Annotated in this window: 54 protein-coding genes (1 of these 54 only partly in view); 32 read left to right on the plus strand and 22 right to left on the minus strand. The window is 64.7% G+C overall.

All coding sequences use genetic code 11. The annotated features are described in order from the left end of the window. Positions 1 to 643 precede the first annotated feature (643 nt). The 3 genes from ACOZJV_RS08240 to ACOZJV_RS08250 are packed head-to-tail and all read right to left on the minus strand — an operon-like array spanning position 644 to position 2666. Positions 644 to 1282: a response regulator gene (locus ACOZJV_RS08240; RefSeq protein ID WP_020300002.1), complete on the minus strand. Its 639-nt coding sequence runs from the start codon at positions 1280 to 1282 to the stop codon at positions 644 to 646. Beyond that, positions 1282 to 2541 (minus strand): HAMP domain-containing sensor histidine kinase, encoded by a 1260-nt coding sequence (locus tag ACOZJV_RS08245; RefSeq protein WP_078473782.1) that lies wholly within the window; start codon positions 2539 to 2541, stop codon positions 1282 to 1284. The genes ACOZJV_RS08240 and ACOZJV_RS08245 overlap by 1 nt, the downstream gene beginning before the upstream one ends. A gap of 2 nt (positions 2542 to 2543) precedes the next feature. Continuing rightward, the gene (locus ACOZJV_RS08250; RefSeq protein WP_020300004.1) at positions 2544 to 2666 is read right to left on the minus strand and encodes a hypothetical protein; all 123 of its coding nucleotides are present in this window, start codon (positions 2664 to 2666) and stop codon (positions 2544 to 2546) included. A 182-nt stretch (positions 2667 to 2848) separates the two neighbouring features. Between ACOZJV_RS08250 and ACOZJV_RS08255 the strand changes: the two genes are divergently transcribed. From ACOZJV_RS08255 to ACOZJV_RS08280, 6 genes are all read left to right on the plus strand, one after another. Beyond that, complete coding sequence (locus ACOZJV_RS08255) at positions 2849 to 4033, plus strand: ABC transporter substrate-binding protein (protein WP_078473783.1); 1185 nt, start codon at positions 2849 to 2851, stop codon at positions 4031 to 4033. A gap of 30 nt (positions 4034 to 4063) precedes the next feature. Further along, positions 4064 to 5023 (plus strand): YVTN family beta-propeller repeat protein, encoded by a 960-nt coding sequence (locus ACOZJV_RS08260; RefSeq protein WP_421547311.1) that lies wholly within the window; start codon positions 4064 to 4066, stop codon positions 5021 to 5023. Continuing rightward, a complete protein-coding gene (locus ACOZJV_RS08265) occupies positions 5020 to 5763 on the plus strand; it encodes an ABC transporter ATP-binding protein (RefSeq protein WP_201130353.1) in 744 nt (247 codons plus the stop codon). The genes ACOZJV_RS08260 and ACOZJV_RS08265 overlap by 4 nt, the downstream gene beginning before the upstream one ends. Then, positions 5760 to 6551 (plus strand): ABC transporter permease, encoded by a 792-nt coding sequence (locus tag ACOZJV_RS08270; protein WP_421547312.1) that lies wholly within the window; start codon positions 5760 to 5762, stop codon positions 6549 to 6551. The genes ACOZJV_RS08265 and ACOZJV_RS08270 overlap by 4 nt, the downstream gene beginning before the upstream one ends. Positions 6552 to 6678: 127 nt before the next feature. Further along, on the plus strand, positions 6679 to 7236 hold the full coding sequence (locus tag ACOZJV_RS08275) for a PQQ-dependent catabolism-associated CXXCW motif protein (protein ID WP_421547313.1): 558 nt from the start codon (positions 6679 to 6681) through the stop codon (positions 7234 to 7236). 57 nt (positions 7237 to 7293) lie between these two features. After that, positions 7294 to 7959: a response regulator transcription factor gene (locus ACOZJV_RS08280; RefSeq protein ID WP_078473787.1), complete on the plus strand. Its 666-nt coding sequence runs from the start codon at positions 7294 to 7296 to the stop codon at positions 7957 to 7959. A 156-nt stretch (positions 7960 to 8115) separates the two neighbouring features. Here the strand turns inward: ACOZJV_RS08280 and nahK are convergent, their stop codons facing one another. The 4 genes from nahK to ACOZJV_RS08300 all read right to left on the minus strand — a co-directional run bounded on the left by nahK (position 8116) and on the right by ACOZJV_RS08300 (position 14441). Then, positions 8116 to 10752, minus strand: a complete 2637-nt coding sequence (gene nahK / locus ACOZJV_RS08285) for a hybrid sensor histidine kinase/response regulator NahK/ErcS' (protein ID WP_421547314.1) — start codon at positions 10750 to 10752, stop codon at positions 8116 to 8118. Beyond that, positions 10682 to 11845, minus strand: a complete 1164-nt coding sequence (gene nosP / locus ACOZJV_RS08290; protein WP_421547315.1) for a nitric oxide-sensing protein NosP — start codon at positions 11843 to 11845, stop codon at positions 10682 to 10684. Before nosP ends, nahK begins: the two co-directional genes overlap by 71 nt. A gap of 175 nt (positions 11846 to 12020) precedes the next feature. Beyond that, a complete protein-coding gene (locus ACOZJV_RS08295) occupies positions 12021 to 13205 on the minus strand; it encodes a porin (protein WP_201130351.1) in 1185 nt (394 codons plus the stop codon). Positions 13206 to 13409: 204 nt separating this feature from the next. Further along, positions 13410 to 14441: an Ldh family oxidoreductase gene (locus ACOZJV_RS08300; RefSeq protein WP_421547316.1), complete on the minus strand. Its 1032-nt coding sequence runs from the start codon at positions 14439 to 14441 to the stop codon at positions 13410 to 13412. 133 nt (positions 14442 to 14574) lie between these two features. Here ACOZJV_RS08300 and ACOZJV_RS08305 point away from each other — a divergent pair, with 133 nt between their 5' ends. The 6 genes from ACOZJV_RS08305 to ACOZJV_RS08330 all read left to right on the plus strand — a co-directional run bounded on the left by ACOZJV_RS08305 (position 14575) and on the right by ACOZJV_RS08330 (position 19851). Further along, the gene (locus ACOZJV_RS08305) at positions 14575 to 15450 is read left to right on the plus strand and encodes a MurR/RpiR family transcriptional regulator (RefSeq protein WP_421547317.1); all 876 of its coding nucleotides are present in this window, start codon (positions 14575 to 14577) and stop codon (positions 15448 to 15450) included. Positions 15451 to 15462: 12 nt separating this feature from the next. Next, positions 15463 to 16218, plus strand: coding sequence for a transporter substrate-binding domain-containing protein (locus ACOZJV_RS08310; RefSeq protein WP_020300016.1), 756 nt, complete (start codon positions 15463 to 15465; stop codon positions 16216 to 16218). A gap of 108 nt (positions 16219 to 16326) precedes the next feature. Further along, the gene (locus tag ACOZJV_RS08315; RefSeq protein ID WP_020300017.1) at positions 16327 to 17046 is read left to right on the plus strand and encodes an ABC transporter permease; all 720 of its coding nucleotides are present in this window, start codon (positions 16327 to 16329) and stop codon (positions 17044 to 17046) included. Beyond that, positions 17043 to 17753: an ABC transporter permease gene (locus ACOZJV_RS08320; protein ID WP_020300018.1), complete on the plus strand. Its 711-nt coding sequence runs from the start codon at positions 17043 to 17045 to the stop codon at positions 17751 to 17753. Before ACOZJV_RS08315 ends, ACOZJV_RS08320 begins: the two co-directional genes overlap by 4 nt. A 50-nt stretch (positions 17754 to 17803) precedes the next feature. Beyond that, on the plus strand, positions 17804 to 19045 hold the full coding sequence (locus ACOZJV_RS08325) for an NAD(P)/FAD-dependent oxidoreductase (protein ID WP_421547318.1): 1242 nt from the start codon (positions 17804 to 17806) through the stop codon (positions 19043 to 19045). A gap of 17 nt (positions 19046 to 19062) precedes the next feature. Next, entirely contained in the window at positions 19063 to 19851 is a 789-nt protein-coding gene (locus tag ACOZJV_RS08330; protein WP_078473792.1) for an amino acid ABC transporter ATP-binding protein, read from the plus strand. Positions 19852 to 20410: 559 nt separating this feature from the next. Here ACOZJV_RS08330 and ACOZJV_RS08335 read toward each other — a convergent pair. Further along, the gene (locus tag ACOZJV_RS08335; RefSeq protein WP_421547319.1) at positions 20411 to 20965 is read right to left on the minus strand and encodes a hypothetical protein; all 555 of its coding nucleotides are present in this window, start codon (positions 20963 to 20965) and stop codon (positions 20411 to 20413) included. 437 nt (positions 20966 to 21402) lie between these two features. Here ACOZJV_RS08335 and ACOZJV_RS08340 point away from each other — a divergent pair, with 437 nt between their 5' ends. The 3 genes from ACOZJV_RS08340 (at position 21403) to ACOZJV_RS08350 (ending at position 23404) form a co-directional block, all read left to right on the plus strand. Continuing rightward, complete coding sequence (locus tag ACOZJV_RS08340; RefSeq protein WP_421547320.1) at positions 21403 to 21819, plus strand: Imm50 family immunity protein; 417 nt, start codon at positions 21403 to 21405, stop codon at positions 21817 to 21819. A gap of 373 nt (positions 21820 to 22192) precedes the next feature. Continuing rightward, positions 22193 to 22615, plus strand: coding sequence for a hypothetical protein (locus ACOZJV_RS08345; protein WP_421547321.1), 423 nt, complete (start codon positions 22193 to 22195; stop codon positions 22613 to 22615). 507 nt (positions 22616 to 23122) lie between these two features. Further along, positions 23123 to 23404 carry a hypothetical protein gene (locus ACOZJV_RS08350; RefSeq protein ID WP_421547322.1) on the plus strand — a complete coding sequence of 94 codons (282 nt, stop codon included), beginning with the start codon at positions 23123 to 23125 and terminating at the stop codon, positions 23402 to 23404. A 127-nt stretch (positions 23405 to 23531) separates the two neighbouring features. Here ACOZJV_RS08350 and ACOZJV_RS08355 read toward each other — a convergent pair whose 3' ends face one another. Further along, the gene (locus tag ACOZJV_RS08355) at positions 23532 to 24011 is read right to left on the minus strand and encodes a VOC family protein (protein ID WP_201130336.1); all 480 of its coding nucleotides are present in this window, start codon (positions 24009 to 24011) and stop codon (positions 23532 to 23534) included. A gap of 277 nt (positions 24012 to 24288) precedes the next feature. On the opposite strand from ACOZJV_RS08355, the gene ACOZJV_RS08360 reads away from it, so the two are divergent. Both ACOZJV_RS08360 and ACOZJV_RS08365 read left to right on the plus strand, forming a co-directional pair. Further along, positions 24289 to 24471 carry a type II toxin-antitoxin system HicA family toxin gene (locus ACOZJV_RS08360; protein WP_421547323.1) on the plus strand — a complete coding sequence of 61 codons (183 nt, stop codon included), beginning with the start codon at positions 24289 to 24291 and terminating at the stop codon, positions 24469 to 24471. Between the two features lie 32 nt (positions 24472 to 24503). Beyond that, positions 24504 to 24905 carry a type II toxin-antitoxin system HicB family antitoxin gene (locus tag ACOZJV_RS08365; protein WP_201130334.1) on the plus strand — a complete coding sequence of 134 codons (402 nt, stop codon included), beginning with the start codon at positions 24504 to 24506 and terminating at the stop codon, positions 24903 to 24905. 522 nt (positions 24906 to 25427) lie between these two features. Here ACOZJV_RS08365 and ACOZJV_RS08370 read toward each other — a convergent pair. The 6 genes from ACOZJV_RS08370 to ACOZJV_RS08395 all read right to left on the minus strand — a co-directional run bounded on the left by ACOZJV_RS08370 (position 25428) and on the right by ACOZJV_RS08395 (position 31680). Then, positions 25428 to 26177, minus strand: coding sequence for a hypothetical protein (locus ACOZJV_RS08370; RefSeq protein ID WP_242487591.1), 750 nt, complete (start codon positions 26175 to 26177; stop codon positions 25428 to 25430). Positions 26178 to 26303: 126 nt separating this feature from the next. Next, on the minus strand, positions 26304 to 27368 hold the full coding sequence (locus ACOZJV_RS08375) for a 2,3-butanediol dehydrogenase (RefSeq protein ID WP_238596245.1): 1065 nt from the start codon (positions 27366 to 27368) through the stop codon (positions 26304 to 26306). Positions 27369 to 27461: 93 nt separating this feature from the next. Further along, a complete protein-coding gene (locus ACOZJV_RS08380; RefSeq protein ID WP_201130332.1) occupies positions 27462 to 28574 on the minus strand; it encodes an acetoin dehydrogenase dihydrolipoyllysine-residue acetyltransferase subunit in 1113 nt (370 codons plus the stop codon). Next, on the minus strand, positions 28574 to 29590 hold the full coding sequence (locus ACOZJV_RS08385) for an alpha-ketoacid dehydrogenase subunit beta (RefSeq protein WP_078473800.1): 1017 nt from the start codon (positions 29588 to 29590) through the stop codon (positions 28574 to 28576). Before ACOZJV_RS08385 ends, ACOZJV_RS08380 begins: the two co-directional genes overlap by 1 nt. A 33-nt stretch (positions 29591 to 29623) precedes the next feature. Further along, positions 29624 to 30601 (minus strand): thiamine pyrophosphate-dependent dehydrogenase E1 component subunit alpha, encoded by a 978-nt coding sequence (locus ACOZJV_RS08390; RefSeq protein WP_020300038.1) that lies wholly within the window; start codon positions 30599 to 30601, stop codon positions 29624 to 29626. A gap of 2 nt (positions 30602 to 30603) precedes the next feature. Continuing rightward, the gene (locus ACOZJV_RS08395; RefSeq protein ID WP_421547324.1) at positions 30604 to 31680 is read right to left on the minus strand and encodes an ATP-NAD kinase family protein; all 1077 of its coding nucleotides are present in this window, start codon (positions 31678 to 31680) and stop codon (positions 30604 to 30606) included. A 342-nt stretch (positions 31681 to 32022) separates the two neighbouring features. Between ACOZJV_RS08395 and ACOZJV_RS08400 the strand changes: the two genes are divergently transcribed. Beyond that, positions 32023 to 33912 carry a sigma-54-dependent Fis family transcriptional regulator gene (locus ACOZJV_RS08400; RefSeq protein ID WP_078473802.1) on the plus strand — a complete coding sequence of 630 codons (1890 nt, stop codon included), beginning with the start codon at positions 32023 to 32025 and terminating at the stop codon, positions 33910 to 33912. Between the two features lie 79 nt (positions 33913 to 33991). Here ACOZJV_RS08400 and ACOZJV_RS08405 read toward each other — a convergent pair whose 3' ends face one another. Beyond that, complete coding sequence (locus ACOZJV_RS08405) at positions 33992 to 35008, minus strand: AraC family transcriptional regulator (protein ID WP_421547325.1); 1017 nt, start codon at positions 35006 to 35008, stop codon at positions 33992 to 33994. 208 nt (positions 35009 to 35216) lie between these two features. On the opposite strand from ACOZJV_RS08405, the gene ACOZJV_RS08410 reads away from it, so the two are divergent. Both ACOZJV_RS08410 and ACOZJV_RS08415 read left to right on the plus strand, forming a co-directional pair. Beyond that, positions 35217 to 36068, plus strand: a complete 852-nt coding sequence (locus ACOZJV_RS08410) for a 3-hydroxybutyryl-CoA dehydrogenase (protein WP_078473804.1) — start codon at positions 35217 to 35219, stop codon at positions 36066 to 36068. After that, positions 36055 to 36663: a TetR/AcrR family transcriptional regulator gene (locus ACOZJV_RS08415; RefSeq protein ID WP_201130325.1), complete on the plus strand. Its 609-nt coding sequence runs from the start codon at positions 36055 to 36057 to the stop codon at positions 36661 to 36663. Before ACOZJV_RS08410 ends, ACOZJV_RS08415 begins: the two co-directional genes overlap by 14 nt. 9 nt (positions 36664 to 36672) lie before the next feature. On the opposite strand, the gene ACOZJV_RS08420 is transcribed toward ACOZJV_RS08415, so the two are convergent. Both ACOZJV_RS08420 and ACOZJV_RS08425 read right to left on the minus strand, forming a co-directional pair. Further along, positions 36673 to 37305, minus strand: coding sequence for a response regulator transcription factor (locus ACOZJV_RS08420; RefSeq protein ID WP_201130324.1), 633 nt, complete (start codon positions 37303 to 37305; stop codon positions 36673 to 36675). Positions 37306 to 37309: 4 nt separating this feature from the next. Then, positions 37310 to 39181: a PAS domain S-box protein gene (locus ACOZJV_RS08425; protein ID WP_078473807.1), complete on the minus strand. Its 1872-nt coding sequence runs from the start codon at positions 39179 to 39181 to the stop codon at positions 37310 to 37312. Between the two features lie 181 nt (positions 39182 to 39362). On the opposite strand from ACOZJV_RS08425, the gene ACOZJV_RS08430 reads away from it, so the two are divergent. From ACOZJV_RS08430 to ACOZJV_RS08445, 4 genes are all read left to right on the plus strand, one after another. After that, positions 39363 to 40985, plus strand: a complete 1623-nt coding sequence (locus tag ACOZJV_RS08430) for an acyl-CoA synthetase (RefSeq protein ID WP_078473808.1) — start codon at positions 39363 to 39365, stop codon at positions 40983 to 40985. Positions 40986 to 41081: 96 nt separating this feature from the next. Continuing rightward, the gene (locus tag ACOZJV_RS08435) at positions 41082 to 42854 is read left to right on the plus strand and encodes an acyl-CoA dehydrogenase C-terminal domain-containing protein (RefSeq protein ID WP_421547326.1); all 1773 of its coding nucleotides are present in this window, start codon (positions 41082 to 41084) and stop codon (positions 42852 to 42854) included. Between the two features lie 100 nt (positions 42855 to 42954). Next, a complete protein-coding gene (locus tag ACOZJV_RS08440; RefSeq protein ID WP_421547327.1) occupies positions 42955 to 43368 on the plus strand; it encodes an LIC_13387 family protein in 414 nt (137 codons plus the stop codon). A gap of 39 nt (positions 43369 to 43407) precedes the next feature. Next, on the plus strand, positions 43408 to 44028 hold the full coding sequence (locus ACOZJV_RS08445) for a hypothetical protein (RefSeq protein WP_421547328.1): 621 nt from the start codon (positions 43408 to 43410) through the stop codon (positions 44026 to 44028). A 134-nt stretch (positions 44029 to 44162) separates the two neighbouring features. Here the strand turns inward: ACOZJV_RS08445 and ACOZJV_RS08450 are convergent, their stop codons facing one another. The 3 genes from ACOZJV_RS08450 to ACOZJV_RS08460 all read right to left on the minus strand — a co-directional run bounded on the left by ACOZJV_RS08450 (position 44163) and on the right by ACOZJV_RS08460 (position 45286). Continuing rightward, on the minus strand, positions 44163 to 44354 hold the full coding sequence (locus tag ACOZJV_RS08450) for a DUF2188 domain-containing protein (RefSeq protein ID WP_421547329.1): 192 nt from the start codon (positions 44352 to 44354) through the stop codon (positions 44163 to 44165). A 119-nt stretch (positions 44355 to 44473) separates the two neighbouring features. Next, positions 44474 to 44680, minus strand: coding sequence for a DUF6021 family protein (locus tag ACOZJV_RS08455; RefSeq protein ID WP_201130318.1), 207 nt, complete (start codon positions 44678 to 44680; stop codon positions 44474 to 44476). 99 nt (positions 44681 to 44779) lie between these two features. Further along, positions 44780 to 45286, minus strand: coding sequence for a winged helix-turn-helix transcriptional regulator (locus tag ACOZJV_RS08460; RefSeq protein WP_421547330.1), 507 nt, complete (start codon positions 45284 to 45286; stop codon positions 44780 to 44782). Positions 45287 to 45410: 124 nt separating this feature from the next. Here ACOZJV_RS08460 and fabF point away from each other — a divergent pair, with 124 nt between their 5' ends. The 7 genes from fabF (at position 45411) to ACOZJV_RS08495 (ending at position 53619) form a co-directional block, all read left to right on the plus strand. Beyond that, complete coding sequence (gene fabF, locus ACOZJV_RS08465) at positions 45411 to 46679, plus strand: beta-ketoacyl-ACP synthase II (RefSeq protein ID WP_421547331.1); 1269 nt, start codon at positions 45411 to 45413, stop codon at positions 46677 to 46679. Between the two features lie 221 nt (positions 46680 to 46900). Then, the gene (locus ACOZJV_RS08470) at positions 46901 to 47818 is read left to right on the plus strand and encodes an ABC transporter substrate-binding protein (RefSeq protein ID WP_421547332.1); all 918 of its coding nucleotides are present in this window, start codon (positions 46901 to 46903) and stop codon (positions 47816 to 47818) included. Beyond that, complete coding sequence (locus tag ACOZJV_RS08475) at positions 47818 to 48981, plus strand: phosphotransferase enzyme family protein (RefSeq protein WP_421547333.1); 1164 nt, start codon at positions 47818 to 47820, stop codon at positions 48979 to 48981. The genes ACOZJV_RS08470 and ACOZJV_RS08475 overlap by 1 nt, the downstream gene beginning before the upstream one ends. Beyond that, positions 48978 to 49850, plus strand: a complete 873-nt coding sequence (locus tag ACOZJV_RS08480; protein WP_421547334.1) for a sulfurtransferase — start codon at positions 48978 to 48980, stop codon at positions 49848 to 49850. The genes ACOZJV_RS08475 and ACOZJV_RS08480 overlap by 4 nt, the downstream gene beginning before the upstream one ends. A 121-nt stretch (positions 49851 to 49971) precedes the next feature. Continuing rightward, positions 49972 to 52164 carry a TonB-dependent siderophore receptor gene (locus ACOZJV_RS08485; RefSeq protein ID WP_421547335.1) on the plus strand — a complete coding sequence of 731 codons (2193 nt, stop codon included), beginning with the start codon at positions 49972 to 49974 and terminating at the stop codon, positions 52162 to 52164. Between the two features lie 34 nt (positions 52165 to 52198). After that, positions 52199 to 52780, plus strand: a complete 582-nt coding sequence (gene pnuC, locus ACOZJV_RS08490) for a nicotinamide riboside transporter PnuC (protein ID WP_078473820.1) — start codon at positions 52199 to 52201, stop codon at positions 52778 to 52780. A gap of 104 nt (positions 52781 to 52884) precedes the next feature. Then, a complete protein-coding gene (locus ACOZJV_RS08495; RefSeq protein WP_078473821.1) occupies positions 52885 to 53619 on the plus strand; it encodes a UTRA domain-containing protein in 735 nt (244 codons plus the stop codon). Between the two features lie 37 nt (positions 53620 to 53656). Here the strand turns inward: ACOZJV_RS08495 and ACOZJV_RS08500 are convergent, their stop codons facing one another. Beyond that, positions 53657 to 54067: a hypothetical protein gene (locus ACOZJV_RS08500; RefSeq protein WP_078473822.1), complete on the minus strand. Its 411-nt coding sequence runs from the start codon at positions 54065 to 54067 to the stop codon at positions 53657 to 53659. Positions 54068 to 54299: 232 nt separating this feature from the next. Between ACOZJV_RS08500 and ACOZJV_RS08505 the strand changes: the two genes are divergently transcribed. Continuing rightward, on the plus strand, positions 54300 to 54763 hold the 5' portion of the coding sequence (locus tag ACOZJV_RS08505; protein WP_421547336.1) for a type 1 glutamine amidotransferase family protein. Its footprint extends 109 nt past the window's final position; only the first 464 of its 573 coding nucleotides appear in the window; the start codon lies at positions 54300 to 54302; its stop codon lies beyond the right edge, outside the window.

Here is a 54763-nt window from a genome sequence, read left to right on the forward strand (position 1 = left end):
ATCCGTGGGCCGCCGCGATGGGCCATCCCTGGCCCAGCGCGGCTAACCCGGCGTCCTGCCGGGTTGCCCACGGCTCACTGCCTGCGTTCGGCCATCGTGGTTTAACGGGGCGCTGCAGATCAAAATCAAGAGCGAGGCGGCCCTCCGGCCGGCCTGGGCCGGTACCTGCGCGTCCCGTCCTCCCTAAAATCAAGGCGCCTTAACCGGCCATCTGTAGCCGCTGCCGCCAGGCTCGGGCCGCGCTCGGACGCTGGCCCTCACTGACACCCTATACACCCGATAAAAACACAGCGCCAATGCCGCCCAGCGCAGCCTGGCGGCAGCGGCTTCAGATTTTGATCTACCCGCCCCTTCGGCAGGCCGAGTGGAGGTGTTCATCAGGGGATTGGCGCGCAGCGCCCTTCGACGCAGTCGAAGACGTCGCTGGAAGCGATGCCCCCTGAGGGACACCGGAACGAGGGAACCCGAGCGCAGCGAGGGCCGTACGCTCGGGGCGAGACTTTTTGGTTCCTTTTGTGGCGTTTGACAAAAGGGACTCGCCGTAAGGGCGAAACCCTAAGTAGCCGTTACCGCAGCAACGGATATGCCGTAAGGGCGAAACCCTAAGCCGCCGTTACCGCAGCAATGGATATGTACTCCAAAATCACCCCGCCACCCTCACCACCCCCATATCAATCCCCAAATGCACCAACTCCGCATGAGAACTAACCTGCAACTTGCTCTTGAGCATGGTCAGATAGTTGGACACCGTTTTCGCACTGATGCACAGCTGCTGCGCAATCAACCGCGCCGGAGTGCCCTTGGCCAACATCACAAAAATCTCCAGTTCGCGCTGGGTCATGCTTTGCAGGCGCGGGTCGCTGGCATTCTGCTGGGGCGTGCAGGCCAGTTGCGTGGCCAGGGGTTGTTCGATGTACGCGTGCCCCGCGAGGATCCTGCGCACCGCCTCGATCAACACCTCAGGTGCCGAGTTCTTCGTCAGGTAGCCTGAAGCCCCCGCATCCAGCGCCTGACGCACCAGCGGCAGCTCGTCATGCATGCTGAAGAACAGCACCCGCAACTGCGGTAAACGCTGGCGCAAGCGCCGGGTGGTTTCCAGGCCGCTGATGCCGGGCAGGCCAAAATCCATGATCACCAGGTTCGGCACCTCTTCCTGGACCCGAACCAGGGCCTCCTCGCCCGTGGCCGCTTCGCGCACCTGGATCGCCGGCAACAAGGCCCGCAGCAGGCTGGCATAGCCCTGGCGGACCACCGCGTGGTCATCGACCAGCAAAATATTCATCACGCCTCCAAGGGAATGCTCAAGGCCAGCGCCCAACCGGCGCCGGGCTGACTGTTGATGCGCAGTTCGCCACCCAGGCTGCGGGCGCGTTCGAACATCGAATGCAGGCCCACCCCTGGCTGCTGCGGCTGCTGGGCGCCACGGCCGTTGTCGCGGATCGACAGGCGCAGGCGCCCGGCGCGGTGTTGCAGGCGCACCCGTACCCGGCTCGCCCCGGCGTGGCGGGCGACGTTGGTCAGGGCTTCCTGGAGCAGCCGATACAGGTGAGTCTTGCTCGGCATCGACAGCGGCGGCAGGTATTGGTCCACCCGCAGCTGGCAATCGATGCCCTGGCTACCCCGCCAATGCTCCACCAGCAGGCCCAGGGCCTGGTCCAGCGGCAGGTGTTGCAGCACCACCGGATACAGGTCGTGCACCAGGGCGCGAAAGCCCTGTTGCAGGTGTTCGCAGTTCGATTCCAGGGCTTGCACCGTCTGCGCCAGCAGCGCCGGCTGGTCGGTCACCACCCGCAGCAGGCAGGCCTGGGCGCGAATCCCCGCCAGGTATTGCCCAAGGTCATCGTGCAGGGTCTGGGCCAGGTGGGTGCGCTCCTGTTCCTGCACCGCCAGCAGGGCCTGGGTCAGGTGCGTGTTATCGGCCCGGGCCTGTTCCAGGGCCTCGACCATGTGGTTGAAGTGGCCGGCCAGCTGCCGCGCCTCGGGCAGGCCCTCGGCCCGCAGGCGCACCGCCAGTTGCCCGCCCGACACTTGCCGCAAGGCGCGCAGCAGGTCGTCCAGCAGGCCCATGCCGCGGCGCACCGCCCAGCGGATGGTCAGCAGGCTTAGCAACAGTGCCAGGCCACACAGGCTCAGCAGTTGCTGCAATGAATCCCAGACTTCATCGATCTCATCACTGGGGTCGACGCCGATCAGCACTCGGCGCCCGTCGCTCAAGTCCAGCACCTTGTGGCTGCGACGGCTGCCGTCGAACAATTGGCGACCGAGCCAGGCATCCAGCCCCTGCTCGGGGGCCAGTTCAAGTGACTCGCCCGGCGCCAGCCAGTGCACCCGCACATGGCGCAGGCTGCGGGTCAGGCGCGGTTGCAGGCTGGCCGGATCGCGCTCGGCCGTTTCACCCAGGTACTGCACCACCGCCTCGGCCGATTGCAGCTCGCGCTCCACATCCGCCACCGCCTGGTGCAGCAGCAGCGCCATGCAGGCCAGCGTGACCAAGGCGAAAAACGCCGTCACCCAGAGGTTGATCCGCCACAGTGCCGACATCCCTAACGCCCCGGCACTGCAGGCGCGACCAGGGTCTGCAAGGGTCGCGCCGGGTGCAGTTTGTCGACGCCGATCAGGCTCAGGATCAGTAACAGCGGCAACAGCAACGCTTTGAGAATCCGCATGTTCGGTGCTCTCCAAGGTGGCGATGCAAGGAAGGTGGCGCGCCAGGTGACCGTTGCCCTCATGCTAAAACCGCGCCGGAGCCAGCGGGGTACTACCTTGGTACTGGCCGAGCGGTACTTTCTGCATATTTCCCCGCCCGCCAGGGCTTCCTATGCTGACGCCTCCCCTAGCGGAGTGCCCCATGCGCCAGCTCGTCAGTTACGCCTTGATCTACTTGCTGGCGATTGCCAGCGCCGCGTTGCTGGCGACCCAAAGCCAGGCCGACGAGGGCACGCTGAGCGTGCGCATCGGCTACCTGGGGTATCGCCCCGACCCCGGCCCGCTGCTGTCCAACGTCATTCCCGAGCCCAATGACGCCGGTGAGCGCGGCGCGCAATTGGCGATCGAGGACAGCAACAGCACCGGGCGTTTTCTCAAGCACGACTACCAACTGCGCAGCGCCAGCGTCGACAGCCCCGAGGCCCTGCTGCAAGCCGCCCAGGCCCAGCACGCCGAGGGCCTGCGGCTGTTCGTGGTCAATGCCCCGGCGGCCAGCCTGCGCCAGCTCAGCGCCGCCCTGCCCGACAGCCTGCTGTTCAACGTCGGCAGCGCCGATGACAGCCTGCGCAGCACCGCCTGCCTGGGCAACGTACTGCACAGCCTGCCGAGCCGGGCCATGCTCGCCGACGCGCTGGTGCAGTTCATGGCCGTGCGCAAATGGCAGCGCGCGCTGCTGATCGTCGGCCAGACCCCGGACGACGAGGCCTATGCGGCCGCCCTGCGCCGCGCCAGCAAGCGTTTCGGGGTAAAGATCGTCGCCGAAAAACCCTGGAGCTTCGACAACGACCAGCGCCGCAGCGCCCAGGCCGACATGCCGCTGTTCACCCAGACCGCCGAATACGACGTGGTGCTGGTGGCCGACGAACGCGGTGATTTCGGCGAGTACGTGCCGTACCAGACCTGGTACCCGCGGCCGGTGGCCGGGACCCAGGGCCTGACGCCCACCGGCTGGCACAAGACGGTGGAAACCTACGGCGCCGCGCAATTGCAGAAACGCTTCGAGGCCCTGGCCGGACGCTGGATGAACGACCGGGATTTCGCCGCCTGGATCGCCGTGCGCAGCATCGCCAGCGCCGTCAGCAAATTGCGCCAGGCCGACCCCGTGGCCATCCAGCAGCTGGAACTGTCCGAGCAGTTGCCCCTGGACGGGTTCAAGGGCCGCAAGCTCAGCTATCGCCCGTGGAACGGCCAGTTGCGCCAGCCGATCCCCATCGTCCAACCCCGGGCACTGGTCAGCACCTCGCCCCAGGACGGCTTCCTGCACCCCTTCAATGAAATGGACAGCCTGGGCTACGACAAGCCCGAGGTGACCTGCCGCTACCCCTGATCCCAACACCACAACAACAAGGAATCCGCCATGCGTCGCACCCTGCTCTCATGCGCCCTGCTGCTCGCTGCCGGAAACGCCGCGGCCGCCACCGCCTGGGTCTCCAACGAGAAAGACAACAGCCTGAGCCTGATCGACATGCAGACCCTGCAAGTCACCGAGACCCTGCCCGTGGGCCAGCGTCCGCGCGGGTTGCTGCTGTCCCACGACAACAAGCTGCTGTACATCTGCGCCAGCGACTCGGACCGGGTCCAGGTGATGGACGTGGCCACGCGCAAGATCATCAAGGAACTACCGTCCGGCAAGGACCCCGAGCAGTTCGCCCTGCACCCCAACAACCGCTGGCTGTATGTGTCCAACGAGGACGATGCGCTGGTGACGGTGATCGATACCGAGACCTCCAAGGTCATCGGCCAGATCAATGTCGGGGTCGAGCCCGAAGGCATGGCAGTCAGCCCCGACGGCAAGTGGGCGGTCAACACCAGTGAAACCACCAACATGCTGCACTGGATCGACACCAGCACCCAGACCCTGGCCGACAGCACCCTGGTGGATCAGCGCCCGCGCTTTGTCGAGTTCAACCAGAACGGTTCGCAGCTCTGGGCCTCGGCGGAAATCGGCGGCACGGTGACCATTCTCGACGTCGCCACACGCAAGATCCTCAAGACCCTGAACTTCCAGATCAAGGGCGTGCACCCCGACAAAGTGCAGCCGGTGGGGATCAAGCTCAGTGCCGACGGCCAGTACGCTTTCGTCGCCCTGGGCCCGGCCAACCATGTGGCGGTGATCGACGCCAAGACCTTCGAGATCCTCGACTACCTGCTGGTGGGCCGGCGCGTCTGGCAGTTGGCATTTACCCCGGACCAGCGCCAACTGCTGGCCACCAACGGCGTCAGCGGCGACGTCTCGGTGATCGATGTGCAAAGCCGCAAGGTGCTGAAGTCGATCAAGGTCGGGCGTTATCCGTGGGGCGTGGTGGTTACCCCATGAATGCCCTGGAGGTCAGCCAACTGAGCTTTGCCTACGGCCCGCGCGAGGCCCTGAAACAGGTCAGCTTCAGCCTGGCACCCGGGCGTTTTGCCGCGTTGCTGGGGCCCAATGGCGCCGGCAAGTCGACCCTGATCGCCTTGCTCACCCGGCTGTATGACGTGCAGCAGGGCGAGGTCCGGGTCGGCGGTCATTCCCTGCGCGAGGCCCCGCGCCCGGCCCTGCGCCAATTGGGTGTGGTGTTCCAGCAAAGCACCCTGGACCTGGACCTGAGCATCGAGCAGAACCTGCGTTACCACGCGGCGTTGCACGGTTTGTCACGGCGCCAGAGCCATGCCCGCATCGACGCTGAACTGGAGCGCCAGGGCCTCGCCGAGCGCCGCCGGGAACGGGTCCGCGAGCTCAATGGCGGGCACCGGCGGCGGGTCGAAATCGCCCGCGCGCTGTTGCATGAACCGCGCCTGTTATTGCTCGACGAGGCCAGCGCCGGCCTCGACCCGGCCAGCCGCCTGGCCCTCAACCAGCACATCCGCAACCTGTGCCGCGAGCAGCAGTTAAGCGTGCTCTGGACCACCCACCTGCTGGACGAAGTGCAGGCCAGCGACGACCTGCTGATCCTGCATCAGGGCCGGCTGGTGGCCAGCGGACAGGCCGCAGCCTTGAGCCAAGAACACGGCGGCGATCTCGATTCGGCCTTCGCCCGCCTCACCGCCCCATCCCCTTCTGGAGTCGCAGGCCGATGAACGCCTACTGGCAGTGTTTCAGCGGTATCGTGCTGCGCGAATGGCTGCGTTTCGTGTTGCAGCGCACGCGTTTTCTCAGTGCCCTGGTGCGTCCGCTCCTGTGGTTGCTGGTGTTCGCCGCCGGCTTTCGCGCGGCACTGGGCATCGCCATCATCGAGCCCTACGACACCTACATCCCCTATGAGGTCTACATCATCCCCGGGCTGGCCTGCATGATTTTGCTGTTCAACGGCATGCAGGGCTCGCTGTCGATGGTCTACGACCGGGAAATGGGCAGCATGCGGGTGCTGCTCACCAGCCCCCTGCCCCGGGCCTTCCTGCTGGCCAGCAAGCTGTTGGCCACCTCGCTGATCTCGTTGCTGCAGGTCTATGCGTTCCTGGCCATCGCCTGGCTGTACGGCGTGCAGCCGCCGGCCATGGGCTTGCTGATGGCCTTGCCGGCGTTGCTGCTGGTGGCCCTGATGCTGAGCGCCCTGGGGCTGCTGCTGTCGAATGCCATTCGCCAGCTGGAGAATTTTGCCGGGGTGATGAATTTCGTGATCTTCCCGTTGTTCTTCCTGTCGTCAGCGCTGTACCCGCTGTGGAAGATGCTCGAAGCCAGCCAGTGGCTGTACTGGCTGTGCGCCCTCAACCCCTTCACCCATGGCGTGGAACTGGTGCGCTTTGCCCTGTACCAGCGCTTCAACCCGTTGGCCCTGGCGGTGTGCCTGGGCCTGACCCTGCTGTTCTCGCTGCTGGCGGTGCTGACCTTCAACCCGCAGCATGCGGCGCTGCGCAAACAGGGCTGAGGGCGCCGCCGGGCCCTACTGCGGGCAGAAAACAGTACTTTCGTAGCGGTTTTACTGTCTATCGTCGCATTCACAAAGCTCCATCCGTGGCATGTAATGGGCCTATAACAAGAAGGATAAAAGCCCTATGCCACGTGCCCTGCGTTGTCTGTTACGCCCCTGCCTGGCACTTGCCTGGCTGAGCCTGCTGGCCGGCCCGGCACACGCCGAAACCCCGCTGTTTTCCGCCGAGGGTTATCGCACCAGCCTGTACCGCAGCCCGACGCCGAACCAGTTGGACGGTGCGCAGATCATCGACACCCCCGCCCTGCAACAGCTGCTGCAACAGACCCCGCGCCCGGTGCTGATCGATGTCTATCGCCGGCAATGGCTGCAAGGCCGCTTCATCGAGGACGAACCCCATGCCAACCTGCCCGGCAGCCTGTGGCTGGCCAATACCGGCGACGGCGAACTCGGCGCGCCCTGGCAGGCCTACTTCGCCCGCCATCTGCAACAGGCCAGCGCCGGCCGCCTGGAACAACCGTTGGTCTTTTATTGCCGATCCGATTGCTGGTTGAGCTGGAACGCGGTAAAACGCGCCGCAGCATTGGGCTATAAAACCCTGTATTGGTACCGCGACGGCCTCGACGCCTGGCAAGCCGCCAACCTGCCCGTGTCGCCAGCCCAGCCCGAACCCTTTCCCTGAGCCAATACCCGCGTGCTCCAGCCCCACCACAATCAAAAAATAACGAGGTGAAAGGCCATGTACAAAATTCTGATTGCCGACGATCACCCCCTGTTTCGTGAAGCGATCCACAACGTTATCAGCGATGGTTTCCCCGGCAGCGAAGTCATGGAAACCGCCGACCTGGAAAGCGCCCTGGCCCTGACCCAGCAGCACGACGACCTGGACCTGATCCTGCTCGACCTGAACATGCCGGGCATGCACGGCCTCAACGGCCTGATCAACCTGCGCAACGAAGCGCCGACCATCCCGGTGGTGATCGTCTCGGCCGAGCAGGACAAGCAGATCGTGCTCCAGGCCATCACCTATGGCGCGGTGGGGTTTATCACCAAGTCTTCGCCGCGCTCGCAGATGACCGAGGCCATCGAGCAGATCCTCAACGGCAACGTGTACCTGCCGCCGGACATCATCCGCACCCAGAAGAGCAGCTCCGGGCGGCGCATGAACGAAAACCCCAGCTTCCCGCCGGAACTGCTCCAGGCCCTGACCCGCAAGCAACTGCTGGTACTCGAACGCATGACCAAGGGCGAATCGAACAAACAGATCGCCTACACCCTGGACATCGCCGAAACCACGGTCAAAGCCCACGTCTCGGCCATCCTGCGCAAACTCAACGTCCACAACCGCGTCCAGGCCATCCTCAGCGCCGGGGACATCGACTTCGGCGCCTATTTGCGTCGTTGAGCCGGTAGCCCATCGGCGTCTGAACGCGCCCCGAAACGGGAAGCCGCAGCACCTTGTAGCCGCTGTCAAAGGCTCGGGCCGCGGTCGGACGCTGGCCCTCAATAACGTCCTCAATTGACCTGAGTGCCTCGGCGCAGCGCAGCCTGGCGGCAGCGGCTATGGGTTGGGGCCCAGGAGGTGGCTCATGGCGGTTTTGAGTTTCATCGGGCGCACGGGTTTGTGCATAAGGGTGTGGCCCAGCTCGCGGATTTGCTGCTTGAGTTCGTTGCTGTAGTTGGCGGTGATCATCAGTGCCGGGACCGGCGACGCACGGCGGGCGTTGATCCGGGCCACGGCGTCAACGCCGTTCTGGTCATTGTCCAGGTGATAGTCGGCAATCAGCAGATCGGCTTCGGCGTGGTAGTTGTCGACCTGTCGCGCCAGGTCCTGCTCGGACAAGGCGGTCACCACCCGGCAACCCCAGCCTTCGAGCAGGGTGCGCATGCCGGCGCAGATCGCCGCGTCGTTATCCAGCACCCACACCCGCGCGCCCCGCAGCCGTTCGAGCATCGGTTCGCTCATGTTCAGACTGGGCAGGGCCTTGGGCGCGGTGGCGCTGAGGGGCACTTCGACGGCGAACATCGAACCCCTGCCCGGCCACGAGCACACCCGTATCCGGTGGCCGAGGATGCCGGCGATTTTCTCCACGATCGCCAGCCCCAGGCCCAGCCCGCGATCCTGGTCCGGGCGCTGTACATCGCCGCGCTTGAATTCCTGGAAGATTTCCTCGAGACGGTTTTCCGCGATACCCATGCCGCTGTCCCACACCTCGATCGACAGCCGCTGGCGCTGGCGCCGGCAGCCGAGCACCACGCGCCCGCTGCGGGTGTAGCGAATGGCATTGCTCAGCAGGTTGCGCAGGATCCGCGCCAGCAACTGGATGTCGCTGCGCACCAGTGCCGAGCAGCCGACAAAATGCAGCTCCAGGCCTTCGCTGCGCGCCACCTGGGCGTATTCCACCGCCAGGTTGTCCAGCAGCTCGCTGAGGGCGAACGGCGCGATATCGGCCTTGATCACCCCGGCATCGAGCTTGGAAATATCCACCAGGGTCCCCAACAGGTTTTCCACGTCCTCCAGGGAATTGCTGACATTGCGCACCAGCACCTGGCAGGCCTGGGGCTCGCGCCGCTCCAGCAGCGCGCTGGTGAACAGCCGCGCCGCGTTCAGGGGTTGCAGCAGGTCATGGCTGACCGCCGCGAGGAATTTGGTTTTCGACAGGTTGGCCTGCTCCGCTTCCAGCTTGGCTTCCCGCAGGCGCGATTCGACCCGGCTGCGCTCGTCGATTTCCCGCAGCAGCTGCTGGTTGAGGGTGGTCAATTCCGCGGTGCGCTCACGGACCCGCAGCTCCAGGTTCTGATAGGCCTGGTGCAGCGCCTCGGCGGTGCGCCGGCGTTCGGTGATGTCGCGGATCAGCACGAAAATCCCCACCACCTCACCCGTGGCCAGGCGGTTGGGCACGTAGGAGCGCAGCATGTAGCGCTCCTGGTTATTGATGTTGGTTTCCGGGAATTCGAAGGTCACGCTCTCCCCGGCCAGGGCCCGCGCCACGTAGGACTCCAGGCGCTGGTAGTGCTGTTCGCTGTGGACCTCGCGCAGGCTCTGGCCGAGCATCACCCCACGCGGCCAGCAGTACCATTCCTCGTAGACCTTATTGGTGAATTCGTAGACCAGGTCCGCGTTGAGGTAGGCGATCAGCGCCGGCACATGGTCGGTGATCAGGCGGATCCAGCGCTCGCTTTCGCTCAGGGCCTCGGCGTGCTGGTAGCGCTCGGTGATGTCGGTGAAGGTGTTGACGAAACCGCCGGTGGGCAGCGGATGGGTGCGGATTTCCAGCATGCGCCCGTCGTACAGGCGCTGCTCGCATTCATGGATCACCCGCCCGTTGCTGTCGCGGCTGGCGGGGGTCAGCAGGCTCAGTTCGCTGTCGGCGATGACCTCGGCGAATGGCCGGTGGGCCGCCACCGGGGCCAAGCCGCTGAGCTCCAGGAAGCGCCGGTTCCACAGCTCAAGGATGCCCTCGGCGTTGACCATGGCCACGCCCTGGGACAGGTTGTCCACCGCCCGCTGCAGCAGGTGGGATTTTTGCGCCACCGCCTGCTCCCGACGCAGGGTTTCGCTGAGCTTGACCTCGGTGATGTCGGTGAACAGGATCACCCGTCCGCCCTCCAGCGTCGGCCGTTCGCTGATCTGCAACCAGCGCCCGTCCTGCAAGCGATACAGCAGGTGTTCGTCGCCATGGCCCCGGGGTTCTTCGCTGAACATCCCGGTGCTGGTCATCAGCCGCTTGACTTCGGCCAGGCGCATGCCGGCCATGATCCGCACTCGGCTGTTGCTCCAGAACGCCTTGAACCGGCTGTTGAACAGCACGATGCGCTGCTCTTCGTCGAACAGCACAAAGGCGTCGGAAATACTCTCAATGGCATCGATCAGGTACTGATGGGCGGTCTCGGCCCGCAGCCGCGCCTCGCTCAACAGGCGGTTGCCGGCCTTGAGCTCGGCCATGGCCTGGTTCAGCGCATCGGTGCGCTCGCGCACCTGTTCGGCCAACACCACCGAATGCTGGAACGCCGCGTAGGGGTCGTTGCCCCGGGTGACCCCGGATTCGACCCGCTCGATCAGCGCGGCGTTGATCCGCCGCAGTTTGCGGTTCTCTTCTGCAAGCCGCGTGACCTGGGCTTGCAGCTCAGCGGCTGGCGGGGGTTCGGCTGCGGGCAATGGCAACCCCGGTAAAGGTCTGGTTGATATGCATGCCATTGAACTGTTCTCCGTAGGTGTTGAACCCCATCACCCGCTGCTCGCGCAAAAAGGCCCCGATCTCGTCCAGGCTGCCGCGGTCTTCGAGTTCCAGTCGACGCAAAAAGCAGTCACAGCCGATGGTCAGCAGCAGCCCGCCCAGGCGCTGTTGCAGACCGTCGAACAGCGCTTGCAGGTTGGGCAGCAACGGCCCCGGGGTCATGGCCGTGAGGACGATGCCGTTTTCCACCGCGCAGTAAAAACTCAGGCTCAGGTCCGGGTGCACCTGTTGCACCGCGCGCACGTAGTAGTGCTGGTTGATGCGCACCGCCAGCGGGTGGGCGGCGAATACCCGGTGGTCGAGTTCGTCCACCGGCACCCCGATCAGCCGCGCGTATTCCTCGGCGGCCGGCTCCGCGTTGAGCTCGTAGACCCGGCGCAAGCTGCTGTCGACGCCGGTGACCACCAGTTTTTCTTCCCGCGGCAGGATGTGGTGAGTGGTGAACACCTCGAAATCCAGCCAGGTATTGACCAGCACCACCACCGCCGCGCCGCTGTGGAACTCGCCGCCGAAGTAGACATGGGTGTGGGTCAGGTAATTGTCGTCGCCGGCCGAGCCGCCGAAATGCGGAATATCCCCCAGGGCCGCACTCAGCGCCGCCAGGACCATTTCTTCGCGGCTGGACAAGCCATCGAGCAGGGTCAGGGCAAAGCTGTTGCCCTTGATTGGCGCCAGGGTGTTGCTGCGACAGTCGCTGACCAGGCGCTCGACCATCTGCTGGGCGTCGATCAGGCTGAAGTGCTCCATCTGGTCGATCAGCTCGGTGGCGATGGAAAAGTGCCGGTGGTCAAAGCCGATCGCAGTCACGCAATTGCGCCCGTAGCCTTGGGGGGTGATCTCCCCGGCGCTGGTGCAGCCCACCAGGCGGATCCCGCCAAAACCCTGATGCAGGGCCTGGCCCAGGGCCTGCAGGTCATATTCGGCCGAACAGAAAAACAGCACGAACCCCAGGTGCGGGTGCAACAGCTGCCGCGCCAGCTCCTGGGCGACCTGCTGCACATCGGTGGCCTGGGACATCGCGCTGACGACACCCTCGCTCTGGGCTTGTTGCATCTTCGCCTCCCGCGGGTGCGCTGTATGAGGCATGAGTGTACGAAGTCGCCCGCGCCCGACGAATGCTACTTGTGTAGTGGGTGGGCGCTTCAATGGGATGAGACGCCGACCGCCGGCACCAGGCAGACGGCCCGGGCCACGCCGCGATGCGCACGGCGGGATCCGGGCCAGGGGGTTACCAGGTGAGGACTGCGCCGACGGCGAAGGTGTCGGTGTTTTCGTTCTGGGCGCTGGTGTCGTGGCCATCGATCTCGAACTGGTTGTACTCGGCCACCAGCTTGAGGTTGTCGTTAATGTCGTGGAACAGCGCGATGCCGCGGGTTTCATAGTCGGCGCCGCTGCCGACCACGCCGTTGCCGTCGTCACGGGTCTTGCCATAGGACAGGGCCAGGCGGTTCTTGCCGAGTTTGTACGAGCCCTGCAGCAGGTAGCCGTTACTGTCGACATTGCGCAGCGTGGCTTCGCCGGCGTTGTTGGTGAAGAACGGGTTGATGCCCTTGGCCTGGAACCCCGAGCCGGTCAGGGACAAGCCGCCCATCTTGGCCTGCACCCCATAGCCCAGGCCCTTGGAGGTGACTGACTTGACCGTGGAGTCGGTGTTGTCCGAGCTCTGGTAACTGCCGTTGAGCCAGCTGTAGACCTTGGCCCCGCCCAGGTCGAACTGGTAGGTGATCTCGCTCTCGGTGCGCGGGTTCTCCTGGTAGGCCTTGCCGGTCGGGCTGCTGTCGTTGGTGTCCACCGGGTCCATGATCCCCACCGCGACCCGCAGGCCGTCCATTACCGGGGTGCGATAGGTGATCTGCGAGGTCGGGAACGGGTACGGGTAGCCGCTGCCGATATTGCCGAACGACACCCCGCCGCCATCCACCAGGCCCAGGCTGTCGCTGACCTGGCCGTAACCGGCGAGCAGTTCATCGAGCAGGATGTTGGACCGGGCGAACAGCCCGAAGTCCTTGCCGATCAGCACCTCGCCCCACTCCGGGTTGGCCACGGTGCCGTAGAACTGGCGCACGTCGATGGCGGTGTCGGTGCCGTTGGTTTCACTGTCGTTGATGGTCACCCAGAACGAGGCGCGGGCCCCGAGTTTCAAGTCGTCCACCTGCTTGCCCATGTTGAAGCCCAGGTAGTTGGGCAAAAAGCCCATCTTGACCCGTGCCTGGCGCCGGTCGTACTGATCGCCGGCACGGTCGACATCGCTGTTGACGTAGAAGGCGTTGATGTAGCCGTCGGTGGAAAAGGTGGTCTGGTCCTTGTCGTACAGCATGATCTCGGCCTCGGCGATGGTGCTCAGGCCGAGGGTCGAAAAGCCGGCGATCAGGGCCGGCAGGAAAGACTGCCGCAAATTCTTATTGTTATGCATGGCGCGCTCCGCAAACGGGGGACGAGATGTCGGAGGCGATTATCAAAAGGACCTGCGGCCAGGCCCATGCTGCCTTGGCGCTGAATGGCGGCTGCTTTGGAGTGGCTGGCAGGGCCCGGCAAACTCGACGTAAGACCGGACCGCTACCGGGAGCAAAACTTAAGGCCTACAAGCCCCGGCCCGAGAGGATGAACGACTTGCGGCTCAACCCGCCAACTGGCGCAGTTTGGCCAGCTCGGCAGCGGCCAGGGGGATCCCGTGCTCGCGGGCCTGGGCGCGGCTGCGATAACGGCGGTCGCCCGGCAGGCGCTCCAGGCCTACCGCCTGCATCTGCCGCACCAGCTCGTCACTGCGGCTGGCAAAGCGCCCGCCCCCGGATTTGCTCGGGTCGATGACGATCAGCAACTGGCCGGTCCAGGGGGTTTGCGCGCCGGGGTGCTGGGACCAGTCGAACTCAAAGGAGAAGTTGCCGCCGGTCAGCGCCGCCGCCAGCAGCTCGACCATCATCGACAGCGCCGAGCCCTTGTGCCCGCCAAACGGCAACAGGGCGCCACCGTCGAGAATCGCCTTGGGGTCGCAGGTCGGCTGGCCCTGGCTGTCCACACCCATGCCCGGCGGCAGCTGCTCGCCTTGGCGCGCGGCGATTTGCACATCGCCATGGGCGATGGCGCTGGTGGCCAGGTCGAACACAATCGGGTCGGCCCCGGCGCGTGGCGCAGCAAAGGCAATCGGGTTGGTGCCGAACAGCGGCCGCTGAGCGCCGTGGGGCACCACGCAGGTCATGCTGTTGACCACGCTCAGGGCCACCAGGCCGGCTTCGGCAAAGGGCTCGACATCGGGCCAGAGCGCGGCGAAGTGGTGGGAATTGCGAATCGCCAGTACCGCGATCCCGGCACTGCGCGCCTTCTCGATCAGGGCCTCGCGGGCCACGGCCAGGGCCGGCTGGGCAAAGCCGTTGGCCGCATCCACGGCTATAAAACCGCTGGCCACATCCTCCACCACCGGCCGCGCCTGGCCATCGACCCAGCCGCTGGCCAGGGACGCCAGGTAACCCGGGATGCGAAACACCCCATGGCTGTGGGAGCCGTCGCGTTGCGCCCGGGCGCAGTTGTCGGCCAGTACCTGCGCGACCTCGGGGCTGGTGCCGTGGCGCAGGAAAATGCGCTGCAGCAACTGGGTCAATTCGGACAGCTCAAGGTGCTCGATTTCGGCGTGCACGGGGGTGGCTTCGGACATCGCAGGCTCCGGTGGAGTTGTTATTGGAAGTGGCCTGACTATCGCGTCACGCCAGTTATCTGTCAAACATTGACTTAATGACAGAAAACATTCATTTTCCACTCCACGCGCTGTCCAACCACAGGAATTCGCCGTGAGCCAGCCCATCAAACAACGCCTTGAAAGCAGTCTGTCGAGCGCCACCGCTTCGGGCCGGGCCATTGCCAGCTACATGCTGGCCAACCTCTACGAGCTGCCCTTCCAGACCGCCGCCGACATTGCCGACAAGCTCGGCGTCAGCGAATCCAGCGTTGGGCGTTTCTGCCGCGCCATCGGTTACAGCCACTTCAAAGACCTGAAAAACGACCTGAAAAATGACCTCGGCGAAGGCCCGTGGCTGGTCGGCGATCGGTTGCAGGAATTTCGCCAGCAGCCGAACCAGGCGCCCCAGGGTTTGCCGCGCAGCTTCGAGCTGGAAGTCGGCGCCCTGATGAAAGTCTATGAATACAGCCTGACCCCGGCCTGGATCACCGTGGCCCAGCGCCTGGCCACCCGGCGCAAGGTGTTTGTCGCCGGGTTCCAGACCGAGCGTGGTATCGCCGCGTCCATGGTCCACCTGCTGCAGTACCTGCGCGATGACGTGCACCTGGTGGACGGTGCCGCCGGGCATTACGCCGAGGTGCTGCTGAGCCAGCCGGGGGATTGCGCCCTGGTGGTGTTCGAGGCCCGGCGCTATTCGCGCCACGCCCTCAACCTGTGCCGCAAGGCCCGTGAGGCCGGGATCGCGGTGACCCTGGTCACCGACACGTTCTGCGATTGGGCCGAGCAGAACGCCGATGAAGTGTTCCGCGTGCCCACCGAGTTCAACCTGTTCTGGGAGTCCACCGCAGCCATGCTGTCGCTGGTGCACCTGCTGGTGAACGAGGTGTGCAAGCAACTGGGCCCGGACGTCGAGCGCCGCCTGGAAGCCACCGCCGCCCTGCATAACGAGTTCGTGGGTTACACATCCTCTGCCAGACCAAAACAATAATCGAGGTGCTAAATGAAGAATGTCGTTCGCTTTGCCAGTGCATGTGCCATGGTCCTCGCCGGTGCTACCGGTGCCCAGGCTGAAGTCCTGAAAATCGCCACCGAAGGCGCCTACCCGCCCTTCAACTACGTCGACTCCGACAACAAGCTGCACGGCTTTGACGTCGACATCACCAACGCCCTGTGCGAACGCATGAAGGTCGAATGCACCATCGTCGCCCAGGACTGGGAAGGCATCATCCCGGCGCTGCTGGCGAAGAAATACGACGCCGTGGTGGCCTCGATGATCGCCACCGACGAGCGCAAGAAGAAAATCGCCTTCACCAACCACTACTACCGCACCCCGCTGTCGGTCGCCGTGGCCAAGGACTCGGACATCACCGACGCCCAGACCAGCTTCAAAGGCCGCACCGTCGGCGCCCAGTCGTCCTCGACCCAGGCCATCTACGCCGAAGACCATTACGGCCCGGCCGGTGCCGACGTGAAGTTCTACCCGACCCTGGACGAAGCCAACAGCGACCTGGCCGCCGGCCGTGTCGACGGGGTGATCGCCGACAAGTTTCCGCTGCTGGCCTGGGCCGAAACCGCCGGCAAGGACTGCTGCAAGATCATCGGTGACGTACAAGGCACCACCGCCGACGCCTCGATCGCCGTGCGCAAGGAAGACAACGCCCTGCGCGAGCGCCTGAACAAGGCCCTGGACGAGATCGTGGCCGACGGCACCTACAAGAAGATCTCCAGCCGCTACTTCGCCTTCGATATCTACTGACCGCCCCGGGCCGCGTGGCGGCCCGCCTCTTTCGAGTACCCCAGCCCTGCACTCACCCCCTGAGTGCGGCGCCGGCGTGCAGGCTCAATTTGTCCTGAGGGTTCGAGCATGTTCGAACATCTGTCACTGTTATCGTTCGCCAGCGGCGGCTGGGGTTCGGCCTTGCTGGCCGGGGCCCTGGTCACCATCGCCCTGGCCCTGAGCTGCGTGCCCATCGGCCTGCCCCTGGGGCTCGCCGTCGCCCTGGCCGCCCGCTCGAAAAACCGCTGGGTGCGGGCCTGGGCCACCACCTTCTCCACCGTATTTCGCGGCTTGCCGGAGCTGTTGACCCTGCTGATCATCTACTACGGCTGCCAGATTGCTGCACAGAAGATCCTCGGCGCCATGGGCTACCCCGGCGAAGTGGCGATCAACACCTTCGTCGCCGCGATGATCGCCTTCAGCCTGGTGTTCGCCGCGTTCTCCAGCGAGATCTGGCTGGGCGCCTTCAAGACCATCTCCAAGGGCCAGTACGAAGCCGCCTCGGCCCTGAGCCTGTCGCGCCGTACCACCTTCACCAAGGTGGTGCTGCCGCAGTTGACCCGCATCGCCCTGCCGGGCCTGTCGAACAACTGGCTGTCACTGCTCAAGGACACCTCCCTGGTCTCGACCATCTCCCTGGTGGACCTGATGCGCCAGACCAACCTGGCCGTCAGCGTGACCAAGGAACCGATGCTGTTCTACGCCGTGGCCTGCTTCGGCTATCTGTTTTTCTCGGCGTTGTCCGGGCAACTGTTCCGCTTCCTTGAGCAGTACTTCAACCGTCATCAACGGAGCGCGCGCCCATGAGCCTGGATGAATTGCTCAACCTGTTCCTCAGCCCCGAGCTGCTGGACCGCTACGGCGCGCGCTTTATCGACGGCCTGCTGGTCACCGGCAAGCTGGTGGCGATCTCCTTCAGCCTCGGCGCCGTGCTCGGCCTGCTGATCGCCCTCGCCCGCCTGTCCAACAGCCGCCTGCTGCGCAACGTCAGCGGCGCCTATGTGTACTTCTTCCGCGGCTCGCCGCTGCTGGCCCAGCTGTTCATGCTGTATTACGGCCTGGGCTCGTTCAAAGGCTTCTGGCAGGACGTGGGCTTGTGGTGGTTCTTCCGCGATGCGTGGTTCTGCACCCTGCTGGCGTTCACCCTGAACACCGCCGCCTACCAGGCGGAAATCCTGCGTGGCAGCCTGCTGGCGGTCGCCGAAGGCCAGCGCGAAGCGTGCAAGGCCTTGAGCCTGTCGCGCTGGACCAGCTTTCGCAAAGTGATCCTGCCGCAGTCGTTGCTGGTGGCCATCGGGCCCCTGGGCAATGAGCTGATCCTGATGATCAAGGCCAGCGCCATCGCCTCCCTGGTGACCATCTACGACCTGATGGGCGTGACCAAACTGGCCTTCTCCCGCAGCTTCGACTTCCAGATCTACCTCTGGGCCGCGGTGCTGTACCTGGTGATCGTTGAAGTGGTGCGGCGCAGCCTGAAACTCCTCGAAGGCCGCCTCAGCCGCCACCTCAACTGACCGAACTCCAGCGGGACGCCCTGGCGGCCCGCGTACCAAGGATTGACTCCATGCATTGCCAAACCATCGTTCTGGGCGCCGGGATCGTCGGCGTCAGCACCGCCCTGCACCTGCAAGCGCGCGGCCAGCAGGTGATCCTGCTCGACCGCCAGCCACCGGGCAACGGCACCAGCCACGGCAACGCCGGACTGATCGAGCGCGCCAGCGTGATCCCCTACGCCTTCCCCCGGGAAGTGTCGAAGCTGCTGCGCTACGGCCTCAACCAGCAATCGGACGTGCGCTACAGCTTCAGCCACCTGCCCAAGGCCGGCCCCTGGCTGCTGCAGTACTGGCGCCATTCCGCGCCCAAAGGCCTGGCCCGCGCCACCCGCGCCATGCTGCCGCTGATCGAGCGCTGCGTCAGCGAACATATGCAACTGGCCGAACCCGCCGGGATGCAGGGCCTGATCCAGGGTGAAGGCTGGATCGAAGCCTTCAACGACCCGGCCGCCTTCGCCAAGGCCCAGGCCGACGCCCTGGCCCTGGAGGAATACGGCCTGAACTACCGGGTGCTCGACCGCCAGCAGATCCATCAACTGGAAAGCGGACTGCACCCCGACGTGGTCGGCGGCCTGCATTGGCTCGACCCCAAGACCGTCACCGACCCGGGCGGCCTGACCCGCGGCTACGCCGAACTGTTCAAGCAGCGCGGTGGCCGCTTCGTGATCGGCGATGCCCTGAGCCTGCGCCAAGTCGACGGCCAGTGGCAGGTACAGAGCGAGGCCGGGGTGATCAGCGCCGAACAGGCAGTGGTGGCCCTGGGCCCTGAAGCGCGGGGGATTTTCGAACCCCTGGGCTACCAGATCCCCTTGGCGATCAAACGCGGTTACCACATGCACTACGCGGCGCTGCCGGGCACCCGTTTGCAGCACCCGCTGCTGGACCCGGTGGGCGGCTACGTGCTGGCGCCGATGGTCGGCGGCATTCGCCTGACCACCGGCATTGAATTCGCCGACCGCGACGACCCGATCAATGAAATCCAGCTGCGTCGCTGCGAAGCCCTGGCCCGCCGCTTTTACCCCCTGGGCGAACGGGTCGACGCCGAACCCTGGCTCGGCCGTCGTCCGTGCCTGCCCGACATGTGCCCGGTGATCGGCCCGGCCGCACGCCATAAAGGCCTGTGGTTCAACTTCGGCCACGCCCACCACGGCCTGACCCTGGGCCCGGTCAGCGGCCGCCTGCTGGCGGAAATGCTCACCGGCGCCACGCCGTTCACCGACCCTGCGCCCTACAGCGCCGACCGCTTCCACTGATCGCCGGAGACCCGACCATGCTGACCCAGACTGCCCCGTTGACCACCGCGCCGATCATCGCCACCGACACCCGCAAAGTGGTGGTGGATATCAGCGGCCTGAACAAATTCTATGGCGCGTTCCACGTGCTGCACGACATCGACCTCAAAGTGCGCGAGGGCGAACGCATCGTCCTCTGCGGCCCTTCCGGCTCGGGCAAATCGACCCTGATCCGCTGCATCAACCGCCTGGAAATCGCCGAGAAAGGCCGGATCCTCATCGACAACACCGACCTCTCCCAAGCCACCCGCGAAGCGGCCCGCGTGCGCAGCGAAGTGGGCATGGTGTTCCAGCACTTCAACCTGTTCCCGCACATGAGCGTGCTCGACAACTGCACCCTGGCGCCGATCACCGTCCGCGGCCTGTCGCGCAAAAAGGCCGAGGAACTGGCCCGGGGGTTTCTGGCCAAGGTGGGGATCGAGAACCAGGCCGACAAATACCCGAGCCAGCTGTCCGGTGGGCAGCAACAGCGCGTGGCGATTGCCCGGGCGTTGTGCATGGAGCCCAAGATCATGTTGTTCGATGAGCCGACCTCGGCGCTGGACCCGGAGATGGTCAGTGAGGTGCTGGATGTGATGGTGAAGCTGGCGGGGAGTGGCATGACCATGCTGTGTGTGACCCATGAGATGGGGTTTGCAAGGCAGGTGGCGGAGCGGGTGTTGTTTTTGGATGGGGGGCGGATTGTGGAAGATGCGCCGCCGGAGGCGTTTTTTGGGGCGCCGAAGAGTGAGCGGGCTAAGGCGTTTCTTGCGCAGATTGTGCATTGATTTTTGGGATGTAGATGTGTGATCTGCGGGTCTGGCGAGCTGACTTTGTGAGGTGGTGGAGCTTGTTGGGGTGAGGGAGCTTGTTGTGGTGAGGGAGCTTGCTCCCGCTGGGCCGCGCAGCGGCCCCAAGACCTGACGCCTCGGGTTTATGGGTGTACATATCCATTGCTGCGGGTGTGGCGGCTATGGGTTCCGCCCTTACGGCGGGTCACTTTGGAAAAGCCCCAAAGTAACCAAAGGGCTCTTGCCCCACCACTCGGTGCCTCGCCTAGGCTCGGCATGCCCTCACTCCGGCATTGATCCGTGGGCCGCCGCAATGGGCCATCCATGGCCCAGTGCGGCTAACCCGGCGTCCTGCCGGGTTGCCCACGGCTCACTGCCTGCGTTCGGCCATCGTGGTTTAACGGGGCGCTTCAGATCAAAATCAAAAGCAAAAGCAAAATCAAGAGCAAGACGGCGGCCTTCCGGCCGGCCTGGTTTTGGTTCGTTCGCGTCCTTGTAGCCGCTGCCGAGCCTGCGCTGGCCCTCAAAAACACCATGCCCCCTCAGATGTACTCATTCACCCAAGCGCAACCCCAACAGCCCCCGCATCTGACAACTCAAACAGCAGCCCCTCCACCGCCTCCCCCGGAGCCGACCCCAAATCAATCTTCACCCTGTACCCCTCCTCCGTCGCCTCCGGATCCGACACAAAGTGCACCACACCTTGCAGCCCTTCTTCGGTAGGCGGGTTCTCATCCTCCCCATCGAACCACTCAAAGAACCAGGCACGAACCACCTGTGAGGCCACCTCCCCACTCAAGCCCCGCACCTCCAATGGCAACCAGTCCCAACCAAACGGAGAAATGACCACCGCCGTCTGCCCAAGCTCAAAACGTACAGGCTCAAAGGCCAGCTCGGTTTCAGAGTCGACCTGCACCAGCTGCCCAGCCGAAACGCCCTCCGCTGCAATGGCATCCACCCGACAGGGCGTGTCCATTGCGCCTTCCGTGGCCAATGAGCCATCGCTGTTTCTATAAGCCGGCTCAACGTGCGACGCGCACTGCGCAGCGACACGTGACAGCGTTTCAACATAGGGTTTACGAATAGCGGCGAACAGTTCGGAGACGGTCATAAAACGGGTTGCTTCCTTAGCGTGGGCCGTTGATGGGGCGGCCATTGACGGGAGGATGGTGGGTGACTGAAAGGTCGGCGCAATAGTGCAATGGACGGCATGGGGGCGTCCATGAAAAGCCGGTTGGGTTTTTCTGGTGTAGGAAATATTGGGAGTGTTGCGAGATGGACTGTGCGTGAATATTGAGAAACATTGACCAGCAGCCTCTGATCAATAGCCTTCTACGAGAAGGAAGACTTAGAGCCGATTTCTGCCTGTCGCGAAGGGCTACAGTCGACCCAAAAGATCCTTTGCAGTCATCACTGAGCAAGCCTACCGATTCAGGCTTTTTCCTGCATAGGATCTCTACAGTGTGAGGCGCGGTCGCTGCACAATGACTTGCCGTTTGCTGCATATCTGATGAATATCAATCATTGACGTCATCCTGGAGGCACACAGTGAAACCCGAAGAGCTGATCAGCGGAGCCGAAAATGTGATTGAAACTATTGGTTTCTGGCCATCGTTTCACGACGCAGAGGTGATCTCTTTTTTGGTATCGCGTGCCCTGCCGGACCAAGGTTCGGCTACGATCGCGAAGCTGTGCGTGCACTATCGAGAGCATGATGCGGTTGGCGTTGGGACGGCGGACTTTGAATACGTATGCCAGAAAAGTTTACTGGTTGAGCTGATATTCAGTGATATCCATGACCTTTCACTGACAGATTTCAATCATCAAAACGTGCTCGAATCAATTAATCTGAAGCGATTACAAGACTTATCGATTCTCGTGGAGATCGTCTCGATCTGGGGAATTGGCGGAAGCATTCGTTGCAACCATGTAGCCGTTGGAGCGGTAACGAATCTAATGTCCTGATCCTCGTCTGCTCTACTTTTTACTCAGCTTTACATTGTTTGGAAGGTCGCCAAGGAAGACTGGTGCGGCTTGAGGTCGAGCATGCTCCAGCCGTTTTCCCTTGGTGCTGATCGTCTACATTGATTCAGCTTCTCGGTTTTAGCAGGCTGGGTGAAGGTCAGCTTTGGGTCGAGAGCAGTCTTTCGCCACTGGCGGCTTCTGGCCGATAGCGGTCTGTCGTGAAGGGCTGCAATCGGCCAGAAGCAGCCCTTCGTGAAAGGCAACGAACGAATAAAACGTAATGCTGGTGAAGTTGGTCGGTAAGGATAGCGAGACGGTCATCAGCGTATTCATTAATGAAATCTTGGCTAACTCGCCAAAATAGAGGGCAACCATGAAAATAAACAACATCATCATCCCCGGAGTATCTATTGGGGGAATATCGATTGGCGAGCAGATAGAGAACATAGCCAGAGCAATATTAAAAAGCGAATACCTTATTGAAAAAACAACGAATGCATTAGTCATAAATAATGGATTAATAACCGCATACCATGACAGCGAAGGTATAATTTCGGCAGTATCATGCAATGAAAAATTCCAAGGAAGGTACATGGATAAATTATGGCCTGGAATTACCGTTTCAGAAGTACTGGCCAATTCAAAAGCACAAATAGCGTGGTCGGGTTTTGTTCAAATAGACCAGCTTCGCGGAATTGGGTTATCTCTTCCCGAAGAGCTTGACGACTTTGAAAGCCTCAGCGATATCCTTGACCCTGATTATGTATTTAATGAACTATGGGTATATACATTTTGACTTCCATTCCAGCTGCCAACCCTCCCAGAGGGTCAAAGTCTACTGAAATAAATCAACATCTAACCTTGGCGTCCTTTGATTGATACATCAATCGCCCCAGTTTAGTAGATGCTATGAGTGACTCCTTTTGGCCGATAGCGGCCTCTCTTGTATGTACTCAATTCCCTAGGGCAAACCACAGCTTAATCACCTATGTCCCGTCGCCACTGTTTCCGCTGCTTCCACGACACACCTCCTCAAACAATCTCACCCGACACCCAGTTGTCGCTCTCAACCACCCACCCTATAGTTCGCCCTCGCAGCAAAATCGCGAACGACCTTGGCCGGTCGGGATTACAACGCAGCATCAGCGATCGACACACTCTTGCAGTCGCCTATCAGGTGCCCGCGACAGGATGTTATGACGGCTGTGCGCGGTGGATCCCCGGTCGTCACATACCCGCACAATCGTCATTTCCCTCGTAGCCGGCACCTCAGGTGATTGCTCCACTCACAGGAGCTGCACCGATGTATGACCAAGCACACTCGCGCTTTACTGCCGTCGACACCCACGACGCCGATCAAGCGGTTTTCTACCTCGACACCCAAGCCTCTCTGAACGATCTCGCCAGCAGTGCGGCCCATCGTTTCACCGTGGTGCGGGATCTGATGGACACGCTGTCCACGCTTAATCTGAAGGATATTTCCGACTGTGATCTGACGCGGATCACTCGTGGGGTGCACCTGCTCACCCGGGAAGGGTGCGCGGTGTTGGAGGTGATTCAGTGGCGTACGGGACAAGAGCCCTGATGCACCTGAAGTATCACGGCGCCGGCGCTGGCCGGCGCAGCCTCTTGCCTCGGCAGCGGCTACAGGCTCTGTAGCCGCTGGCGTTCGGATGACGGCCAACACCAATACGCAGCGGCTTACAGGCCTGCTAACCGGCGAGTGCGGCTTCGATGGCGGCAATGTCTATCTTGGTCATGGTCATCATGGCGTCGAAAGCGCGCTTGGCCGCCGCGGGATCGGGGTCGATGATCGCGGCGGTCAACACACGGGGCGTGATCTGCCACGACACGCCCCACTTGTCCTTGCACCAGCCACAGACACTTGCCTGGCCTCCGTTGGTGACAATCGCGTTCCACAAGCGGTCCGTTTCGGCCTGGTCGTCGGTCGCCACCTGGAATGAAAAAGCCTCGTTATGCGTGATCCCCGCCCCGCCGTTCAATCCGAGGCAAGGGATGCCCATGACCGTGAACTCGACCGTTATGACATCGCCCTGCTTGCCCGCCGGGTAGTCGCCAGGCGCGTGATGAACAGCGACTACCGCGCTGTCCGGAAAGGTCTGGGCGTAGAACTGCGCAGCATCTTGCGCAGTGCCGTTGTACCAGAGGCAGATCGTGTTTTTGCTGAGCATTTTTCTTCTCCAGAATCAGGCCTGACGCCTTCATTCCAGCCGCGCTGAACCTAGGCAAACCCACAGGCGAACCCTAAGTGTTGTACAAAGCGCTGTTTTTTCAAAAATCGCCCCCTTGCAGCCCTTTGCGACCGGCTGCCGTTGGCCGAAAGCGCTTTGATGTTTGCCAAGACGCCTGAACGACACTTTCCGATACATAACTCCAGACACATAATTCAACCTGCGTTACTATGCGCCTGGAGTTATAAAGCACCCCTCACCCGATAAGGAGATGGAGGTGCAAAGCAGACAGCTGATCAAGGAGCTTGAAGCCGCAGGATGGGTACTGGACCGGGTTACCGGAAGCCACCACCTGTTCAAGCATCCCCACCGGCCCGAGACCGTTCCGGTGCCGCACCCGAAGAAGGAACTGCCACGGGGCACGGTCAGGGCCATCCGGAAACTGGCTGGACTGATATAGCCCTTCAGCCTTCATCTATTGAGGAAATCCCCGTGCAATATCCCATCTGCATCGAGTGGGGCGACGAACAGACGGCCACCGGCATCCAGATTCCCGACATTCCTGGAGCCGTCACCGCTGGCGACAGCTTCGAGACCGCGTACGGCGCCGCCATGGAAATCGCCCACATCATGCTCGAAGAACTGGCCCGTGCAGGACACGCCATTCCCCTGCCCACCTCCATCGGCCAGCACCGCGCCAACCCCGATTTCGCGGGGATGGGCTGGGGCATGCTGGACATCGACGTCGCGCCTTACCTGGGCAAAACCGAGAAGGTCAACGTGACCTTGCCCGGGTACGTGATTCAGCGGATCGACCGGTTCGTGCGAGAGCACAACATCAAGAGCCGGTCGTCTTTCCTGGCGGATGCGGCGATGGAGAAATTGGGGCGTTGAGGATTGGGGGGCGTTCGGACGGTGGCAGTAGCAGGTGTGTTGGGCGGCGGTAAGGGCCAGCGCAGCCTCGGCAGCGGCGACAGAGCGCGGCACCAGGCCGGCCGGAAGGCCGCCGTCTTGCCCTTGATTTTGATTTTGATTTTGATCTGAAGCGCCCCGTTAAACCACGATGGCCGAACGCAGGCAGTGAGCCGTGGGCAACCCGGCAGGACGCCGGGTTAGCCGCGCTGGGCCATGGATGGCCCATCGCGGCGGCCCACGGATCAATGCCGGAGTGAGGGCATGCCGAGCCGAAGCGAGGCACCGAGTGGTGGGGCAAGAGCGTTTTGCTTACTTTTGCGCTGTTCAAAAGTGAGCCGCTGTAAGAGCGGAACCTATAGCCGCCACATCCGCAGCAATGGATATGTACACCCATAAACCCGAGGCGTCAGGTCTTGGGGCCGCTACGCGGCCCAGCGGGAGCAAGCTCCCTCGCCACAGGGGTAAGGCAGGCCGGCCGGAGGGCCGCCTGGGAGTTGCGGATTATTGCACCGGCAAAAAATTCATAAACAGCAAACTCTGCGCATAATTCAACCCAATCCGCCGATACCGCTCATCCAACATCTGCGTCAGCAAATCCAACCGCGCCACAATCTTCCCAAACTCAACCGCAAAACTCAGGTTACTGCCCTCCTCCGAAATCTCATTGGAAAACAACAACAGCACCCCATTGGCATCCTGCCGCTGGCTCAACAACCAAGTGGCCTTCTCAATATTGCGCGCCGCATTGCTGACAAACTGCGGATCAATCGCATCGGTCATATAAAACTCGGTGCGCCCGCCATGGGCCGTCACCAGCATGCTGCCGATGGCATAGATAAACGCCCCGACCCGGTCCCCCTGAAATTCCGGGCTCAGGGAATAACTCAAGGCCGCCAGATCCCGGCGATCGCCCAATGAAGGCAGCGGCTGGCGTTTTTCGATGGCGTTGCGGATTTCGCGCTGGGCGGTGGTGCCGTCGGGGTAGCCCGATTTGCGCCACTGCGCCGGGTTGCGCAGGTACAGCTTGCCCATCAGCAGGTACAGGCTTTGCAGGTTGTCGCGCATGCCCAGGGTGGCCATGCGGTCGACGCTGGTCTGGAAGAATTCGTCGGGTTTGCCTTTACGAAACTGTTCCGCGATATCGCGTCCTTGCTGCTGGCTGCAGCCACTGGAACAGAGCACCAACAGCCCTGCCAACAGCAGGGGGCGGCGCAGCAATTGCTTCATGCAAAAGAAGGGGGCGTAGGCCATCGGCACCGGGTCAATATTCACTGGCACAGCTGGGGATCAGCGCGGCCTGGCCATGAATAGAGCGGCAAAACCTAAAAAAGTGCGATGGCCACCCACGGCCATCGCCAAATCGCCCGCTTGGGCGTGCTACACGCGACCCGGTGAAACGATGATTTTCACGTTGTGTTCCTTGTTGTTGACCAGCTCCTCAAAGCCCTGGCCAACGATCTCTTCCAGTTGGATGCGCCCGGTCACCAGCGGCGTGATGTCCAGGCGGCCGTCGGCGATAAAGGCAATCACATCGGCGAATTCGCCGTTGTAGGCCAGGGAGCCCAGCACCTGTTTCTCGGTGGCCACCAGCTCGAAGAAGTTGAACTCGCTGGGCTCTTCGAAGATGCCCACCAGCACGCATTTGCCAGCCTTGCGGATCAGGTCGATGGCCAGCTTGGCCGTGCGTTTGTTGCCGATGCATTCAAAGCTGACATCGGCCCCCAGGCCGCCGGTGAGGCGCTTGACCTCGGCCAGGGCGTCGCATTCCTTGGGATCGAGCACGTGGGTCGCGCCGACTTCCAGGGCCTTGGCCTTGCGTGCGCCGGACATTTCCAGGGCGATGACCTGGGCCGCGCCGGCAGCCTTGGCGCACATGATGGTGCACAGGCCGATGGTCCCGGCGCCGACCACCACCACGTTCTGCCCCAGCAAGTTGCCGGCCTTTTTCACCGCGTGCATGCCCACCGCCAGGGGCTCGATCAGCGCCCCGGCTTCGGCCGGGAAGTTGGCCGGCAATTTGTACAGCAGGTTGGCCGGTACGTTGACCAGTTCGGCAAAGGCACCGTTGTTCATCAACCCGGTGAAGGCCAGGTTTTCGCAGATGTTGTACAGGCCGTGGGTGCAGTAATAACAGGTGCCGCAGTGCTGGCAGGCATCGGCCGCCACCGGCTCGCCGACACTGAAACCCTGGACCCCGGCGCCAAGCTCGACGATCTCGCCGCAGAACTCATGGCCGAGGATGCACTGGCCCTTGATGCCGGTCAGCGGGTGCGGCGCATCCACCGGGATGAAGACCGGGCCGGCCACGTATTCATGCAAGTCGGAACCGCAGATCCCGCACCACTCGACGCGGATCTGCACCCAGCCGGCCGGTGGCGCGCCCGGCAGCGGCACGTCTTCGACGCGGATGTCGTTGCGGCCATGCCACACGGCGGCACGCATGCTTTGAGTCGATTTGAGAGAAACACCCATCTTGGCTACTCCTTATTGTTATAGGGCTGCGCAGCCAGGGGGCCGGCGCAGCCATCACGGGCTTCAGTGCTGGCGGATAAACTCCAGCACCAGCCGGTTGACCTGTTCCGCCGCTTCCATCTGCACCATGTGCGCCTGGCCCGGCAGGATCTCGATCTGCGCCGCCAGGCCCTGGCTGTGGGCCGCCGGGATGATCGCGTCATCACTGCCCCAGATCACCAGCACCGGTTGCGCGCCGTCCTGGACCACGGCTCGCAGGTCGAGCTGTTGCCGGCCTTCGCCGAACAGGTTCGCCGCCAGTTGCCGCAGGGCGCTGTCCACCCCTTCCAGGCGCTTGTACTTGAGCATGTCTTCGAGCATCTGCCGGTTGACCAGCTCGGCGTTGGAGAACAGCTGCATCAGCGGCGCCTTCAAGGCGTTGCGGTTGGCCGCCTCGACAAACCCTTGCAGGTAGCTGCCGTTGATTTCCGTGCCCAGGCCGGCGCTGCCGATCAGGGTCAGCGAGCGCACCCGCTGAGGGGCCAGGCGCGCGGCGTTGAGGCACACCGCACCGCCCATGGAATGGCCCACCAGGTGCGCCTCGGGGATATCCAGGTGATCGAGCAGCGCCAGCAGCACGCCGCTCAGTTCATCCAGGTCGCCGCGCTGCAACTGCTTGGCCGACTCACCATGGCCCGGCAGGTCGAGGGCGATCACCCGGCGGCCGGCGGCCAGGGCTTCGTGGTTGAACAGCCAGTTGTTGAGGTCGCCGCCAAAACCGTGCACCAGCACCAGCGGCACACCGCCTTCGCCGCGCTCGAAGTAGCGCACCAGGCGCCCGTCCAGTTCGACTTTCTGGGGCTTGGGTCCGCTGTCTTCCTCGGCACCGGCACCGGGCACGAAGTCGGCCTGGAACTGCTCGATCACCGCGTCGATCTCGGCGTCGCTGACGTCGCCCTCGACCACGATGCCGAGCAAGGCGCCGACGGACAGGGTTTCGTCCTGGCGGGCGATCTGGCGCCGCAGCACCCCGGAGAACGGCGCCTCGACGCTGCTGGAGATCTTGTCGGTCTCGACGTCCAGCACTTCATCGCCCTTGGTGATGGCCTGGCCTTCTTCCTTGAGCCAGGCATCGACCCGGCCCTCGGTCATCGACAAGCCCCACTTGGGCATGGTCAGGGTATGGATCTGGCTCATCAGCGCTTGCTCCATTCGATGACTTTGAGCACGGCGTTTTCGATCTTCGCCGCGTCGGGGATGTACAGGTCTTCCAGGGCATCGGAGAACGGCACCGGGGTGTGCGGCGCGGTGACCATTTCAATCGGTGCCTTGAGCGCACCGAAGGCTTTTTGCGCCACCAGGGCCGAGATATCGGTGGCCATGGAGCAGCGCGGGTTGGCTTCGTCGATGACCACCAGACGCCCGGTCTTCTCCACGCTTTCGAGGATGCTGTCTTCATCCAGCGGGCTGGTGGTGCGCAGGTCGATGACCTCGCAATCGATGCCGCGCCCGGCCAGGCTGCGCGCCGCGTCCATCGCGGTGTTGACCGTGCGCCCGTAGGAGACCAGGGTCACGTCCTTGCCGTCGCGCAGGAAGTTGGCCTCGCCGAAGGGGATGGTGTAGAGCTCTTCCGGCACTTCGCCCTGCATGCTGTAGAGCATTTTGTGCTCGCAGAAAATCACCGGGTCGTTGTCGCGGATGGCCTGGATCAACAAGCCCTTGGCATCGTAGGGCGAGGATGGGCAGACCACTTTCAGCCCGGGGATGTGGGTCCACAGCGAGGTCAGCATTTGCGAGTGCTGGGCCGCCGCGCGCAGCCCGGCGCCGACCATGGTGCGGATCACCAGCGGGGTGGCCGCCTTGCCGCCGAACATGTAGCGAAATTTGGCCGCCTGGTTGAGGATCTGGTCCAGGCAGCAACCGGCGAAGTCGACGAACATCAACTCGCACACCGGACGCACGCCGCAGGTGGCCGCGCCGACCGCCGCGCCGACATAGCCCAGTTCCGACAGCGGGGTGTCGAGCACGCGCCCGGGGAACTGGTGGTACAGGCCTTTGGTCACGCCCAGCACCCCGCCCCAGGCATCGTTTTCACCGGGGGCACCGGCACCGCCGGCGACGTCTTCACCCATGATGAACACGCTGGGGTCGCGGCGCATTTCCTGGGCCAGGGCTTCGTTGATGGCCTGCTGATAACTGATTTTTCTCGCCATGATAGAGGTCTCGATTCTTGTTATAGGGAGTATTCAGGGGTAGGAGACGTAGACGTCGGTGAGCAGGTCGGCGGGGCTCGGCTTGGGGTCGGACTTGGCCTTGCGCACGGCGTTTTCGATCAGCAGTTCGACCTCGTGGTCGATCTGGTCCAACTGGCTGGCCTGAACCAGCCCGGCGCGGGTGCTGCGCTCGCGGAACTGCATCAGGCAGTCGTTGTGCTCGCGAAAATGCTTGACCTCATCCGGCGCGCGGTAGGTCTGGGCATCGCCTTCGAAGTGGCCGTAATAGCGGGTCAGCTTGACCTCGATCAGCGATGGCCCCTCCCCGGCCCGGGCCCGTTCCACGGCCGCACCGGCGGCTTCGTGCACGGCAAAGAAGTCAAAGCCGTCGACCGTGACCCCGGGCATGCCGAAGCCGGCGGCGCGGTCGGCGATGTGGTCGCAGGCCACCGACCAGTTGGAGGCCGTGGCCTCGGCGTAGCCGTTGTTCTCGGCGATGAACAGGCATGGCAGGTTCCACACCGAGGCCATGTTCATGGCCTCGAACACCGCGCCCTCGTTGGAGCCGCCATCGCCGAAAAACACCACCGCCACGCTGTCGGTGCCCTTGAGTTTGGCGGCCAGGGCCGCGCCCACCACCAGTGGCGCGCCGGCGCCGACAATGCCGTTGGCGCCGAGCATGCCCTTCTCGAAATCGGCGATGTGCATGGAGCCGCCCTTGCCCTGGCAGACCCCGGTTTTCTTGCCGTAGATCTCGGCCATCATCCCGTACACGTCCACGCCCTTGGCGATGCAATGGCCGTGGCCGCGGTGGTTGGAGGCGATGCAATCATCGTCGCCCAGGTGGGCCATGACGCCTGCGGCCGAGGCTTCTTCGCCGGCATACAGGTGGACGAAACCGGGAATCTCGCCGGTGGCGAATTCCACGTGCAGGCGCTCTTCGAAGGCACGGATGGTGCGCATCACCTGGTAGGCATGCAGCAACTGATCAGAGGTCAAAGGTGTCGACATTTTTATTCTCCAGGAGTGTCTTGGTGCTGAAGGTTCACGGGGTGTTGCGGGTGTTCGCGACCGATGGCCAACAGGCGCTCTTGCGCCGTGAACGCCAGGGCCGCCTGGACATCGATGCTCAGCGGGCCGCCGCCATCGAGGGTGACCGTGGGTCGGTCATGCAGGTTGAATTCGATTTCGCGCTCGCCATCCAGGGCCAGGGTGCCGCTGGGCAGGGACAGGGGCCGGGGCACCCCGGGTTGCAGGTAACCGGCGTCGCGCACCCCGCAGCCCTGCAACAACCCCGGGGCCAGGGGCACCAGCAGGGCCTGGGGCGCATGGGGGTCCAGGCGCATCCAGGCGCCGTAGGGCTCCTGGCGGGTGACCGGCAGCCACAGCCCGCACAGGGCAGACAGGCCGATGGACTGGGGCTCGGCAAAGGTCACGAAGACCTCGGCCAGGTCCGCCGCACGGCTGATGGCCCGAGCGCCGATAAAGGGCAGCGAGGACACCGCCACGTCCACCAGGGCGATCTCGTGCAGGCCCCGTACGGGCTCGCGCACCAGCAGCCGTTTGTTGCGCCGCAGGGCGATTTCGGCCGGGATCCGCCCGCTGGCGAACAGCCCGCCGGCCAGCCCGGCGCTGGTGGCTTCGCGCAGTTCGGGGAAGGCGTTGTTGGTGCCGGTGGACAGGGTCAGCAACGGAATATCGCCGACCTCGGCAGCCACCGCCTTGTGGGTGCCGTCGCCCCCGAGCACGGCAATCAGCGCCACGCCGCGCTCGGCCATCCAGCGTGCGGCCTTGCGCGTGTCTTCGACGCTCTGGCGCAGGGTCAGGTCGAGAAACTCCAGCGCCGGCCAGTGGCTGTCCCGGGCCTGGCGGCTGTGGCTGTTTTTCTGCACCGCGGCGGCGATGCCGGTCATGTCGGTGGGCATCAGCACCCGTTCGATTCCGGTGGCGCCAAAGGCCGCCAGCAGGCGCTGGATCACCGAGACTTTGTCGGTGCTGGAGAACAGCCCGGCATTGGCGGTCAGGCGGCGCACGTCGCGCCCCGAGGCCGGGTTGGCGATGATGCCCACGGTCAAGGGCAAACGGCTCATGCAGCCACCCCGGGCACAACGGCGAACGAACCTTGAGCGAACGACATAGGGCACCTCTTCTTATTATCTGGCCAGTCAGGCTGGGTATCAGAGCTAGAGCAAGGCCGGTGCCAGGTTGCGAAAAAACCCCGCAAAAGCCCGGCCCAGGGCCTCGTGCAAGCGATGGCCGAGTGGCATCGGAAGACACCGGCTGAGACGCTGCATGTCAGGCTGCACGGGGCCTGGACGAGACCTTGAGACATTGCGTCTCACCCCGACCTGCGATCAGAGGGCGCTTGTCGGCGGCCGGTGTTCGGCGCTTAATGCCCGCACAACGATAAGAAGCTGGAACCGGAGGCCCTCATGCTTTGCGCACACTCGAAGGCGCATGTGGATTGCGTCAGCCGTGTCTTGAGAAACGCCGAACACCTGCCGCAATTGCCGGTCTCGGACCTGATCCTCGATTCCTGGCGCCGCTCCATGGAGCAACATCACCTGGACCCGGGCTCGCTGCAGGGGCCACGGATCCTTTCGCAGAATGTGCTGCAGGAATGCCGCGAGCGTTCCGAGCTGTTTCTGCGCATCGCCAGCGAAGAGGTCGCGCGCCTGCACGGCCGGGTGCGCGACGCCGACTATTGCGTGCTGCTCACCGACGCCCAGGGCCAGACCATCGACTACCGGGTCGAAAGCACCATTCGTAATGATTGCCGCAAGGCCGGGCTGTACCTGGGCACCTGCTGGTCCGAGGGCGAGGAAGGCACCTGCGGCGTGGCCGCAGTCCTCACCGCCCGGGCCCCGGTGACGGTGCACAAGCGCGACCACTTTCGCGCTGCCTTTATCGGCCTGACCTGCTCCGCCGCGCCGGTCTTCGACCCCCAGGGCGAACTGCTCGGGGTGCTCGATGTGTCGGCGGTGCGCTCCCCGGACGAGCGCCGCTCCCAGCACCTGATCCGGCAGATGGTGGTGCAGAGCGCACGGGAGATCGAACAGGCGTTTTTCATGAGCAGCGCCCAGGGCTTCTGGGTGCTGCGGGCCCACCACAGCCCGGGCTATGTCGACAGCCAGCCGGACTACCTGCTGGCCTGGGACGACGATGGCCGCCTGCACGCGCTGAACCCGGCGGCGCGCCAGTGGCTGTTGCAGGGGCTGGGGCGCCTGCCGGAGCACATCGGCCAGGTGTTCGACCAGCAGTCGCTGCACCGGGCCCGGGATGAGTCGCTGTGCCTGCTGCCCTGCCTGGGCGGCCGCCAGGCGCTACACGGGCGCCTGAGTGCGCCGCGGCGCGTCAACCGCAATCGCCAGCGCCTGGCCCTGGCGCCAGCCGAACTCGACCCGCGCCTGGCCGAAAGCCTGCGCCTGGCGGTACGGGTCAAGGACCGCAACCTGCCGGTGCTGATCCAGGGTGAAACCGGCTCCGGCAAGGAGGTGTTTGCCCGCCAGGTGCACCAGGCCAGCCAACGCCGCGAGCGGCCGTTCGTGGCGGTGAACTGCGCGGCGATCCCGGAAAGCCTGATTGAAAGCGAGTTGTTTGGGTATGTCGCCGGGGCCTTTACCGGGGCGTCGAACAAGGGCATGCAGGGCCTGTTGCAACAGGCCGATGGCGGCACGCTGTTTCTCGATGAAATCGGCGATATGCCCCTGGCGTTGCAGACCCGGCTGCTGCGGGTGCTGTCCGAGGGCGAAGTGGCGCCGCTGGGGGCTTCGCGGCGCAAGGCCGTGGATATCCAGGTGGTGTGCGCCAGTCACCGTGACCTGGAGCAGTTGGTGGCGGCGGGCGAGTTTCGCGAGGACCTGTATTTTCGTTTGGGCGGCGCACGCTTTCAGTTGCCGCCGTTGCGCGAGCGCAGCGATCGCCTGGCGCTGATCCAGCGCATTGTGCAGGAAGAGTCGCAGCTGTGCGGGGCGCCGGTGCAGCTGGGCAGCGCCGCCCTGGAATGCCTGCTGGGTTACCGCTGGCCGGGCAATGTGCGCCAATTGCGGCATGTGCTGCGCTACGCCTGTGCGGTGTGCGAGGACGACCTGATCCAGCTGCGGGATTTGCCCGAACAGTTGCAAGGCCTGGCACTGGACGGCACGCCCCTCGACAGCCCGGCCGAGCGCCACGCCAGCCCGGAACGCCAGGCCCTGCTCGACGCCCTGGTGCGCCACCGCTGGAAACCCCTGCCCGCCGCCAAGGCCTTGGGCATCTCCCGCGCCACCCTGTACCGCCGCGTGCACCAGCACGGCATCGAAATGCCCGGCCGAAGCCTGTAGCCGCTGGTGACAGCCCTGATTGGCGCCGTATTGCTGCGGCGTTCGGGCCGGCCAGCGCTGCCTCGCGCCTCGGCAGCGGCTACAGGGTGTGGGGTTGGAAACGGGCGCGGTAGCGGCCGGGGCTTTCGCCGGTCCATTTCTTGAAGGCGCGGTGGAAGGCGCTGGGTTCCTGGAAGCCGGTCTGCTCGGCGATTTCGCCGATGCTGGTGGCGCTGTTGCGCAGCAGTTGCACGGCCATGCCGCGGCGCACTTCGTCCTTGATTTCCTGGTACGAACAACCCTCCCGCTCCAGGCGCCGGCGCAGGGTGCTGGGGCTCATTTGCAGCTCGCCGGCAAAGGCATCCAGGGTCGGCCACTGGCTGTAGTGGCTGCGCCGCAACCGCTGGTGAACCTGGGTCGCCAACCCGTGCTGATTGCGAAAGCGGATCACCAGCCACTGCGGCGCGCTGCGTAAAAACACCTTGAGCGAGGCCAGGTCCTGGACCACCGGCAAGCGCAGAAAGCGGCTGGCAAATTCGATCTCGGTGCGCTCGGCGCCAAAACTCAAATTCGGCCCCCAGAGCAACGCGTCGTCGCTCAAGGACAAGCGCGTCTGACGAAAATCCGCGCGGTCGATGGGGATACGCCGCCCGCCCAGCCAACACAGCAGGCTGATCATCAGCACCAGGAAGGTCTCTTCGCCAAAACGCCGCGCGTCCGGGTCCGTGGCGGTGGTGTGCAGGCTGATCACCGCACGCTTGCCGCGCACGCTGAGGCTGCCGTGAAAGTCCTTGAGGAACAGCCCGAAATTGGCCAGGCACTGGCGCAGTGCCTTGCCCAGGTCGGGCTCCTGGATCAGCGCGCGGCAGATCAGGGCGAAACTGCCGACGGGCATGCCATGGGCATCGAGCTGGAAGAACTCGTCCTGCAACTCGCGGATCTGAATCAGCCACAACGCGGCAAACGCACTGGCCGGCACCCGGGCGTGGGGCTGCTCCATCAACGCCGGGTCGATGCCGGCCTCGGCCAGTACCGCCGCCAGGCGCTGGGGCTGATCACGCAGCCCGTGGATCATGGCGTGCACGAAATACGCCGCGACCGAATCCTTTTCCCGCATCAAAGCCGGTTCTCCCCATCAGCCGAATGGCAAAAAACGCCAGCATCGCTGAACAGTTATGGCATAGGCCCGCCAGGCGGTGGCCTCTAGACTGGCGCCCAACCCCGTGTCGAGGGCCGCGCGCCATGGTACGCCAGTCGCAGGCGACCGACGATGCCCCCTCGGCCACACGCGCTCATTCGAACCCGTTTGCACAGGACTGTCCTTTATGAATCTGCACACCCTTGGCGTGATTGGCGCCGGCACCATGGGCAACGGCATCGCCCAGGTCTGCGCCCTGGCCGGTTTCGAGGTGACCCTGCTGGACATCAGCGCCAGCGCCCTGGAAAAAGCCCTGGCCACCATCAGCAAGAACCTCGACCGGCAGATCGCCAAGCAGACCCTGGCCGAAGAGCAAAAACACAGCGCCCTGGCCCGGATCCGCACCAGCACCGACTACGCCAGCCTGGCCGAGGCGCAGTTGGTGATCGAAGCCGCCACCGAGAACCTCGACCTCAAGCTGCGCCTGCTGCAACAGATTGCCGGCGTGGTCGGCGCCGACTGCGTGATCGCCTCCAACACCTCGTCGCTGTCGATCACCCAACTGGCGGCCAGCGTCAACGCCCCCGAGCGTTTTATCGGCCTGCACTTTTTCAACCCGGTGCCGATGATGGGCCTGATCGAAGTGATTCGCGGCCTGCAAACCAGCGACGCGACCCACGCCCTGGCCATGGACCTGGCCCAGCGCCTGGGCAAGACCGCGATCACCGCCGGCAACCGCCCGGGGTTTGTGGTGAACCGGATCCTGGTGCCGATGATCAACGAAGCGATCCTGGTGTTTCAGGAAGGCCTGGCCAGCGCCGAGGACATCGACGCCGGCATGCGCCTGGGCTGCAACCAGCCGATCGGCCCGCTGGCCCTGGCCGACCTGATTGGCCTGGACACCCTGCTGGCGATTCTCGAAGCCTTCTACGACGGCTTCAACGACAGCAAGTACCGCCCCGCCCCGCTGCTCAAGGAAATGGTGGCCGCCGGTTACCTGGGGCGCAAAACCGGACGCGGCTTCCATGTCTATGGCTGAGCGCTGCTCGCGTTTTGCCGAGAGCCGCGACAAGGCTCTGGAGCTGTTCGCCTGCAAGGGCTTCGGCCAGGTCGGCATGCGCGAGTTGGCGACTTACCTGGGGCTGACCCCAGGCTCCCTGTATCACCATTACCCGAGCAAGCAGCACTTGCTGCTGGACCTGATCGAAGAGTTCTACGAGGAGCTGCTGGCAACTCTGGAGCGCATCGAGCAGACACCGCGCTCGCGGCGCGGCAACCTGCAGCGGCTGATTCGCGCGCACCTGGAGCTGTACCGCGAGATGCCCTGGCATTTTCGCCTGGTGGAGCGCGACAGCAGTTGCCTTAACGACGATCAACAGCTGCGGGTGCGGCAGTTGCGCGAGCAATACGAACGCCAGTTGCTGCTGATGCTCGGCCGCCCGCGCCGCTTGAGCCCGGGCGCGCTGCAGGCGGCCGGGCATGCCATCGCCATTCTGCTCAACAGCGCCCCCAGCTGGCTGGCCCAGCAGGCGCTGGAGCCAGGCGAACGCGATGAGCTGCTGGAAAACCTGCTGACCGGGGCCATCGAGCGAGTGCTGGCGGCCAAGCCGAGCCTGCAAGTGGCGGTGGCCTGAAGCGGCCCCTCAGCGCAGTTGCAGCGGATCGACCAGGCCGGCGGCGATGGCCATGCCCACCAATTGCGGCAGGTTGTCGGCCTGCATGCGCTTCATCACCCGCGACCGGTACAGGTCGATGGTCTTGACGCTGACCCCCAGTTGCTCCGCCACCTCGCGGTTGCTGTACCCCTGCACCAGCGGCAGCAGCACATCGTTCTCCCGTGGGGTGAGGCTTTGCAGGCGCGCCTGGACCGCGCCCAGGCCCGCGTCGGGCTGACGCTCATCGCTGTGGCTCAGGGCCTGTTGCACGCTGTCCAGCAGCAACTGCTCGTTGTAGGGCTTTTCGATAAAGTCATGGGCCCCGGCCTTGAAGGCGCGGACCACGATCGGCACATCGGCATGCCCACTGACGAAAATCACCGGCAGGCGCAACTCGCGGCTGCGCATCTCTTCCTGCACATTCAGCCCGCCCATGCCCGGCATGCGCACGTCCAGCAGCACACAGGCATTGAGCCGGCTGTCACAGGCGTCCAGAAACTCGCGACCGCTGGTGAACGGCAGCGCCTTGAGGCCCACCGACTCCAGCAGCCAGACGGTGGAGTCGAGCATGCCCTGGTCATCGTCGACCACGTACACCACCTGCTGCGCCACATTCGCCATGGCCTTACTCCTGTTGTTGTGAGGTTGCCCCGCTCAGCGCGGGGGCCGGCAAGCGGCAGCACATCTGCAAGCCGACCGCCTGGGGCCGGGCCTGCAACTCGCCGCCGAAGCCTTCGATAATGCTGCGGCTCATGGACAGCCCCAGCCCCAGACCATTGGCCTTGCTGGTGTAGAACGGGGTGAAGATCTGCTGCAACTGCGCCTCGGAAACGCCCGGACCCTGGTCGCTGACACTGACCTGGACCCCGCCATCAGGCAGCCCCTGGGCGCCGAGGATGATCCGCGACGGCGCATCCGCGTGCACCTCGCGGTTGGCGTCGATGGCGTTGCGCAGCAAGTTGAGCAGCACCTGTTCGAGCAGCACCCGGTCGGCATAAATCGGCGGCAGATTATCCGGCAACTGCTGCTCGATCGTCACCTGGCAGGCCCCGGCCTCCCAGGCGCACAGGCGCACGGTTTCCCGGGCCACTTCGCTGATGTCCAGCGCCTCCATGCGCCGCCGACCCTTGCGCAAGAAGGCGCGCAGGCCCTTGATCACTTCGGCGGCGTGGGTGGCGTGGACCACGATACGCTCCAGGCCCTGGGCCACACGCTCGGCCGCCTGGGGCTGGCTACCCAGGGCTTGCAGGTAACGCTGGCTGGCGCTGGCGTAATTGACCACTGCGGCCAGCGGCTGATTCATCTCATGGGCGATGCCCGAGGCCAGTTCACCCAGGGTCACCAGGCGCGCGGTATGGGCCAGTTCGTCCTGGTGGTGGCGTTGCTCGGCCTCACGCAATTCGCGCTCGGTCAGGTCGTGGGCCACCAGGGAATAAAAGCGCTCGCCGCTGGCCGAGCGATGGGCCAGCAGCATCAGTGACACCGCCACCGATTGCCCATCGACCACGGGGTGCAGGCGGGTGTCGAGGCTCCAGCGGCCATCGCGCTCGGCGCAGGTCCAGCCTTCACGCTGCAGGCGCGCCAGAGCCTCGGGGGCCAACAGGCGGTCGAGGTTGGGCATCTCCTGGCGCGCGGTCAGGCCCAGGGTGCGCCGGGCTGCCGGGTTGAGGTAGGTGACGGCGCCACTGGGCTGGATAAACAGCACCGGGTCGGTATGGGCTTCCACCACCTCGGCCAGGCGGCGCTTGGTCTCCTCGGCCTGGACCCGGGCGGTGATGTCCCGCGACACGCTGACCACCTCCACCACCGCCCCGGTGTAGGTTTCGCGGATGGCCCGGCAGGCGGTCTCGAACCACAGGTAATGGCCGTCGCGATGGCGGATGCGGTAGGTCATGGTGTGATAGCCGTCCTGCTCCAGGGCATCGCGGGTGCGCTGCATCAGCCCGGCCAGGTCCTGGCTGTGGAACAGGCTGCGGGCCAGGCGCCCGCGCAGCTCTTCGGGCCAGTAGCCGAGCAGGGTAAAGGACGCCGGCGAGGCATCGAGGAAGCAGCCGTCGGGGGTGTGCCGGGAAATCAGGTCGGTGGTGTTTTCGGTGATCAGCCGGTACAGGCGCCGGGCCCGGGCCGACTCGCGCTCGGCGTGGATCTGCGCCGTGGCTTCACGGCAGCGGGCCAGGACCCGTTGCCGTTGCGGGTCGGGGATAAAACTCCAGAGCAGGATCCGCTCGCCCCACTGGGCCTCGACGTCTTCGATGGCCCGCTGCTGCTCCAGACAGGCCCGCACCAGGGCCGGGTGATTGACCGGCAACAGCGCCGACACCGTGCACGGCGCCGCTGTTTCCAGCCATTGCTCCAAGGCCGGGTTGAGGTCCAGGGGCTGCGCCTGGGCATCCAGCAGCACACTGGGTTGCGGGTCGTGGCCAAGCCAGGGGGTGTCCGTCAGCCGGCCTTCACGTTGCTGGCGCAACCAGCGGTTCAAGGGAGTGGAGCTGGGCATCGTCGATCAACCTGTGAGCCGGAGCAGCGAATTATGATTATAGTACAACTACTATACAACTCAGGTAGTACTTCCATACCAACCGGCAAACAGTATATAAAAGACCCCGGATAAGTCACCGAGCGCCGTTAAAAAAGCCTCGGTCCATAGAGCTAATAATCAGCCACCGGGTACCCGAACCATGTCCATCTACGAGCAAGGCCTTGCGCCGACTGCCGTCAATCACATCGCCCTCTCGCCCCTGAGTTTCATCGAGCGCACCGCCAGCGTTTACCCCGACTACCCGGCGGTGATCCACGGCTCGATCCGCCGCACCTGGGCCGACACTTACCGCCGCTGCCGACGCCTGGCCTCGGCCCTGGCCGGACGCGGCATCGGCAAGAACGACACGGTGGCGGTGATGCTGCCCAATATCCCGGCGATGCTGGAGGCGCACTTCGGCGTGCCGATGATCGGCGCGGTGCTCAATGCCCTCAACGTGCGCCTGGACGCCGAGGCCATCGCCTTTATGCTGGCCCACGGCGAAGCCAAGGTGCTGATCGCCGACCGCGAGTTCCATGACGTGGTGCAGGCGGCCATCGGCATGCTCGACCACCCGCCCCTGGTGATCGACCTCGACGACCCGGAATACGGCGAAGGCCAGGCAGTCAGCGAACTGGACTACGAGGCGTTCCTGGCCGAGGGCGACCCGGATTTTGCCTGGCAATGGCCGGATGACGAGTGGCAGGCGATCTCGCTGAACTACACCTCGGGCACCACCGGCAACCCCAAGGGCGTGGTCTACCACCACCGCGGCGCCTACCTCAATTCCCTGGGCAACCAGATGACCTGGGCCATGGGCAACCACCCGGTGTACCTCTGGACCCTGCCGATGTTCCACTGCAACGGCTGGTGCTACCCCTGGACCGTGACCGCCCTGGCCGGGGTGCATGTGTTCCTGCGCCGGGTCGACCCGCAGAAGATCCTCAACCTGATCCGCGAGCACCAGGTCACTCACCTGTGCGGCGCGCCGATTGTGCTCAATGCCCTGGTCAACATGCCGGACTCGGCCAAGGCCGCCATCGACCACCCGGTGAACGCCATGGTCGCCGGCGCCGCGCCGCCGGCCAAAGTGATAGGCGCCGTGGAAGAAATGGGCATCAAGGTCACTCACGTCTACGGCCTGACCGAGGTCTACGGGCCGGTGACCCTGTGTGCCTGGCACGCGGCCTGGGACGAGTTGCCCCTAGAGCAGCGGGCGCAGATCAAGGCGCGCCAGGGCGTGCGCTACCCGACCCTGGAAGGGGTGATGGTGGCCGACCCGAAAACCCTCGAACCCACGCCCCATGACGGCCAGACCATCGGTGAGATTTTCATGCGCGGCAACACGGTGATGAAGGGCTACCTGAAAAACCCCAGCGCCACCGCCGAAGCCTTCGAGGGCGGCTGGTTCCACACCGGCGACCTGGCGGTGACCCACCCCGACGGTTACGTGGAGATCCGCGACCGGCTCAAGGACATCATCATTTCCGGGGGCGAGAATATTTCCACCATCGAACTCGAAGGCGTGCTCTACCGGCACCCGGCGGTGCTGGAAGCGGCCGTGGTGGCCCGGCCCGATGAAAAATGGGGTGAGACCCCCTGCGCCTTTATCACCCTCAAGGCCGATCACCAGCAGGTGCGCGAAGCCGAGATCATCGCCTTCTGCCGCGAGCATCTGGCAGGGTTCAAGGTCCCGCGCAGCGTGGTCTTCACCCTGCTGCCCAAGACCTCGACCGGCAAGATCCAGAAATTCGTCCTGCGCGACATGGCCAAGGCGCTCTAGCGGCGCCTGCGACGCCAGGCTGATGACACTCGGCCTGGACCCTTTTGAAGCAGGCGGTTGCGGCCGCCTGCCCCGCCTGACACGAGGTTTTGTGCAATGCCCGAATTCAACGCTCCGCTGCGCGACATGCGCTTTGTCCTGCATGAACTGTTCGACGCCCCGGCCCTCTGGGCGCGCTTGCCGGCCCTGGCCGAGACGGTCGACGGCGCCACCGCCGACGCGATCCTCGAAGAAGCAGCCAAGGTCACCGGCAACCTGATCGCCCCGCTCAACCGCAGCGGCGACGAACAGGGCGCCCAATGGCTGGCCGGCCAGGTCTCCACCCCCGAGGGTTTCAAGCAGGCGTACCAGACGTACATCGCCGGCGGCTGGGTGGGTCTGAGCGGCAACCCGGCGTTCGGCGGCATGGGCATGCCGAAGATGCTCGCGGTGCAGTTCGAAGAGATGCTCTACGCCGCCAACTCAAGCTTCGCCCTGTATTCGGCCCTGAGCTCCGGTGCCTGCCTGGCCATCGACGCCCACGCCAGCGAGGAGCTGAAACAGCGCTACCTGCCCGCCCTGTACGAAGGCCGCTGGGCCGGCTCGATGTGCCTGACCGAAGCCCATGCCGGCACTGACCTGGGCATGATTCGCACCCGCGCCGAACCCCAGGCCGATGGCAGCTATCGCCTCAGCGGCAGCAAGATTTTCATCACCGGCGGCGATCAGGACCTGACCGAAAACATCATCCACCTGGTGCTGGCCAAACTGCCGGACGCACCGCCCGGGCCCAAAGGCATTTCGCTGTTTCTGGTGCCCAAGGTCCTGGTGGACGCCAACGGCGCCCTGGGCGCGGCCAACGCAGTGAGCTGCGGCTCCATCGAGCACAAGATGGGGATCAAGGCCTCGGCCACCTGCGTGATGAACTTCGACGGCGCCAGCGGCTGGCTGATCGGCGAGGCCAACAAGGGCCTGGCAGCGATGTTCACCATGATGAATTACGAGCGGCTGTCGATCGGTATCCAGGGCATTGGCTGCGCCGAAGCCTCGTACCAGAACGCCCGCACCTATGCCCGCGACCGCCTGCAAAGCCGCGCCCCGGGCGGGGCCCAGGCCAAGGATAAAAGCGCCGACCCGATCATCGTCCACCCCGATGTGCGACGCATGCTGCTCAGCATGAAGGCCATGACCGAAGGCGGCCGAGCCTTTGCCAGTTATGTCGGGCAACAGCTGGACCTGGCCAAGTTCTCCGACCAGGCGGCCGAGCGCGACAACGCCCAGGCCCTGGTGGCGCTGCTGACGCCGGTGGCCAAGGCGTTTTTCACCGACACCGGCCTCGACAGCTGCATCCACGGCCAGCAAGTGTTCGGCGGCCATGGCTATATCCGCGAGTGGGGCCAGGAACAACTGGTGCGCGACGTGCGCATTGCGCAGATCTACGAAGGCACCAACGGCATCCAGGCCCTCGACTTGCTGGGACGCAAAGTGGTGGGCAATGGCGGTGTGGCGCTGCGCCTGTTCACCAGCGAGATCCGCGCCTATGCCGTCCTGCCGGGCGCCGCCTACGCCGCGCCGTTGCTGGATGCGGTGCAACGCCTGGAAACCCTCAGCGACTGGCTGCAGCAGCAAGCCGCCCTCGACCCGAACGCGATTGGCAGCGCCTGCGTCGAATACCTGCACCTGTTCGGTTATGTGGCCTACGCCTACCTCTGGGCGCGCATGGCGCAGATTGCCGAGCATCGGCGCGCCGAGGACCAGGGGTTCTACAGCGCCAAGCTGGCCACCGCGAGCTTCTACTTCAGCCGCCTGCTGCCGCGCATCCTCAGCCTGGAACAGAGCATTCGCGCCGGCAGCAGCCCGTTGTTCGAATTGCCCGCCGACCAGTTCTAGAGCGCCATCCGGCGTCGGGCGCAAGGCCCGGCGCCTGCCCATGCAAATTAGCGCCGGGCACGGCATACTTGCGCCCCCAAAACACACCCAAGGAACGACTGTGTTGGCGCAAACCCTGATCGTGGCCAGTGCGGCCATTGTGCTGCTGCTCGGCAGCCTGCACCTGCTCTACACCTTTTTCAGCGACAAATTCGTGCCCCGCGATGCGGCCCTGACCGCGCACATGCAGCGCGTGTCGCCCGCGATCACCCGCCAAACCACCCTGTGGCGCGCCTGGGTCGGGTTTAATGCCAGCCACAGTCTGGGGGCGATGCTGTTTGGCGCCCTTTACGGCTACATGGGCCTGCTGCACCTGCCAATGTTGCTGGACGCGCCGTTGCTGCTAGCCATCGGGCTGCTGTTTCTGGGAGCCATGCTGCTTTTGGCGCAACGCTACTGGTTCAGAGTCCCGCTGGTGGGTATCGGTCTGGCGCTGCTGCTGTTCGCCGTCGGCACCGCGCTGTTGCTGGCCTGAGCCATGGCGTTGCTTTCCTTTATCAACCGAGCAGGTTCTATGCCCCGTCTGTTACCGCCTTCGTGGTTACGCCCGTATTACGCCCTGAGCGGGCTCACCGCCGCGATGATCGTGGCCCATTGCGTCTACTTCTGCTGGGAGCTGCTAACCCCTAGGGACATCGGCGGCACGCTGTTTGGCGGGTCCATAGGGTTTATCTGGATCGCCATGGGCTGGGCCCTGGCCTGCCTGGGCCTGATGCTGCTGGCCCTGCTGCGCCTGCCCGGAGCGCGCCTGGCGTGGTTTGCCGGTGGCCTTGTACAACTGTGCATTTCCCTGGGCTGGCGCCTGAACTTCCCGGATGATTTCGACGGCAACCTGCTATACAGCCCACCGCCGAAAAGTCTTGAACTGGCCATGTGGCTGGCGATCGGCTGGCTGGGCATCGGCTGGTTTTTCTATTGCCGCAAGCCGGCGCCGCGCCAGCGACCGCCCCTGACTCGGCGCAAGGGCCTGTTGCAGATGATCGCCGCCGGGGTGCTGCTGATCTACTTCCTGGGGTTGCCGCTGCTGGTGTTGCAGGTGCGCCTGACTCGCGATGACAAGCCGCTACGGCAGGTCTCGCTGGGGGTGGGGACGCAGGATAAAGCGCAGGGTCAGGCGGGGGGATCAGGTCACTGAGTGGTGCCAAGGGTAGCCGTTCGATTTTTCAGGGCGGCTTCGCGCGCCGACGCGAGCAAGCTCCCTCGCCACAGGGGGGGTGGCGAGGGTCAGGCCGATCCAGGCTCCAGGCCACTGGATGAGTGGATAATCGCTCAGCGCGTGCTCGCCTTGAGTGCCGCTCGTTCCTTGCGCACCGGCAGGCAGGCGGCGTAGGCCAGGGCCTCTTCCCGGGTACCGAAGGAACCCAGGCGGTCGCCCTGGGTGCAGACTCGCCAGGGCCCATTGTTCACGCTGAGCACGTCGTAGCCGTTGATATGCATTTTGTTCAGCATCGCAACGCTCATAGTCACCTCCTTATCGCCGCTCCGTCTCGACCGAGACCGAGCACATGGCCTGGACTACCTTACACCCGGCTGGTCGGGCCGTGCCCGCCAGACGTCGGGACGGCGCCGGTGCTGGCGCCTCACTTTTTCTTCAGGTTGGCCAGCGGATCGTAGGCCCGGGAGCGCTGCTCGGACGGGTCATCGTGCTCGTCCAGTGGCGCCTTGGCCGGACCGATGGGGTCGACTTGCGGGTCGGCCAGGTCCGGGGAGTCAGGGTCGAAACCCAGATCATCCTGACCTGAACCATGCTCGGACGATCGCGGCCCGGTGGGCGTTCTGGCACTCATGTGCACCTCCTGCTCAGGGCCCGGCAAAAACGCCAGCCTACAGCTAAGAGCCCCCACGGCAACCAAGGTGCGAGGCAACTGACGAATGGCCCACGAGGCTCATGGCGTCTCGGCCAGGCTCTCCAGGGCCAGGCCCTCCAGGCGCTGGCGCATACCGGCACTGGCCGCAGGCCCGGCCTGCACCGTGCACTGGTCCAGGGGCACCAGGCGCCCATCGGCCCTGTCCACCATCATCGGTTGCAGCGGGCGTCCGCTACCGCGCTCGACAATCTGCACGCTCTCGCCCTCGGGGGCGTAATGGCGGTTGCCCCAGGCCACCAGGGCCAGCAGCACCCCAGCGAAATCCTCGCCCTTGGCGGTCGGCACATACTGGTAGCGCAGCGGGCGCTGGCTGTAGGCCTGGCGTTCGAGCAGGCCGTCCTCGACCAATGAGTTGAGGCGCCGGGTCAGCATGTTCGGGGCGATTTCCAGGCTGCGGGAAAACTCCTCGAAGCGCCGCAGCCCCTGCAAAGCGTCGCGCATGATCAGGATGCTCCACCACTCCCCTACCCGCTCCAGGCTCAGGGCAATCGGGCATTCGGCGTGGATCAGGGTCTTGCGCTGCATGGGGTCTCCTTGGACGAGCGGGCGGGGTGGGCCAGGACTTTTATCGCTGCGCCATGTTACTTTCATAATGATAGTTACGTCCATAAGACGCTTCCCCCCCAAACGCTGAAGGAGCTGGACCCTCATGAACAAACGCATAGTCGTCACCGGCATGGGCGCGCTGACCCCACTGGGTTGTGGCGTCGAACAGATCTGGCAACGCCTGCTGGCCGGGCAATCGGGGATCCGTCGCCTGCCCGAGGAATTGATCGGCGACCTGGCGATCAGCATCGGTGGCCAGGTCCAGGACCGTGATCAGGACCCCGAGGCCGGGTTTGATCCCGACGCCCTGCTGGCGCTCAAGGAACAGCGCAAGATGGACCGTTTCATCCTGTTCGCCCTGGCCGCCGCCGAAGAAGCCCTGACCCAGGCGGGCTGGCATCCCGAAACCGCCGAGGCCCAGGAACGCACCGCCACCATCATCGCCTCGGGCGTGGGCGGTTTTCCGGCGATTGCCGAAGCCGTGCGCACCACCGACAGCAAGGGGCCGCGGCGCCTGTCGCCGTTCACCATCCCCTCATTCCTGAGCAATATGGCGGCCGGCCACGTGTCGATCCGCCATGGCTTGAAGGGCCCGCTGGGCGCGCCGGTCACCGCCTGCGCTGCCGGGGTCCAGGCGATTGGCGATGCCGCGCGGATGATCCGCGCCGGTGAAGTCGATGTCGCCGTATGCGGCGGCGCGGAAGCCGCAATCCACCGGGTCAGCCTCGCCGGCTTTGCCGCCGCCCGCGCCTTGTCCAGCGATTACAACGACAGCCCGCAGCGCGCCTCGCGGCCCTTTGACCAGGCCCGGGACGGGTTCGTCATGGGCGAAGGCGCCGGCCTGCTGGTGATCGAAGAACTGGAACACGCCCTGGCCCGTGGCGCGACGCCGCTGGCGGAACTGGTGGGCTACGGCACCAGCGCCGATGCCTATCACATGACCGCCGGCCCGGAAGATGGCGACGGCGCACGCCGCTCCATGCTCCAGGCATTGCGCCAGGCCGGGGTACAGGCCGCGCAGATCCAGCACTTGAACGCCCACGCCACCTCGACCCCGGTCGGCGACAAAGGCGAACTGGCGGCAATCCAGGCGGTGTTCGGCCCAGGCAGCGGCCTGGCCATCAGTTCGACCAAATCCGCCACCGGCCACCTGCTGGGCGCCGCTGGCGGCATCGAAGCGATCTTCACCGTGCTCGCGCTGCGCGACCAGATCGTGCCCGCCACCCTCAACCTGGAAACCCCAGACAGCGCCGCTGCCGGCCTCGACCTGGTCAGCGGCCAGGCCCGTCCATGGCCCATGGAGTACGCCTTGTCCAACGGCTTCGGCTTTGGCGGGGTCAACGCCAGCGTGCTGTTCAAGCGCTGGGCTTAAGTCCTCGCAGAGTTGTCGTCCGCACTTGCGGGCGACGTACCTGGAGCACCGGCACTGCGGCTCCACCCCAAGCAACGCCCGCCCTGTGCGGGCGTTGCGCATTCCGGGTATATCCATAGTGATAAAGGATATTGGTATATACCAGATTGCTCCCTTATAAATCGCCGCAATCAAACACAGTGCACGAGGCCGTCGAAGGCTTCGGGTTGGAGTCGAATGCGATGGTTTCTGTAAGGGTCATGCTGGAATATTTTCACCCCTGGCCGAATTCGGCCGGCCTGTATCTGGCGCGCGAACGTGGTTGGTATCAAGAAGCCGGGCTGGATGTGGAGCTGGTGGTGCATGACCCCTGGCGCGGCGACACCCTGGATCACTTGTTGGCCGGCGCCGTGGACTTCGGGCTGTTCCCCAGCAATCGCCTGCTGGTACGCCGGGCCCTGGGGCAGCCGTTGCAAGGCGTGGCCGCGATCAATCATCAGGGCCTGGAGTCGATCCAGACCCTCACCGACTCGGGAATCCGGCGCCCACGAGACCTTGCAGGTCGGCGTCTGGCGCTCAACCCCACACCGCGCGGCCTGGCCATGGTGCGGCACCTGGTGCGGGTCGACGGCGGCGACCCGGATGCCCTGGTCCTGGTGGACAGCGGCACCCGCGAACTGCGACCCGAGCAACTGGCCGCCGGCATCGCCGATGCCAGCTTCGGCGGCTACTGGGCCTGGGAGGCCCTGATGGACAGCCCGATCGAGGCTGAACGGCGGGTGGTCTGGCCAGTCGACCAACTGGGCGCACCGGCTTACCACAGCTACCTGCTGGGCGCCCACGAACAGACATTGCAGGCCCGACCGGAGCTGACCCGAGCGTTCCTTGCGGCCAGTGCCCGGGGTTACCTGGCCGCCGCGGCGGACCCGGCCAGCGCCCTGCAGGCCTACGAAAACGTGACGCCTTATTTCCCTCGCGAACTGCTGGCGGCATCGCTGCACAAGATCGCCCCCACCTGGCTGCATGAGGGGGCCTGGGGCCGGCAACGGGATGAACTGCTCGAACCCTACGCCCACTGGCTGCACGCCAACGGGGTGCTGGACGATGCCCAGGCCTGGCGCCAGGCCACCAGCAATGCCTTCCTGCCGGAGCCAGTCTGATGACTGCGCTCAAGGCATTGACCGCCCACGGCCTGAGCCTCGAACCGGTGGCCGCCGACTGGCCGGCATTGCAGGCCGACGACGTCGAGCAGTTGCTGCGCGGCTACCCGCAACTGGGGTCGGTGCAGCGTATCGACTGGCACAGCCCCCGGCCGTTTTCCGCCGCCAGCCTGGTCCAGACCGACGCCGCGACCCTGTTCGTCAAACGCCATCACCAGAGTGTGCGCACCCCGGCCTGGCTCCAGGAAGAACACCGTTTCATGGCGCACCTGGGCCAGCGCGGCATCAACGTCAGCCCGGTGCTGGCGGACGCAAACGGCGCCACGGCCATCGCCCAGGGCCCGTGGACGTACGAGGTGCACGCCCTGGCTGAAGGCCAGGACCTGTACCGCGACGCGTTGTCCTGGACGCCGTTTTTCAGCCAGCAACAGGCCTGGGCCGCCGGCCAGGCTCTGGCCCGCCTGCATCGTGCCGCCGAGGATTACCCGGCGCCCGCACGCCAGGCCCGTGTCCTGCTGGCCAACTGCACAGTGCTCGCCGGTGGCGACCTCAGGTCCAGCCTCAACGCAGCCATCGCCCGCGATCCGGCGCTGGCCGATTACCTGGGGCAGCGTGACTGGCACGCGCACTTGCTGCCGCTGCTGCAACCCTGGCACCGCACCTTGCAGCCGCTGCTGGCACGGCAACCGGCACTGTGGACCCACAACGACTGGCACGGCTCCAACCTGTTGTGGAGTTCCAGCGCCAAGGATGCCGCCGTCAGTTGCGTGCTCGACTTCGGCCTGGCTGATCGCACCTTTGCCTTGTTCGACCTGGCCACGGCCATTGAACGCAACGCCATCCCCTGGCTGGAACTCGACCAGGGCGGCAGCGCCCGGGCCGCCCTCGGGGATATCGACGCCCTGCTCGACGGCTACGCCAGCGTCAAGCCGCTGTCCGCCCGGGACCTGCAGACCCTGGCCGCCCTGCTGCCGGTGGTGCATGTGGATTTCGCCCTGTCGGAAATCGCCTATTTCCAGGGCGTGGTGGGCTCCACCGCCAGTGCCGATGTGGCCTACCACGCCTACCTGCTGGGGCACCTGCACTGGTTTGCCGGCGATGCCGGTCAAGGCCTGCTGGAACACCTGCAACGCCTGGCCAGCCTGGGAGGTCATGGCCGATGAAACCGATCCTGATCAGTCCCACCGAATTGGCCGGGCATCTGGGCCAACCCCAGTGGCGGGTGCTCGACGCCAGCGTCGAATTGCCGTCGCCGCGCTTCGACCAGGACTACCGCGTGGCCAGCGGTCGCGAGGGTTGGCGCCAGGCCCATATTCCGGGCGCACTGCATGCCGACCTGCTGCATGACCTGGCCCTGCCCGAGGCCCCATTCAGTTTTGCCTGGCCCGGCCCGCAGGCATTGGCCAACGGCCTGGCCCGCCTGGGGATCGCCGCGAGCAGCCACCTGGTGATTTATGACCGTGGCGACGGTTTCTGGGCCGCACGCCTGTGGTGGATGCTGCGCAGCGTGGGCATTCACGCCCAAGTGCTGGACGGCGGCCTCAGCGCCTGGCGCGATGCCGGTCTGCCACTGGAACAGGATGAATCGACGCCGGTGCCGGTCGCTCCCCAGCGCCTGGAACAGGGCCCGGGGTTCTGGATCGAGCGCCAGGGCGTGCAGGCCGTGCTGGCTGGCGAGCGCCCGGGGCTGCTGATCTGCGCCCTGTCGGCGGCGCTGTTTCATGGCACCACGGCCAGCCGTTACGCCCGCCGCGGGCACCTGCCGGGCAGCCTGAACGTGCCGGCGCGCACCGTGTTCGACGCCCAGGGCCGCTACCTGCCACGCAGACAACTGCAGCAGGAACTGGGCAGCGACTTGCTCCAGGCTCCGGGCCCGCTGGTGCTGTATTGCGGCGGTGGTATTTCAGCGGCGGCGCTCGCGCTGGCGTTGACAAGGGTCGGACGCGACGACGTCCTCTTGTATGATGGCTCGCTTCAAGAGTGGGCCGCGGATTCAGACTTGCCAATGACCACCGGAGCAACTCCGGCCTGACGCCCTTAGGGCACTCATCGCTTTTTCCTGTCTTAACAGCACGGCTCCTTCCTGGAGCGCGCCTGGGCTACTGCGCCCGGCACGCGCCTGGCCCGGGATCGCAGTCGTCGAGGAGCTTTACATGGATACGCTTTACCGGACGGCCCGCCAAGGAGTGTCCGCCCCGCGGTTCGCACTGAACCTGCTGACCCTTGGCCTGCTGCTGGCCAACGCGATGCCTGCGGCCCAGGCCAGCGAAACCGAACTGCCGGCGGTGACCGTCACCGGCGAAGACACCTCAGGCTATCAGGCCCACAGCGCGTCGGTCGGCGGCTTTGAAGCCGCGCCCCTGCTTGAAACCCCGGCCTCGATCACGGTGATCAACGACGCCATGATCAAGGATCAGCAGGCCCGCCTGCTCAGCGAAGTGCTGCGCAACGATGCCTCGGTGGGCGATAGCTACGCACCAGTCGGCTACTACGAAAACTTCGTGGTGCGCGGCTTCTCGCTGAACGCCGCCAGCAGCTACAAGATCAATGGCCGCACCATCACCGGCGAACAGAATGTCGCCCTGGAAAACAAGCAGCAGGTGGAACTGCTCAAGGGCCTGGCCGGCCTGCAGAGCGGCATCAGTGAACCCGGTGGGCTGATCAACTACGTGACCAAGCGTCCGACCGACGTGCGCTCGGTGACGGTCTCCACCGACGATCGCGGCAGCGGCTACCTGGCCACCGATGTCGGCGGCTGGTTCGGCAGCCAGCAGCAATTCGGCCTGCGCGCCAACGTGGCCCATGAAGACCTGCATTCCTACGTCGAGCACGCCAATGGCCAGCGCGACTTCGTGTCCCTGGCCTTCGACTGGAACATCAGCCCCGACGCCCTGCTGCAACTGGATGCTGAGTACCAGACCAAGGAACAGCGCTCGGTGCCGGGCTACCAACTGCTTGGCGGCACCCAGCTGCCGCACCACGCCTCGCCGAAAAAACTGCTGGCGCACCAGAGCGGCTCCAAGCCGGTCAGCAGCGAGGCGCTGAACCTCAATGGCAACTTCGAGTACCGTTTCAACGAACAGTGGAAAGGCAGCTTCAGCGCGTCGCGCAGCCAGGTGGTGATCGACGACTACAGTTCGTTCGCCTGGGGCGGCTGCACCGTCCGCTGCATCACCCCCGGCGTCGCCAACTACTTCAGCCCGGAAGGCGACTACGACATCTACGACTTCCGCAGCCCCGACGACACCCGGCGCACCGACGAGGCCCAGGCCATGCTCAGCGGCCGCTTCGACACCGCCGGCCTGGGCCATGAACTCAGCGTCGGCACCAGCGCCTTGCGCCGCGTGGTGGATAAACGCGAGCCGATCAACGAGTGGCTCGGCAGCGGCAACATCAACAGCGAACCGGCGGACCTGGAGCGCTACAGCGGCCCGCTCAACAAGTCCCACACCCGCCTCGACAGCCGCCAGTACGGGCTGTTCGTCAATGACCGGATCAGCTTCAACGAGCAATGGCAGACCGTGCTCGGCGGGCGCGAAGTGCGCCTGGACGAACAGGCCTTCGACAAAGATGGCAACGACGTCCGCCATACCCAGCAATACGTGTTCCTGCCCGAGGCGGCGCTGATCTATAAACCGGCGCCCAACCTGGCGCTCTACACCCGCTACAGCAAGGGCCTGTCCCTGGGTGGCGAAGCGCCGTGGTTCGCCAGCAACGCCTCTGAAATCCTGGCGCCCAGCGTGTCGCGGCAGATCGAGGCCGGGGTCAAGTATGACTGGCAGCGCATCAGCTTCGCCGCCGCGCTGTTCCAGCTGCGCCAGGCTTACCAGTACTCGCGGCCCAACGATGACGTCGCCAACTCCTTCACCTTCGTCCAGCAGGGCCAACAGAAAAACACTGGGCTGGAGCTCTCGGCCAATGGCTGGGCCAGCCAGCGCCTGCAGATTTCAGCGAGCGTGGCAGCGATCCGCGCCCGGGTCAGCGACAGTGGCACCGACGCCTATGACGGGCACCAGGCAATCAACGTCCCCAAGCTGCGGGCCAGCCTCTACGGTGACTACGCCCTGCCCTGGTTCGATGGCCTGGCAGTGCTCGGCGGCGTGCAATACAGTGCCCGCAAGTACGCCGACAACCTGGGCCAGGTGCAGACCGGGTCCTACGCCATCTTCAACCTCGGCAGCCGCTACAGCACTCGCATCGACGGCTACGACACGGTGTTTCGCCTGACGGTCGACAACCTGTTCGACAAGCGCTACTGGCGTGATGCCGGCGAATACATGGGCGATGCCTACCTGTTCCAGGGTGCGCCACTGACGGCCCGCCTGAGTGCTTCGATCAACTTCTGATTGCCCCCCTGACGTGTGAGTTAAGGAACCTGCTATGTCCGATCTCGAAATAGCTGCCGTCATCACCAACATCCTTGGCGTCTGGCTGACCGCCCGGCGGATCCGCTGGTGCTGGCCGGTCAACGTGCTTGCGGTGCTGCTGTACGGGTGGATCTTCTATGAGGCCAAGCTCTACTCCGACACCCTGTTGCAGGGCGTGTTCGTGGTGTTGCAGGGCTACGGCTGGTGGCGCTGGAGCCAGGGCGGCCTGGCCGACGGCAAGGTCCGGGTGGCGCGCCTGCCCCTGCGCGAAGGCCTGCTGGGCCTGTTGTGCGGCGCTATCGGCGCACTGTTGCTGGGGGCAGTGATGCACCGCTACACCGACGCTTCGGCGCCCTGGATGGACGCGCTGCTCACCGCCTTCAGCCTGGTGGCCAGCGTTTGGGCGGCGCGCAAATATGTGGTCAGTTGGTGGTTGTGGATCGTCCTCGACTGCCTGTATGTCGGCCTGTTCCTGTTCAAGGACCTGCGCCTGACGGCCGGGTTGTACGCAGGCTTCGTGGTGCTGGCGGTGTACGGCCTGCGTGCCTGGCAACAGGACCTGGCGCGCCAGGAACAACACGCGCGCCCCGTGTGAGCCCGCTCGACGGCTGGCAAGTCGATTGGTTAGTGTAGGCAGCCTATTGATGGCGCCGTTTGGCGCCATCGTCCTCTTCGCTTCGCCAACAGGCGCCAGACCGAATGCCCTTCGATCCCATCTCCCCCCACTACCAGCGGATCCGCGAGCAGATCGCCAGCGACATCGCCAATGGCGTACCCGAGGCCGATCAGAAATTCCCTTCCGAGCGCGACATGATCGAACGCTTCGGTTGCACCCGGGTCACCTTGCGCCAGGCCCTGCAGCAACTGGAAGCCGAAGGCCTGGTGTACCGCGAAAACCGCCGGGGCTGGTTCGTCAGCCCGCAGCGCATCCGCTATGACCCGACGCGCATCAGCGGCTTCATGGAATACGTCAGCGCCCAGGGCCGTACCCCGCGCACCGAATGCCTGCAGGCCGAACTGCGCCCGGCCGGCAGTTGGCTGGCACGGCGCATGGGCCTGGCTTCGGCCGACGAGCCCGTGTTCTACCTTCAGCGCCGGCGCTGGATCGACCGACGCCCGGTGCTTCTGGAGTTCAACGCGCTGCTCGCCAGCTGGTGCCCGGGCCTGCTCGACGCCGACTTGAACACCTCCCTCACCCGACTGCTGCGCGAACGCTTCTCGCGGGTGCAATCGCGCTGCGAACTGGACATGCACATCGGCACGGTCAACGAGCAACAAGCCGAACTGCTGCAACTGTCTCCCGGCTCCACCAGCGTCTACCTGGAGCGCCTGAACTTCGGCGAAGCGGATCAGCCGGTGGAGTTCGACCAGGAGTTCTGGCGCCCCGATGCCCTGTCGATCGTGATGCAGACCCGCTACCCGGGCACGGCCTGAAGCCACCCGGTACAGGGGCCCCGGGCAACAACGCGCCCTACCCATTGTGACGGGTGGCCGGCGCGCGGCTCAGCAGGCTGTCGACCCTGGCACTCGCGGCCTCGACTGAAGCGCAGTGCAACAAGGGGTAACCCCAGAACTTCTGGTAGCCGTCGGCGAAGGCCTCGACCCGGGCCTGGGCCTCGGCGTCCGGGGCAATCACGATACTGGCCTTGATCCAGCGGCGCAGCGCCTGCTTGTTCTGCTTCATCCACAGCGATGCCTGCTTGAGCGAAGCCTGGCTATCCTCTTTCGGTTGCGGCTGCTCGCCCGGCACGTCGGCGGTGACCAGCACAAAGGGCTGCTGGCGTTGCAGCAAGGCGTCGAGCTGGGCGAATGGATCGTCCTGGCCCACGGCTGGGCGGTAGTGCAACCAGACCAGGGGAAATTGGCGGTGATCGATGATCATGGGAGGCTTCCTCGGCAACTGACAAACAAGAATATCTATCATCTGCAAAAGCCAGATTGACCGCATCGTTCAACCTGGACAACTCATTGATCAATCCAGCCATCTTCCATCAGGGGACTGCACCAGTGGCCTGGCCCGCTCCTGACAGAAACTGACACCAAACCCGGTTAGGCTGACGGCGACTTCAGGCTACTCGACGCCTGAAGCAGGCCCCCATGAGAAGGACACTCCGATGACACGCTCCATCACCATCCTCAGCGAGAATTTTGCCGATTGGGAAACCGCCCTGATCAACTCCACGGGCCGCGGTTACTTCGGTTTCCAGACGCGTTTTGCCACCCCTGGCGGCGCGGCGGTGACCTCCTCCGGCGGCATGCGCATCCTTCCTGACCTGGCGATCGAGGCCATCGACCTCGATGAACTCGATCTGTTGATCGTATGTGGCGGCACGGTCTGGCAGTCCGAGCAGGCCCCGGACATCAGCGCCCTGATCAGCACCGCCCATGCTAAAAACCTGATCGTCGCCGGCATCTGCGACGGCACCCGGGTCCTGGCCCAGGCAGGCGTGCTGGATGCGGTGCGCCACACTTCCAACTCGGCAGAAAACCTCTTGGCCCTCAATTATGCGGGGGCCGCCCACTATCAGGATGTGCCCTATGCCGTGGCCGACCAGCGTGTCGTCACCGCCCCGGGCAC

This window comes from Pseudomonas sp. QD4 (genome assembly GCF_049199125.1).
Lineage (GTDB): Bacteria > Pseudomonadota > Gammaproteobacteria > Pseudomonadales > Pseudomonadaceae > Aquipseudomonas.

What these genes read in the sequence shown, in the direction of transcription:
- ACOZJV_RS08240 (WP_020300002.1), bottom strand. Translation starts at nt 1,282, where the DNA reads ATGAATATTTTGCTGGTCGATGACCACGCGGTGGTCCGCCAGGGCTAT.
- ACOZJV_RS08245 (WP_078473782.1), bottom strand. Translation starts at nt 2,541, where the DNA reads ATGTCGGCACTGTGGCGGATCAACCTCTGGGTGACGGCGTTTTTCGCC.
- ACOZJV_RS08250 (WP_020300004.1), bottom strand. Translation starts at nt 2,666, where the DNA reads ATGCGGATTCTCAAAGCGTTGCTGTTGCCGCTGTTACTGATCCTGAGC.
- ACOZJV_RS08255 (WP_078473783.1), top strand. Translation starts at nt 2,849, where the DNA reads ATGCGCCAGCTCGTCAGTTACGCCTTGATCTACTTGCTGGCGATTGCC.
- ACOZJV_RS08260 (WP_421547311.1), top strand. Translation starts at nt 4,064, where the DNA reads ATGCGTCGCACCCTGCTCTCATGCGCCCTGCTGCTCGCTGCCGGAAAC.
- ACOZJV_RS08265 (WP_201130353.1), top strand. Translation starts at nt 5,020, where the DNA reads ATGAATGCCCTGGAGGTCAGCCAACTGAGCTTTGCCTACGGCCCGCGC.
- ACOZJV_RS08270 (WP_421547312.1), top strand. Translation starts at nt 5,760, where the DNA reads ATGAACGCCTACTGGCAGTGTTTCAGCGGTATCGTGCTGCGCGAATGG.
- ACOZJV_RS08275 (WP_421547313.1), top strand. Translation starts at nt 6,679, where the DNA reads ATGCCACGTGCCCTGCGTTGTCTGTTACGCCCCTGCCTGGCACTTGCC.
- ACOZJV_RS08280 (WP_078473787.1), top strand. Translation starts at nt 7,294, where the DNA reads ATGTACAAAATTCTGATTGCCGACGATCACCCCCTGTTTCGTGAAGCG.
- nahK (WP_421547314.1), bottom strand. Translation starts at nt 10,752, where the DNA reads ATGGCATGCATATCAACCAGACCTTTACCGGGGTTGCCATTGCCCGCA.
- nosP (WP_421547315.1), bottom strand. Translation starts at nt 11,845, where the DNA reads ATGCAACAAGCCCAGAGCGAGGGTGTCGTCAGCGCGATGTCCCAGGCC.
- ACOZJV_RS08295 (WP_201130351.1), bottom strand. Translation starts at nt 13,205, where the DNA reads ATGCATAACAATAAGAATTTGCGGCAGTCTTTCCTGCCGGCCCTGATC.
- ACOZJV_RS08300 (WP_421547316.1), bottom strand. Translation starts at nt 14,441, where the DNA reads ATGTCCGAAGCCACCCCCGTGCACGCCGAAATCGAGCACCTTGAGCTG.
- ACOZJV_RS08310 (WP_020300016.1), top strand. Translation starts at nt 15,463, where the DNA reads ATGAAGAATGTCGTTCGCTTTGCCAGTGCATGTGCCATGGTCCTCGCC.
- ACOZJV_RS08315 (WP_020300017.1), top strand. Translation starts at nt 16,327, where the DNA reads ATGTTCGAACATCTGTCACTGTTATCGTTCGCCAGCGGCGGCTGGGGT.
- ACOZJV_RS08320 (WP_020300018.1), top strand. Translation starts at nt 17,043, where the DNA reads ATGAGCCTGGATGAATTGCTCAACCTGTTCCTCAGCCCCGAGCTGCTG.
- ACOZJV_RS08325 (WP_421547318.1), top strand. Translation starts at nt 17,804, where the DNA reads ATGCATTGCCAAACCATCGTTCTGGGCGCCGGGATCGTCGGCGTCAGC.
- ACOZJV_RS08330 (WP_078473792.1), top strand. Translation starts at nt 19,063, where the DNA reads ATGCTGACCCAGACTGCCCCGTTGACCACCGCGCCGATCATCGCCACC.
- ACOZJV_RS08335 (WP_421547319.1), bottom strand. Translation starts at nt 20,965, where the DNA reads ATGACCGTCTCCGAACTGTTCGCCGCTATTCGTAAACCCTATGTTGAA.
- ACOZJV_RS08345 (WP_421547321.1), top strand. Translation starts at nt 22,193, where the DNA reads ATGAAAATAAACAACATCATCATCCCCGGAGTATCTATTGGGGGAATA.
- ACOZJV_RS08350 (WP_421547322.1), top strand. Translation starts at nt 23,123, where the DNA reads ATGTATGACCAAGCACACTCGCGCTTTACTGCCGTCGACACCCACGAC.
- ACOZJV_RS08355 (WP_201130336.1), bottom strand. Translation starts at nt 24,011, where the DNA reads ATGCTCAGCAAAAACACGATCTGCCTCTGGTACAACGGCACTGCGCAA.
- ACOZJV_RS08370 (WP_242487591.1), bottom strand. Translation starts at nt 26,177, where the DNA reads ATGGCCTACGCCCCCTTCTTTTGCATGAAGCAATTGCTGCGCCGCCCC.
- ACOZJV_RS08375 (WP_238596245.1), bottom strand. Translation starts at nt 27,368, where the DNA reads ATGCGTGCCGCCGTGTGGCATGGCCGCAACGACATCCGCGTCGAAGAC.
- ACOZJV_RS08380 (WP_201130332.1), bottom strand. Translation starts at nt 28,574, where the DNA reads ATGAGCCAGATCCATACCCTGACCATGCCCAAGTGGGGCTTGTCGATG.
- ACOZJV_RS08385 (WP_078473800.1), bottom strand. Translation starts at nt 29,590, where the DNA reads ATGGCGAGAAAAATCAGTTATCAGCAGGCCATCAACGAAGCCCTGGCC.
- ACOZJV_RS08390 (WP_020300038.1), bottom strand. Translation starts at nt 30,601, where the DNA reads ATGTCGACACCTTTGACCTCTGATCAGTTGCTGCATGCCTACCAGGTG.
- ACOZJV_RS08395 (WP_421547324.1), bottom strand. Translation starts at nt 31,680, where the DNA reads ATGAGCCGTTTGCCCTTGACCGTGGGCATCATCGCCAACCCGGCCTCG.
- ACOZJV_RS08400 (WP_078473802.1), top strand. Translation starts at nt 32,023, where the DNA reads ATGCTTTGCGCACACTCGAAGGCGCATGTGGATTGCGTCAGCCGTGTC.
- ACOZJV_RS08405 (WP_421547325.1), bottom strand. Translation starts at nt 35,008, where the DNA reads ATGCGGGAAAAGGATTCGGTCGCGGCGTATTTCGTGCACGCCATGATC.
- ACOZJV_RS08410 (WP_078473804.1), top strand. Translation starts at nt 35,217, where the DNA reads ATGAATCTGCACACCCTTGGCGTGATTGGCGCCGGCACCATGGGCAAC.
- ACOZJV_RS08415 (WP_201130325.1), top strand. Translation starts at nt 36,055, where the DNA reads ATGTCTATGGCTGAGCGCTGCTCGCGTTTTGCCGAGAGCCGCGACAAG.
- ACOZJV_RS08420 (WP_201130324.1), bottom strand. Translation starts at nt 37,305, where the DNA reads ATGGCGAATGTGGCGCAGCAGGTGGTGTACGTGGTCGACGATGACCAG.
- ACOZJV_RS08425 (WP_078473807.1), bottom strand. Translation starts at nt 39,181, where the DNA reads ATGCCCAGCTCCACTCCCTTGAACCGCTGGTTGCGCCAGCAACGTGAA.
- ACOZJV_RS08430 (WP_078473808.1), top strand. Translation starts at nt 39,363, where the DNA reads ATGTCCATCTACGAGCAAGGCCTTGCGCCGACTGCCGTCAATCACATC.
- ACOZJV_RS08435 (WP_421547326.1), top strand. Translation starts at nt 41,082, where the DNA reads ATGCCCGAATTCAACGCTCCGCTGCGCGACATGCGCTTTGTCCTGCAT.
- ACOZJV_RS08445 (WP_421547328.1), top strand. Translation starts at nt 43,408, where the DNA reads ATGCCCCGTCTGTTACCGCCTTCGTGGTTACGCCCGTATTACGCCCTG.
- ACOZJV_RS08450 (WP_421547329.1), bottom strand. Translation starts at nt 44,354, where the DNA reads ATGAGCGTTGCGATGCTGAACAAAATGCATATCAACGGCTACGACGTG.
- ACOZJV_RS08455 (WP_201130318.1), bottom strand. Translation starts at nt 44,680, where the DNA reads ATGAGTGCCAGAACGCCCACCGGGCCGCGATCGTCCGAGCATGGTTCA.
- ACOZJV_RS08460 (WP_421547330.1), bottom strand. Translation starts at nt 45,286, where the DNA reads ATGCAGCGCAAGACCCTGATCCACGCCGAATGCCCGATTGCCCTGAGC.
- fabF (WP_421547331.1), top strand. Translation starts at nt 45,411, where the DNA reads ATGAACAAACGCATAGTCGTCACCGGCATGGGCGCGCTGACCCCACTG.
- ACOZJV_RS08470 (WP_421547332.1), top strand. Translation starts at nt 46,901, where the DNA reads ATGGTTTCTGTAAGGGTCATGCTGGAATATTTTCACCCCTGGCCGAAT.
- ACOZJV_RS08475 (WP_421547333.1), top strand. Translation starts at nt 47,818, where the DNA reads ATGACTGCGCTCAAGGCATTGACCGCCCACGGCCTGAGCCTCGAACCG.
- ACOZJV_RS08480 (WP_421547334.1), top strand. Translation starts at nt 48,978, where the DNA reads ATGAAACCGATCCTGATCAGTCCCACCGAATTGGCCGGGCATCTGGGC.
- ACOZJV_RS08485 (WP_421547335.1), top strand. Translation starts at nt 49,972, where the DNA reads ATGGATACGCTTTACCGGACGGCCCGCCAAGGAGTGTCCGCCCCGCGG.
- pnuC (WP_078473820.1), top strand. Translation starts at nt 52,199, where the DNA reads ATGTCCGATCTCGAAATAGCTGCCGTCATCACCAACATCCTTGGCGTC.
- ACOZJV_RS08495 (WP_078473821.1), top strand. Translation starts at nt 52,885, where the DNA reads ATGCCCTTCGATCCCATCTCCCCCCACTACCAGCGGATCCGCGAGCAG.
- ACOZJV_RS08500 (WP_078473822.1), bottom strand. Translation starts at nt 54,067, where the DNA reads ATGATCATCGATCACCGCCAATTTCCCCTGGTCTGGTTGCACTACCGC.